Here is a 56,016-nt window from a genome sequence, read left to right on the forward strand (position 1 = left end):
CCGAGCGGGAGCAAGCTCCCTCGCCACAGGGTAGTTGTCTGGCTTGATTGCGCTGTTGGTTACGGTGGCAAGGGTGGGCCCAAGTGCTGTTGAGTTGAGGTAGCCTCAAGCCCGCACCACAGGGGATCCGCGTTGTCTTCAGGATCCGGCCACACCCTGCGCCACGCCACCTTCGAGCTTGCGCCACAACAACCGCACATTGGCCTTGCGCACCAGGGCGCAGCGGTACAGGCGGATCTCCAGCGGCACGTGCCATTGTGTCCCACCGCAGATCACCAGTTCGCCCCGGGCCAGTTCGGCGCGTACGCTCAGGTGCGGCACCCAGGCGATGCCCAGGCCTTCCAGGGCCATGCTTTTGAGGCTGTCGGCCATGGCCGTCTCGTAGATGGTGGTGAACCGCAACGCCCGCTGGCGCAACAACTGGTTGACCGAGCGCCCGAGGAAGGCCCCGGCGCTGTAGGCCAGCAGCGGCACGCTGGCCTCGCCTTCAAGGTCGAACAGCGGCTTGCCATCGGCACCGGCGGCGCACACCGGCAGCATCTCGGTCTGGCCCAGGTGCAGCGACGGGAAGATTTCCGGGTCCATTTGCATGGCCGAATCCGGATCGTAGAAGGCCAGCATCAGGTCGCAGCCCCCTTCACGCAAGGCATGGACGGCATCGCCGACGTTGGTCGCCACCAGCCGCGTGGCGATGTTCATCCCTTCGTTGCGCAGTTGGGCGATCCAACGCGGGAAGAAGCCCAGCGCCAGGGAGTGGGCGGCGGCCACTTGTATGACTTCGCCCTGCCCGCCCTCCAGGTGATGCAAATGGCGCAACACTTCACCCAGTTGCTCGACCACCGTACGCGCCGTCACCAGGAACAACTGCCCCGCCGCCGTCAGCTCGACGGGCGTGCGCGAACGGTTGACGAGGGTCAGCCCCAGCGCCGCCTCGAGGCTGCGGATTCGCCGGCTGAAGGCCGGTTGCGTCACGAAACGCCGCTCGGCCGCCTGGGAGAAACTGCGGGTGGCGGCCAGGGCACTGAAGTCCTCAAGCCATTTGCTTTCAAGATTCATCACGCCTCCCTTAAACGCACCAAAACAGGTCACACGTTCGTCGCACCGCCGACGTCACACTGACATTATGCCGAATATGCATAGGCCAGTGCTTAACAGCATTGGCCCTATTTTTTTCGAGAGCCTAGGATTCGCAGCGTTCCGGCTCAGACCGGGTCCTTATCGAGATGATTTCCATCATGTCCTCCGCTGCATCATTCCGCACAGAAAAAGACCTGCTTGGCGTACTCGAAGTACCAGCGCAAGCGTATTACGGCATCCAGACCCTGCGAGCGGTAAACAACTTCCGTCTCTCTGGCGTCCCGATCTCGCATTACCCTAAGCTGGTGGTCGGCCTGGCCATGGTCAAACAGGCCGCCGCTGACGCCAACCGCGAACTGGGCCAGCTCAGCGAAGCCAAGCACGCAGCCATCAGTGAAGCCTGTGCACGATTGATCCGCGGCGACTTCCACGAAGAATTCGTGGTGGACATGATCCAGGGCGGCGCCGGCACGTCGACCAACATGAATGCCAACGAAGTCATCGCCAACATCGCACTGGAGGCCATGGGCCACCAGAAAGGCGAGTACCAGTACCTGCACCCCAACAACGACGTGAACATGGCGCAGTCCACCAACGACGCCTACCCGACCGCGATCCGCCTGGGTCTGCTGCTGGGCCACGACGCGTTGCTGGCCAGCCTCGACAGCCTGATCCAGGCGTTCGCGGCCAAAGGTGAAGAATTCAGTCACGTCCTGAAAATGGGCCGCACCCAACTGCAAGACGCCGTGCCGATGACCCTCGGCCAGGAATTCCGCGCCTTCGCCACCACCCTGAGCGAAGACCTGGCACGCCTGAAAACCCTGGCGCCTGAACTGCTCACCGAAGTGAACCTGGGCGGCACCGCCATCGGCACCGGCATCAACGCCGACCCGCGCTACCAGGCCCTGGCCGTGCAGCGCCTGGCAACCATCAGCGGCCAGCCGCTGGTTCCGGCTGCCGACCTGATTGAAGCAACTTCCGACATGGGCGCCTTCGTGCTGTTCTCCGGCATGCTCAAGCGCACCGCGGTCAAGCTGTCGAAGATCTGCAACGACCTGCGCCTGCTGTCCAGCGGCCCGCGCACCGGCATCAACGAAATCAACCTGCCGGCCCGCCAGCCAGGCAGCTCGATCATGCCCGGCAAGGTCAACCCGGTGATCCCGGAAGCGGTCAACCAGGTGGCATTCCAGATCATCGGCAACGACCTGGCCCTGACCATCGCGGCCGAAGGCGGCCAACTGCAACTGAACGTGATGGAGCCGCTGATCGCCTTCAAGATCTTCGACTCGATCCGCCTGCTGCAACGGGCCATGGACATGCTGCGCGAGCACTGCATCGTCGGCATCACCGCCAACGAAGCGCGCTGCCGTGAACTGGTCGAGCATTCGATCGGCCTGGTCACCGCCCTGAACCCGTACATCGGCTATGAAAACGCCACCCGCATCGCCCGTGTTGCCCTGGAAAGTGGCCGCGGCGTGCTGGAACTGGTGCGCGAAGAAGGCTTGCTCGACGACGCCATGCTCGACGACATCCTGCGCCCGGAAAACATGATTGCTCCGCGTCTGGTCCCGCTCAAAGCGTGATCGACACGACCACCGCTCACCAGGTCGAGGGACTAGACACCTCTCACCTTTTGAGGGCTTGGGGATCTTCCCCAAGCCCTTTTTTTAATTGATAGCAGCAAAGGATGACTGAACCTGTGGGAAGGAACCTACTCGCGATAAACGACGACGCGCTGCCCGTTGTAAACCGCGTCGCCAGCCAACGCGAGCAGGCTCGTTCCCACAAGAACCTGACCGAAAGGCCAGGTGTTTCAAAGGGTTCGTTTCGTCGGACGCACCACAACTGTGCAGACGGGCACCGCACTGATAGGTATAGTGCCGCCCCTCTTCGCATGAGCGGTCGTCTGCAGCGAGATCCTTAAACATGCGAAAACCGAACTAATAACAAACCCGCGAAAATGGACCGGGACGAAACATCGCCTCACCTGTTGTGCCGCGCGCCGACCGATGTAACGCGATATTTCCAAATGGCCAGCATTTGCTTAAACAAAAAACAGCGAGGAATACTCATGCTTGAAGTCATCAACGACTTCCTCTCAGGGAAAGTGCTGATCGTGCTCATTGTCGGGCTCGGAAGCTACTTCACGATCCGCTCGCGTTTCGTCCAGTTCCGTCATTTCTTTCACATGTTCACGGTGTTCCGTGACAGCCTGAAAAGCAGCACTGACCAGCTCAGTTCCTTCCAGGCCCTGATGCTCAGCCTGGCCGGTCGTGTCGGCGCGGGCAACATCGCCGGTGTCGGTATCGCCGTGACCCTCGGCGGTCCTGGTGCGGTGTTCTGGATGTGGGTGACCGCGCTGGTCGGCATGTCCAGCAGCTTCTTCGAATGCTCCCTCGGCCAGCTCTACAAGCGCTGCGACTCCGAAGGCCAGTTCCGCGGCGGCCCGTCCTACTACATCCAGCACGGCCTGCAGAAGCGCTGGTTGGGCATGATCATGGCGTTCCTGCTGCTGGTTACCTTCGGCTTCGCCTTCAACGGCCTGCAAGCCCATGCCGTCACCCATTCGCTGAACAACGCCTTCGGCTTCGACACCACCTACACCGGCCTGGGCCTGGCGGTGCTGCTGGGCCTGGTGTTCATTGGCGGGATCAAGCGTATCGCCAAGGTCGCCGACCTGCTGGTACCGGTCAAGACCCTGGCGTACATCGCCGTGACCATCTACGTGATCGTGCTGCAATTCGACCACGTACCGGCCATGCTGGCGACTATCGTCAAGAGCGCCTTCGGCCTGGACCAGGCCTTTGGCGGCCTGATCGGCAGTGCCATCGTCATGGGCGTCAAGCGTGGCGTGTTCGCCAACGAAGCCGGCCTGGGCAGTGCGCCTAACGTCGCTGCTGTCGCGTCGGTCGAACACCCGGTTGCCCAGGGTGTGGTACAGGCGTTCAGCGTGTTCCTGGACACCTTCGTGATCTGCACCTGCACCGCGCTGCTGATCCTGCTGTCGGGCTTCTACACCCCAGGTTTCGAAGGCGATGGCATTGCCCTGACCCAGAACTCCCTGGCGGCCGTCGTGGGTGACTGGGGCCGGATGTTCATCTCTGTAGCCCTGGCGCTGTTCGTCTTCACCTCGATCCTCTACAACTACTATCTGGGCGAGAACAACCTGCGCTTCATGCTGGGTGAAAACCGCAAGGCCCTGATCGCCTACCGCGCACTGGTCCTGGTCCTGATTTTCTGGGGCGCCATCGAAAACCTCAGCACCGTGTTCGCCTTCGCCGACATCACCATGACCCTGCTGGCGTTCGTGAACCTGATCGCGCTGTTCCTGCTGTTCAAGGTCGGCATGCGCATCCTGCGTGACTACGATGACCAGCGTTCGGCCGGCATCAAGACTCCTGTGTTCGATTCCAGCAAGTTCCCGGACCTGGATCTGGACCGCAAGGCTTGGCCTGCCAGCCCCTCGGCGCCGGTTGCCAAACCTGACGCCGCTGTTGCTGGCGCGACCGCAGCGCAACGCTGATCGGTAAAAGCTGTTTGTAAAAACCGGACGCATCCCCTGCGTCCGGCGTGACACAGCCTAAGGTCGGCGTCATGCTCGACCTTATGTTGTGGCAGCTAACCCACGCTGCCGTTTTCGTCCTCGGAGAACAACCCCATGAATGGCTCGACCTACCCTGCCGCCCAGCACGTCATGGTGCTCTACACCGGCGGCACCATCGGCATGCAAGCCAGCGCCCACGGCCTGGCCCCGGCATCCGGTTTCGAAGCGCGGATGCGCGATTACCTGCACAGCCAACCTGAACTCGTCGTCCCGCAATGGCGCTTCCGGGAAATGTCGCCGCTGATCGATAGCGCCAACATGACACCGGCCTACTGGCAGCAACTGCGCGAAGCGGTGGTCGATGCCGTGGATGTGCAGGGCTGCGACAGCGTACTGATCCTGCATGGCACCGACACCCTGGCCTACAGCGCCGCGGCGATGAGTTTCCAACTGCTGGGCCTGCATGCGCGGGTCTGCTTCACCGGCTCCATGCTGCCTGCCGGCGTGACCGACAGTGACGCCTGGGAAAACCTCAGCGGTGCGCTGGTCGCTCTCGGCCAAGGCCTGGCGCCGGGTGTGCATCTGTACTTCCATGGTGAACTGCTGGCGCCAACCCGTTGCGCGAAAGTGCGCAGCTTTGGTCGTCACCCGTTCAAGCGCCTCGAACGCCAGGGCGGCGGCCTCAAAGCCTCCTCGCTGCCGGCGCAGCTGAATTACAACCAGCCCAAGCAACTGGCGAACATCGCGGCGCTACCGCTGTTTCCCGGCATCAGCGCCGAGATCCTGGACGGCCTGCTGGGCAGCGGCATCCAGGGCCTGGTGCTGGAATGCTACGGCAGCGGCACCGGGCCGAGCGACAACCCGGCCTTCCTCGCCAGCCTCGAGCGGGCGCGGAACAGCGGTGTGGTCATCGTGGCGGTGACCCAATGCCATGAAGGGGGCGTCGAGCTGGACGTTTACGAGGCTGGCAGTCGCTTGCGTGGCGTTGGCGTACTGTCCGGCGGCGGCATGACCCGTGAAGCCGCGTTCGGCAAGTTGCAGGCATTGATTGGCGCCGGTCTGCCCGTGGAAGAGGTGCGACGGTTGGTTGAGCTGGACCTGTGTGGCGAACTCGCCTGACCCAGGCTCCGCACTAACCTGTGGCGAGGGAGCTTGCTCCCGCTGGAGCGCGAAGCGCTCCCAATGATCAGCGGTCGCTGCGCGCCCGAGCGGGAGCAAGCTCCCTCGCCACAACTGCAGTGTCATAGCACAAAGCGTCCGGCACATAACTTGCTCCGTTTCCAGCTTCCCCAGGCTGGAAACGGACATGCTTCATTCCCACCTCACCACCCTCAACGCCGTCTCACTGGTACTGAGCACCTTTAAAAGCGAAGGCTTGCCCAGTGATGCCTTGTTGGCCGGCAGCGGCATCAGCGCGGCGGACCTGAGCCGGGCCGATACGCGCATCACCACCAACCAGGAGATGCAGGTCTGCGCCAACGCCGTGGCCCTCAAGCGCGACATCGGCCTGGAGCTGGGCCTGCGCATGCACGTTTCGTCGTACGGCATGCTCGGCTATGCGCTGCTGACCAGTGCCACCTTAGGTGACGCCTTGCGCCTGGCACTGCGCTATCCGGCGCTATTGGGAACACTCTTCGAACTGAACCTGGACGATGACGGCCAGTACGTCTGGTTCAGCGCCAGCGATTATCGGGAGAATCCGGCCCTGGCGGTGTTCAATGCCGAGTTCTGCATGGTTTCGCTGAGGGTCATCTGTAACGACCTCCTTGGTCATGCACTGCCCTTGCGTGCGGCACGCTTCGAACATCCGGCGCCCGATTACCAGGCGCGCTACGCCGAGCTCTTCATGTGCCCGGTGCGCTTCGACAGCGTCGATAACGCGTTCGCCTTCGAGCGTCACTGGCTCGACCAACCCTTGCCCCTGGCCGACTCCGTCACCCATCACGCCATGGCCGAACGTTGCCGCCGGCAGAACACCGAATTCACCGGACGCCAGGCCTGGCTGGGACGGATCCGCCAGTTGCTCGACGCCCAACTGAACGCCGCCCCCGGGCTGGAAGGCCTGGCCGAACAAATGAACTGCTCGGCACGCACCTTGCGACGCCACCTCAAGGACCTGGGCTGCAGCTACCAGGAACTGCTGGACGAACTGCGCTTCGAACGGGCCAAGCAGATGCTCTGCGAGGATCAATTGCCGATCTATCGAATCGCCGAACGACTGGGCTTCAGCGAAACCGCCAGCTTCCGCCACGCCTTCGTGCGCTGGAGCGGCGTGGCGCCCAGCCAGTTCAGGCCTTGAACCGTTGCTTTCCAATACTTGGGGGGACCGGGATATGGCTAGTACCTGTGGCGAGGGAGCTTGCTCCCGCTGGACGGCGAAGCCGTCCCAAAGATGGTCAGCGCAGTCCCACGGACAAACCGCATCAGCCGAATTACGACGGCTGTGCCGCCGAGCGGGAGCAAGCTCCCTCGCCACATAGGGTGTGCGCCTTGAGGCCCAGTCAGCCCCGCAAAAACGCCTGATGCAACGCATCCACCGTATCGAAGTGATACGCCGGGCCCTCGGCGCTAAGTTCTGCATGGCTGCCAAACCCATACCCCACCGCCGCTGCATCCAGGCCATTGCTGCGGGCGCCGATCAGGTCGTGTTTGCGGTCGCCGATCATCAGGGTGCTGGCCGGGTCGAGGCCTTCTTCGGCCAGCAGGTGGGCGATCAGCTCGATTTTGTCGGTGCGGGTGCCGTCCAGTTCACTGCCGTAGATCACCTTGAAGTGCCGGGCGAAGTCGAAGTGGCGGGCGATTTCCCGGGCGAAGACCCAGGGTTTGGAGGTGGCGATGTACAACTGGCGCCCTTGGTCGCCCAGGGTTTCCAGCAGTGGCATCACGCCGTCGAAAACGCGATTTTCGTATAGGCCAGTGACCTTGAAGCGCTCCCGATAGAAATTCACCGCCTCCCAGGCCTTCGCTTCGTCGAAGTCGTAAAACTGCATGAAGGCCTGCAACAGCGGTGGGCCGATGAAATGCTCGAGGCGGCTCAGGTCGGGCTCGTCGATGCCCAGCTTGCTCAAGGCGAACTGGATCGAACGGGTGATGCCTTCGCGGGGGTCGGTGAGGGTGCCGTCAAGGTCGAAGAGTACAGTCTGGTAATGCATTGCAGTTCCTGGGAGTAATGGGGCTGCTGCGCAGCCCAGCGGGAGCAAGCTCCCTCGCCACGATGAATAGAGGTGGCAGGCGAACCCGTCAGGCCTGGTCGTAGCCTTCAGCCAGATGCAGGTCCTTGAGCTTCACGTAGTTCGCCGCACTGTAGGTGAAGAACGCGCGCTCCTTGTCCGTCAGCGGCCTGGCCTGCTTCACTGGGCTGCCCACATATAAAAAGCCGCTTTCCAGACGTTTGCCCGGCGGCACCAGGCTGCCAGCACCGATGATCACATCATCTTCGACCACCGCGCCGTCCATGACGATGCTGCCCATGCCGATCAGGATCCGGCTGCCCACGGAGCAGCCATGGAGCATGACTTTGTGGGCGATGGTCACGTCGTCGCCGATCAGCAATGGGAAGCCCTCGGGATTGAACGGCCCGGCATGGGTGATGTGCAGCACGCAGCCGTCCTGGACACTGGTGCGGGCGCCGATGCGGATGCGGTGCATGTCGCCGCGAATGACCGTCAGCGGCCAGACGGAACTGTCTTCGCCGATTTCGACGTCGCCGATCACCACCGCGGTGCTGTCGACAAAAGCGCCACGGGCTAACTGCGGGCTGTGATTCTGGTACGTGCGAAGGGTCACGATAGGCTCTCTCTTTGTTACTGATAGGTGCTGCTAGCTGCGGTGAACGTCGATTGTAATTAAGATGGGCCCATGTTTCTTCCAGCCAAGGTGTCAACCGTGAGCGTGAACAACCCTCTTTTGCAATCCTATGACCTGCCGCCATTCTCGGCGATCCGTGCCGAGCACGTGCAACCGGCCATCGAGCAGATCCTGGCTGACAACCGTGCCGCCATCGCTGAAATTCTCAAGACCCAGGGCAGCCAGCCTACCTGGGCCGGCCTGGTATTGGCGATGGACGAACTCAATGATCGCCTGGGCGCCGCCTGGAGCCCGGTCAGTCATTTGAACGCCGTGCGCAACAGCCCGGAACTGCGCGAAGCCTACGAGGCCTGCCTGCCGGCACTGAGTGCCTACTCCACCGAGCTGGGCCAGAACCGCGAGCTGTTCCAGGCCTTCGAAGCCCTGGCGAGCAGCCCTGAAGCCGCCGGTTTCGACGTAGCGCAGAAAACCATCCTGGAACATTCCCTGCGTGACTTCCGCCTGTCGGGTATCGACCTGCCACCGGAGCAGCAGAAGCGTTACGCCGAGGTGCAGAGCAAACTGTCCGAGCTGGGCAGCCGCTTCTCCAATCAACTGCTGGACGCGACCCAGGCCTGGACCAAGCACGTCACTGACGAAGCCGCCCTCGCTGGCCTGACCGATTCGGCCAAGGCGCAAATGGCCGCCGCTGCCCAGGCCAAGGAGCTGGACGGCTGGCTGATCAACCTGGAATTCCCCAGCTACTACGCAGTGATGACCTACGCCGAAGACCGCGCCCTGCGCGAAGAAGTCTACGCCGCCTATTGCACCCGCGCCTCCGACCAGGGCCCGAACGCCGGCCAGAACGACAACGGCCCGGTGATGGAACAGATCCTCGACCTGCGCCAGGAACTGGCCCAATTGCTCGGTTTCGCCAACTTCGCCGAGTTGAGCCTGGCGACCAAGATGGCCGAGTCCAGCGACCAGGTCCTCAGTTTCCTGCGCGACCTGGCCAAGCGCAGCAAGCCGTTCGCGGCGCTGGACCTGGAACAGCTCAAGGCTTTTGCCGCCGAACAGGGCTGCCCCGACCTGCAAAGCTGGGACAGCGGCTTCTACGGTGAAAAACTGCGCCAGCAGCGTTACAGCGTGGCCCAGGAAGCCCTGCGCGCCTACTTCCCGATCGACAAGGTCCTGAGCGGTCTGTTCGCCATCGTCCAGCGTCTGTACGGCATCGAGATCGCCGAACTGAAAGGCTTCGACAGCTGGCACCCGGACGTGCGCCTGTTCGAAATCAAGGAGAACGGCCAGCACGTCGGCCGCTTCTTCTTCGACCTCTACGCCCGCGCCAACAAGCGTGGCGGTGCCTGGATGGATGGCGCCCGCGACCGTCGCCGTACGATCGATGGCGTCCTGCAAAGCCCGGTCGCCAACCTGGTGTGCAACTTCACCCCGGCCGACAGCGGCAAGCCGGCGCTGCTGACCCACGACGAAGTCACCACGCTGTTCCACGAGTTCGGCCATGGCCTGCACCACCTGCTGACCCGCGTCGAACATGCCGGCGTGTCCGGCATCAACGGCGTGGCCTGGGATGCCGTGGAGCTGCCGAGCCAGTTCATGGAAAACTGGTGCTGGGAACCCGAAGGCCTGGCGCTGATTTCCGGCCACTACGAAACCGGCGAACCGTTGCCCCAGGACCTGCTGGAGAAAATGCTCGCGGCGAAAAACTTCCAGTCCGGCCTGATGATGGTTCGCCAACTGGAGTTCTCGCTGTTCGACTTCGAGCTGCACGCCACTCACGGTGACGGCCGCAGCGTGGCGCAAGTGCTCGAAGGCGTGCGCGACGAGGTGTCGGTCATGCGTCCGCCGGCCTACAACCGTTTCCCCAACAGCTTCGCCCACATCTTCGCTGGCGGTTACGCGGCGGGCTATTACAGCTACAAGTGGGCGGAAGTGCTATCAGCCGACGCGTTCTCCAAGTTCGAAGAGGACGGCGTGCTCAACGCCGACACCGGTCGCGCCTTCCGCGAGGCGATCCTGGCCCGTGGCGGTTCCCAGGAGCCGATGGTGCTGTTCGTCGACTTCCGTGGCCGTGAACCGTCGATTGACGCACTCTTGCGCCACAGCGGCCTGACCGAGGACGCGGCAGCATGAGTGAGGGACCTGTGATTACCAAGCGACGCTTTATCGCCGGGGCGGTCTGCCCGGCCTGCAGCGAGCCGGACAAATTGATGATGTGGAACGAAGACGGCGTACCGCACCGTGAATGTGTGGCCTGCGGTTATTCCGACACACTCAACGAGCAAGGCCTGTCGGTGCCCAAGGAGTTGGGCACCCGCGTGAACACGTCGGCGCTTAAAGCGCCGGACGCCAAGGTCCAGGCGGTGCAGTTTTTCCCCAACCCCAAGTTGAAGAAAAAAACCGACTGACATCTGCGGCATCACCTTCCGGGCCGCCCGGCCCGGAAGCGGTACATATATACCGCAGGGCTTACGGCCTTCCTGCCCAGACTTGTTCATCAAGTCCACTGACAGGAAGGCTTCCATGCCCCACGCTGACAACCCGCTGTTGCAGGCCTACGACCTGCCCCCTTTCGACCGAATCAAAGCCAGGCATTTCTCACCGGCCCTTGACCGGATCCTGGCCGAGAGCCGTGCCCAGGTCGCCCATATCATCAAGACCCAGGCAGCGTTTCCCACCTGGGATGACCTGGTGCTGGCCATGGATGAAATCCACACGCGATTGGAAGGTTTCGACGCCCTACTGGACCTTCTGGCCTCGGCCCGAAGCGGGGACGCATGGACGCAGGCTTCATTGGACTGCACGGCGCGGCTGCATGATTTCCAGCGCTGGCTGAGGCAGCATCCGGAACTGTTCCAACTTTATCAGCGCCTGGCAGACAGCCAGATCGCCCAGCATTTCGAACCGGCGCGCACACGCGTCCTGGAAAAAATCCTCCGACAATTTCGCCAGAACGGTCTGGCGCACACGTCGCGGCCCGACCTGGACGCCTTGAAGCGCCGCATCAAAGAGGCTCAACAACAGTTTCTGGAGAACCTGCACAAGGCCAATAACGCCTGGAGCAAAACCTTCGACGATGAAAGCGAGCTGAGCGGCCTGCCGTCGGCTTTCAAGCAGCAGATGGCCCGCCAGGCGCGCGAGGCTGGGCACACCGGATGGCGGCTGGTCCTCAGCGACGAGTCATTTGGCATCGTCACGGGCTACGCCGACAACCGCCTTTTGCGCCAAGCACTGTACGTGGCCTACAGCACCCGCGCATCGGACCAGGGGCCCCACGCCGGCCAGTTCGATAACGGCAAGGTTCTCCAACAATTGCTCGATGATCGACACCAGTACGCGACAGCACTCGGCTACGCGAATTTCGCCCAAATGGCGCTCGAGCCAGAACAAGCCGAATCGGCCGAGCAGGTCACGACATTCTTGCGCGGGCAACTCGCCCTGCACCAAAGCGCTTTTGCCAAAGACACCGAACAGCTCAAGGCCTTTGCCCGCCTGCATGGTTTCAGCGAGCTGCAACCTTGGGACTATCCGTACCTGACGGAAAAGCTTCGCCAGCAGACGGCGGGAACCTCCCGACATGCGCTCAGTGCCTGGTTTCCCTTGGCGTCGACATTTGCACAATTGCTGCTGATCGCAACGGAGCTGTTCGGGGTGGATTTCATCGAACGTCAGGACGTTGCCACCTGGAATCCGGAGGTGCGGCTTTTCGAAGTTCGCGAGTGGGATCAGCTCATCGGCTACCTGTATTTCGATCCGTTCGACGACGCGAACCGCAATGGCTACCCCAATACCACCACCCTGCGAAACCGCTCCATCACCGCCGAAGGCCGGCCCCGTTACCCTATCGCGATCCTGCATGGCTGGCTGCCGCGCGGCTCGGGTGACCAGCCAGCCGTGCTCGACCACCTGCAGTTGCGCATTTTGTTTCATGAGTTCGGCCATTGCCTGCATCATCTGCTGACCCGGGCCGAGTACCGCGAGATTTCGGGCATCACCGATCTATCCCGCGATACGTCCGAGTTTGCCGGCATGCTGTTGGAACAATGGTGTTTCTCCAAGCCATGCCTGGTCCGCGTGTCGAAGCACTACCAAACCGGTGCGGCGATGCCTGACAAGGTCGCTGATCAACTGCTGACCTTCGCCAATACTCAGGCCAGTTGGGAAACCGCCTTGCTGTTGCGCAATGCGTTATTCGATATGGAGCTGCATCGGACCCACGGCGACGGGCGTAGCGTCCAGCAGGTGTTCGACCAGGTCAACGCGCACACGGGGCATTTGCCCTCTTTCGCGAACGAACGCTGGCCCAATGGCCTGGACTACATGGTGACCGGTTATGCGGCGAGGATTTACGCCTATCCCTGGTCGAAGGAATGGGCCCTCAGCGTGTTCGAGCGGTTCAAGCGCGAAGGTCTGTTCAACCCGGCGACAGGCCGGGCGCTGCGCGAAACCGTGTTTGGTCCGGGCGACTCGCGGCCACTGTCCGAATCCATCGCCGCCTTTATCGGCCCATCGCCGGTCAATGCTCCGGCTGCAAAACCTGAGGATCGAGGTGTCGCGCCGTCGTCGTTGAATTGACCCAGCTTTCCAGGGAGCACAGGGCAAACACGCTGGTGCTGCAGTCGCCGTTCGCCAATGCCGTGCGAAGTTTTTCCACATCGGCCTGCATCATGTAGCGAACGCCATCCTTGAAGTGATGGCTGTCACCGAAGCCGCCCTCCGTCATTTCGTTCAGGGCGTCTTCTTTGCTCCAGCCCTGGACCACCACCCGGTACATGGCGGCCACCAGCCCGGTGCGATCCGAGCCGTGCTTGCAGTGCATCAGCACCGGCCCCTTGGCCTCGGCAGCCTGCACGGCGCGCAGGGCCCGGAGAATGTCACTGTCGTCGACATGGTTGGTGCGATAGGGCAACTGCACCTGCTCGATGCCGGGGGTGGACAGCCAGCGCTTATCCGACTCCGGCAGGAAGGTAATGACCGTGCCGATCCTGAGTTTGCTCAGCAGGGGCAAGGCCCCGCCGTCCGGCAAGGAGCTGCGGTAGAGCGTGGGGGACATCTGGTAAAGGTTGTAGTCCTTTTCCACTGGCTGGGCCCATTCAGCAGGCCTCGTCTCGGCGGCATCATCCGCCTGGACCGGGGATTCGGCGAGTCCGACGAGCAAGGCCAGGCAGAGCAGTGAACGGGTACATAACTTGAACATGCAGGAGCGACCAGGAGCGAAAAGGTACGAGACGGCCAGTTTCGGCTCGCTCCGGTTAAAACCCCGTAAGGAGGATGTCAAAGTGTTGTGAATTGCGCACCGGGTGCCCATCGGGCTGCTGAATGGCACTGGCCTAAATGGAAGGCAGCGAATACTGTATGCACATACAGCTATTGGAGTATCGCCATGTCAGCCTCTCTGCCGCCGCGCGGTCGCGGCACCGCTGCCAACCCGCACAATCGCTTTGCCCCGAGCCGCTCGGTGACCGAGGACGACGGCTGGTATCAGGAAGTCCCGCCGACCCAGGGCACCGAAGTGCGCATCGAAATGGCCAAGACCATCATTACCCGCAATACCTCGTCCGATATCCCCTTCGACCGCTCGATCAACCCGTACCGAGGCTGCGAACACGGCTGCATCTACTGCTATGCTCGGCCCAGCCATGCCTATTGGGACATGTCGCCGGGGCTGGATTTCGAAACGAAGCTGATCGCCAAGAGCAATGCCGCCGATGTGCTCGAAGAGCAATTGTCCCGGCGCGGCTATCAATGCGCACCGATCGCGCTGGGGTCCAACACCGATCCCTATCAGCCTATCGAGCGTGAACAACGGATCACCCGCCGGATTCTCGAGGTGCTGCTGCGCTATCGGCATCCGGTGACCATCGTCACCAAGGGTTCGCTGATCCTGCGCGACCTGGACCTGCTGACCGAGCTGGCGCAACAACGCCTGGTGCACGTGATGATCAGCCTCACCACCCTGGACGATGAGCTCAAGCGTATTCTCGAACCCCGCGCGGCAGCGCCCAAGGCGCGGCTGCGTGCGATCAAGGTCATGCGCGAGGCGGGTATTGCCGTGGGGGTGCTGTGTGCACCGATGATCCCGATGATCAATGACAGCGAGATCGAGAGCCTGCTGACCGAAGCCCACGCCGCCGGCGCGCAGAATGCCGCCTACGTCATGCTGCGCCTGCCGCTGGAAGTCGCGCCGCTGTTCGAGGATTGGTTGCAGGCGCACTACCCGCAGCGCGCCGCCCATGTGTTGAGCCTGGTCCGCCAGAGCCGCGGCGGCGAGTTGTATGACAGCCGCTTCGGTGCGCGGATGCGCGGTGAAGGCCCGTTCGCCGACCTGCTGGCCCAGCGTTTCGTCAAGGCACTCAAGCGCTTGGGGCTGGAGCGCCGTGACGGATACAATCTGGATTGCGATGCCTTCTGTCCGCCGGGCCGACAGATGTCTTTGATTTGATTAAAGTTGACCTTGGAACGGCTGCTGGACATGAACTGCGCCAGTGTTTCGCCACCCCTGTAATCGTTGTCCTAGAGCCTTCGATTTCAGTTTGAGTTAAGTTTCGGCCGCTACCTTGTTCTTCGAGTGACTGACGGGTCGAACATGTCGACCTGGATGTTTTAGCCACTGGTTCCGTCAAAGAGGATGAATCATGAGTGACAAGGATAAACAGCCGTTGGCTGCGTCGGCTTCAGCCCAACCCGAGGCGGAAACCGCCGATGCAGCGCTGCAGCATATTGTTGACGGCTTTTTGCATTTCCATCACGAGATCTTTCCGCAACAGGAAGAGCTCTTCAAGAAACTCGCCACCGCCCAGAAACCCCGGGCAATGTTCATCACCTGCGCCGACTCGCGCATCGTGCCCGAGTTGATCACCCATAGCTCCCCCGGCGACCTGTTCGTGACCCGTAACGTCGGCAACGTCGTTCCACCTTATGGGCAAATGAACGGCGGCGTCTCCACCGCCATCGAATACGCCGTACTGGCCCTCGGCGTGCAGCACATCATTGTCTGCGGCCATTCCGATTGCGGCGCCATGCGTGCCGTGCTCAACCCGGACACCCTGGAAAAAATGCCCACGGTCAAGGCCTGGCTGCGCCACGCCGAAGTGGCCAAGACCATGGTCCACGACAACTGTCCGTGTGGCGACGAAAAACAGACCATGCCGATCCTCACCGAAGAGAACGTGATCGCACAGTTGCAGCATTTGCGAACGCATCCCTCGGTCGCATCGCGCATGGCCAATGGTCAGCTGTTCATCCATGGCTGGGTGTACAACATCGAGACCAGCGAGATCAAAGCCTATGACGCGGACCAGGGACGTTTCCTGCCGCTCGATGGCAGCCATCCGATACCGGTGGCGACGCCCAAAGCGCGCTTCTAACCACTCCTAAACTTGTGTGGTTCAAGCCTTGCCGCCATTTGCGCGGTAGGGCCTTGCCATGCCTGAAGAAAACTTCGGGAGAGTCGCCATGCGTGCTCAATTAAAAGCTGTTCTGCCACGGGAGCTATTGGCTTCGGTGGTGGTGTTTCTGGTGGCGCTGCCCTTGTGCATGGGCATTGCCATCGCGTCCGGCCTGCCACCGGCCAAAGGCCTGATCACCGGCATCATCGGTGGCCTGGTGGTGGGTTTCCTGGCAGGTTCCAAGCTGCAAGTCAGTGGCCCGGCCGCCGGGTTGGCGGTGTTGGTCTTCGAATTGGTGCGCCAGCATGGCGTGGCAATGCTCGGGCCGATCCTGTTGCTGGCCGGTCTGTTGCAATTGTTGGCCGGGCGCTTTCGCCTCGGCTGCTGGTTCCGGGTCACCGCGCCTGCGGTGGTGTACGGGATGCTGGCGGGTATCGGCGTGCTGATCGTATTGTCCCAGGTCCATGTGATGCTCGACGCCGCGCCCAAGCCGTCAGGGCTGGATAACCTCGCGGCGTTCCCGGCGGCGGTGGCCCAGGCCTTGCCGTCCTTCGGCTGGCAGGCCGGCTTGCTTGGTTTGTCGACGATTGCGGTGATGTGGTTGTGGGAGAAGTTTCGCCCTCACAGCCTGCGCTTCATTCCCGGCGCCTTGCTTGGGGTGGGCCTGGCGACCATCGCCAGCCTGCTGCTAGCCTTGCAGGTCAAACGGGTGGAAGTCCCGGAGAACCTCGCCGAAGCCATTGATTGGTTGCGCCCGGCGGACCTGTTGAACCTGGCCGACCCGACGCTGCTGATCGCCGCCTTCGCTGTCGCCTTCATTGCCAGCGCCGAAACCCTGCTGTCGGCAGCCGCCGTGGACCGTATGCACAGCGGTGACCGTGCGGACTTCGACCGCGAACTGTCGGCCCAAGGTATCGGCAACATGCTCTGCGGCCTGCTCGGCGCCCTGCCGATGACCGGGGTTATCGTGCGCAGCTCGGCCAACGTCCAAGCTGGGGCCACCACGAGGATGTCGACGATTTTCCACGGCCTGTGGTTGCTGCTGTTCGTGTTGTTGCTATCCAGCGTGCTGCAAAGCATTCCGGTGGCGAGCCTGGCGGGCGTGCTGGTGTACACCGGTTTCAAACTGGTGGACCTCAAGGCGTTTCGCAGCCTGGGCCGCTATGGCCGGATGCCGATGTTCACCTATGCCGCAACGGCGCTGGCGATCATCTTCACCGACCTGCTGACCGGTGTGCTGATCGGCTTCGGCCTGACCCTGGCGAAACTGGCCTGGAAAGCCTCACGGCTGAAAATCAGCCTGATCGACCTGCCCCAGGAAGGCGAAATGGAACTGCGACTGGTCGGAGCGGCGACCTTCCTCAAGGTGCCGGCGCTGACCCAGGTGCTGGGCAGCATACCGACAGGCGCGACCGTGCATGTGCCGCTCAATAACCTGAGCTACATCGATCACTCGTGCCTGGAGCTACTGGAAGAATGGGGCCGGGCGAATGCCAGCAAGGGTTCGAAGCTGCTGATCGAATCCCGCGGGCTCAAGCGCAGGTTGGAGGGGCGGTTGCGCACGACCGTGGGGGTTGGCGCGGCTTCTGCCTGACGCTCCAGGCAACCGCTCACTCAAGGTTTGCTTGATTCATTGTGGCGAGGGAGCTTGCTCCCGCTGGACTGCGCAGCAGGCCCATTTTTGTGAGTGCTTCGCACTCAAGCGGGAGCAAGCTCCCTCGCCACGGGGGCCGCTATTTTCGTGAGTGGCCCATCAAGCCGCCGGCTGATCCAGCTCCAGCCCAACACCCAGACGACGGGACATGCACGGCCAGCGCTTCCAGGCCGCGCCGGTTTGCGGGCTGCTGAGCTTCTCGCGGTAGGTTTCTACCGACTCCAATGCAAACGTCTCGTCGTTGAGCATCTCATCGAACGTGTGATGGACCACTTCATCGAGTTGGTTGGCAAATGCCTCACCGATCAACTGGTGAGCGATCAGATTGGCGACCGTCATGTCCAAGGGGATCAATGGCTGGCCGAAATGCTTGATGTACAGGTCGTTGACCTCTTCGACGAACCGATGTGCCAGGTAGGCTTCGTCCAGAAGGCTGTCGAGCCCGACATGCCCGGCCATGATGGTCGGCGGCTGGAGGAAGTACTGTTCGGCAATCTTCAATACCGGTTTGATCTGCGACTCGATACCCGCCTCCCTGGCGACGTCATTGGCTGCATCCAGCAGGTCGGGTACTTCCTCAATGTAAGCGGCGACAAAACGCGCCAGGACGTCGTTGGCGTCCGCGTCCGGCAATTGAATGGCTCGGTGCAGGTTCGGCAGTTGGGCCGTCAACTGACGAGTCAACTGGCCGGTTTCGGCCTCGTGTTGTTGGGCTTTTTGGATCTGCTCGCGCAATGCGGCGGTGTTCATGACAACTCCAGGAAACAAAGGCAATGAAATAGGGAAGACATAACTTAGCTGGCGCAAAAACACTCCTAAGACCTATTTTTCATAACTGTCGCTTCCTTGCTACGTCGCAGTTATATCGATTTGCCATCACTCAGGTCGCATCCTTCTCCATTCGTGGGCTCTAGCGCAAGCCCCGGCTGTTTCAAACGATTTACGCCATCGCGTTGCGAGGTTGCAGGTGCTGTCTATACTCGGTTTGGAATGGAGTTAGCTGATGACACCCGATTGCATGTGCAGCAAGGCGCGGCGAGTCAATTAAGCAGTCTGAATAGCCGATCCCTTGCCGCAGGCTTTACGCCTACGGGATAACAAGAACGATAAGGGGAACCCGCAATGACGCGACATCCACACGTATGGATGGGCCTCCTGTTGTGGTCGATTTTCAGCCAGGCGCAAGCGGCCTGGACTGTGAATATGGCGCCTGGAGCGACACAGATCAGCAACGCAGTGTTCGACCTGCACATGACCATTTTCTGGATCTGTGTGGTCATCGGCATCATCGTCTTCGGCGCCATGTTCTGGTCGATGATGATGCACCGCCGCTCAACCGGCCAAAATGCCGCGCATTTCCACGAAAACACCCGCGTCGAAATCCTCTGGACCATCGTACCCTTCGTGATCCTGGTGCTGATGGCGATTCCTGCCACCGCCACCCTGATCAAGATGTACGACTCCAGTGAATCGGACATCGATATCCAGGTCACCGGCTATCAATGGAAATGGCACTACAAGTACCTGGGCCAGGACGTCGAGTTCTTCAGCAACCTGGCCACCCCCGCCGAACAGATCCATAACCAGAGCGCCAAGGGCGAGCACTACCTGTTGGAGGTCGACAAGCCGCTGGTGCTGCCGGTCGATGCCAAGGTGCGCTTTCTGGTGACCTCCGCCGACGTGATCCACTCCTGGTGGGTGCCGGCCTTCGCGGTCAAGCGCGATGCGATCCCCGGGTTCGTCAACGAAGCCTGGACCCGTGTCGACAAACCTGGGCTGTACCGCGGCCAGTGCGCCGAGTTGTGCGGCAAGGACCACGGTTTCATGCCGATCGTGGTGGAGGTCAAGAGCAAGCCCGACTACGAGAAATGGTTGGGCGAACGCAAGGCCGAAGCCGCGCAGCTTAAAGAGCTGACCAGTAAGGAATGGACGCGCGAAGAACTCGTTGAGCGTGGCGACAAGGTCTACCACACCACCTGCGTGGCTTGTCACCAGGCCGAAGGCCAGGGCCTGCCGCCAATGTTCCCAGCACTCAAGGGCTCGAAAATCGCCACCGGGCCGATCAAGGATCACCTGAACATTGTCTTCCACGGCAAACCCGGCACCTCCATGGCCGCGTTCGGCAAACAGTTGTCGGAAGTCGATATCGCCGCGGTCGTGACCTATGAACGCAACGCCTGGGGCAACAACAAGGGCGACATGGTGACGCCCAAAGAAGTGCTGGAACTCAAACAGGCAGAAAGCCAATGAGCCGGCCTGACGTGTGTTCCCGCAACCGGTCGGGGCTCATTGCCCCGCGCCGTCCAGCCCACTCGTTCGAAGGAGACAGGACATGAGTGCTGTGATCGATGACCACGGTCATGCCGGCGCCGACCACGCCCACGGCCCCGCCAAGGGCCTGATGCGCTGGGTGCTGACCACCAACCACAAGGATATCGGCACGCTGTACCTGTGGTTCGCCTTCTCGATGTTCCTGCTGGGCGGCTCGTTCGCCATGGTGATCCGCGCCGAGTTGTTCCAGCCCGGCCTGCAGATCGTGCAGCCGGAATTCTTCAACCAGATGACCACCATGCACGGCCTGGTGATGGTCTTCGGTGCGGTGATGCCGGCGTTCGTCGGCCTTGCCAACTGGATGATCCCGCTGATGATCGGCGCGCCGGACATGGCCCTGCCACGGATGAACAACTTCAGCTTCTGGCTGTTGCCGGCGGCGTTCCTGATGCTGGTGTCGACGCTGTTCACCCCGGGGGGCGGGCCGAACTTCGGCTGGACCTTCTATGCGCCGCTGTCCACTACCTATGCGCCGGAAAGCGTAACGTTCTTCATCTTTGCCATCCACCTGATGGGCATCAGCTCGATCATGGGCGCGATCAACGTGATCGCCACCATCCTCAACCTGCGCGCGCCCGGCATGACCCTGATGAAGATGCCGCTGTTCGTCTGGACCTGGCTGATCACCGCGTTCCTGCTGATCGCGGTGATGCCGGTGCTGGCCGGCTGCGTGACGATGATGCTGATGGACATCCACTTCGGCACCAGCTTCTTCAGTGCCGCCGGTGGCGGTGACCCGGTGCTGTTCCAGCATGTGTTCTGGTTCTTCGGCCACCCCGAGGTATACATCATGATCCTGCCGGCCTTCGGCGCCGTCAGCTCGATCATTCCGGCCTTCTCGCGCAAACCGTTGTTCGGCTACACCTCGATGGTCTATGCCACGGCCGCCATCGCGTTCCTGTCGTTCATCGTCTGGGCGCACCACATGTTCGTGGTCGGCATTCCGCTGGTGGGCGAGCTGTTCTTCATGTACGCGACCCTGCTGATCGCCGTGCCCACCGGAGTGAAGGTGTTCAATTGGGCCAGCACCATGTGGCAAGGCTCTCTGACCTTCGAGACGCCGATGCTGTTTGCCGTCGCGTTCGTGATCCTGTTCTCCATCGGTGGTTTCTCCGGGCTGATGCTGGCCATCGCCCCGGCAGACTTCCAGTACCAGGACACCTACTTCGTGGTCGCGCACTTCCACTACGTGCTGGTGCCCGGCGCCATCTTCGGGATTTTCGCCTCGGCCTACTATTGGCTGCCGAAATGGACCGGCCATATGTACGACGAAACCCTCGGCAAGCTGCACTTCTGGCTGTCGTTCATCGGCATGAACCTGGCGTTCTTCCCGATGCACTTTGTCGGCCTGGCGGGCATGCCCCGGCGGATTCCTGACTACAACCTGCAGTTCGCCGACTTCAACATGGTCTCGTCCATCGGCGCCTTCATGTTCGGCACCACGCAGATCTTCTTCCTGTTCATTGTGATCAAGACCATCCGTGGCGGCGAGCCGGCACCGGCCAAGCCGTGGGATGGGGCCGAAGGGCTGGAGTGGAGCGTGCCGTCGCCGGCTCCGTATCACACCTTTACCACGCCGCCGGAAGTGAAATGAGATGACTCATGGAAGCCCTGTGGGAGCGAGCTTGCTCGCGATGGCAGCGACTCGGTGTGACAGACACACCGCTATCGCGAGCAAGCTCGCTCCCACAAGGTTCCTGGTAGGGACTGGAAATCATGGCTGATTCGATTTCGATGAAGAAACTGGTCACTCGTCTGTTGCTGGTGGTGGTGGCCATGTTCGTCTTCGGGTTTGCCCTGGTGCCGATCTACGACGTGATGTGCAAGGCGTTCGGCATCAACGGCAAGACCGCCGGGCAATACGAAGGCGAGCAGACCGTCGATGAGTCACGCCAGGTTCGCGTGCAGTTCCTGTCGACCAATTCGGTGGACATGCCCTGGGACTTCTACCCCAAGGGCGATCAGTTGGTGGTCCAGCCGGGGGCGGTGAACGAAATGGTGTTCGTCGCCCACAACCCCACCGACCGGCCGATGAGCGCCCAGGCGGTGCCGAGCATCGCGCCGAGCAACGCGGCGGCATATTTCCACAAGACCGAATGTTTTTGTTTTACCCAGCAAGTGCTGCAACCCGGCGAACGCATCGAAATGCCCATGCGCTTCATCGTCGACCGGGACATGCCCAAGGAAGTGAAGCACCTGACGCTGTCCTACACGCTGTTCGATATCACCGCTCGTCATCCACCGGTGGCTGTAAACACTGACCGATAGCGTGCCCGATAAGGAGAACAATAAATGGCAACTCACGAACACTATTACGTTCCGGCCCAGAGCAAATGGCCGATCATCGCCACGGTCGGGATGTTCGTCACGGTGTATGGCCTGGCCACCTGGTTCAACGACCTGAAGGCCGCCCGGCCGGATTCCCACGGGCCGCTGATCTTTTTCGTCGGTGGCCTGCTGCTGGCCTACATGCTGTTCGGCTGGTTCGGCGCGGTGATCAAGGAAAGCCGCGCCGGGCTCTACAGCGCCCAGCTCGACCGCTCGTTCCGCTGGGGCATGAGCTGGTTCATCTTTTCCGAAGTGATGTTCTTCATCGCGTTCTTCGGCGCCCTGTTCTATGTGCGCATGATCTCCGCGCCCGGCCTGGCGGGTGAAGGCACCAAGGGCCTGTCACACATGCTCTGGCCGAGCTTCGAGTTCGCCTGGCCGCTGCTGAACAACCCCGATCCGAAACTCTTCCCGGCGCCCAAGGACGTCATCAGCCCCTGGGGCTTGCCGCTGCTCAACACGGTGCTGCTGGTCAGCTCCAGCGTCACCGTCACCATCGCCCACCATGCCTTGAAAAAAGGCCATCGTGGCGCGTTGAAACTCTGGCTGGCGATCACCGTGCTGCTGGGTTGCGCCTTCCTGGGCTTCCAGGCCGAGGAATACATCCACGCTTATAAAGAGCTGGGCCTGACCCTGGGTTCCGGCGTCTACGGCGCGACCTTCTTCATGCTCACCGGTTTCCACGGCGCCCACGTCACCATCGGCACGATCATCCTCTTCGTCATGCTGATGCGCATCATGCGCGGGCACTTCGACAACGAGCACCAGTTCGGCTTCGAGGCGGCGAGTTGGTATTGGCACTTCGTCGATGTGGTGTGGATCGGCTTGTTCGTCTTCGTCTACGTGCTCTGAGGATTTACCAAGGCACGTGGGACACCAACTGGCCGCTGAAAAAGCCCCAGGCAATCAAGCCGACGGTGATAGCGGCCAGACCGACCCGAATCGCCAAGGCGATGACCAGGCGATTGGAACTGCTGTCGTCCTTGACCAGAAAAAACAGACCGCTGAACAGGCTGGCAATCGTGGCAATCAGCATCAGGACGATGGCTGCTTTTAGCATTAGGGACACTCCGGGGGGATGCAATGCACGTGAGTATAGCTATCCCGTTCGACGGCTTTCGGACGGCGCCATGAAACACTTTCGGCCGGGCATCGTGCCGTCGCTGGTGGTCGCCATTCTGGTGCCGGTGATGGTGTGCCTGGGGTTCTGGCAATTGAGCCGGGGCGAACAGAAACGCGTGCTCATGGAGAGTTACGCCGAGCGCCGCGTGGCCCCGCCGCTGGACAGCGCTGAGCTGCAACACACAACCGATCCAGCCTTCCGGCCGGTCAGCCTGCACGGCCAGTTCGACGCCGAACACAGTCTCCTGCTGGATAACCGCCAGCACGACGGCAAGGTCGGTGTCGAACTGCTGCAACCCTTCCTCGATCACGCCACCGGGCAATGGTTGCTGGTCAACCGAGGCTGGCTGCCCTGGCCGGACCGCCGCACCCCGCCGGTCTTCAACACGCCTGATGCACCGGTGAGCCTGCAAGCCTGGGTCTACGTCGCCCCTGGCGCCACGTTCCAACTGCACGCCGATCCGGCCGGGGCAGCGTGGCCGCGAACGGTCACCGCCATCGAGCCCGACAAACTCTGGGCCGAACTGGGTCGCAGCGGTTTCACCTATGAATTACGCCAACAAAACGGCCCCGGCGCCTACCGGACCGATTGGCCCGTGGTGGCCATGGGGCCGGAAAAACACCTCGGTTATGCCGTGCAGTGGTTCGCCATGGCGGCGGCGCTGTTCGGCCTTTTCCTTTATCTCGGATGGCACAACGCAGGGAGACACCATGGGAACCGCCATGAATCCAACCAACACGTCTGAAGCGTCCACGACGCCCAACCGTCGCAAGGGCCGTCTGCAATTGCTGCTGATTGTGCTCGGGGTGGTCGGCCCGATGCTCCTGGCCACCGTCATGTACAAATTCCAGTTCTGGGTGCCGGACAGCCGCAGCTACCACGGCGAACTGATCGGCACTGGCCAGACCCGCGCCGATATCGGCGTGCAGGCCGATGAGCAGCGCTGGCAGATCCTGGTCACGGCGCCGCAGGGCTGTTCGGTGGATTGTCACCAGTTGGTCTACCTCGCCCGCCAAGTGCAGATCGGCCTGGGTCGCGATGCGTCCCGCGCCAGCCACGCCCTGGCCGTCGCGCAACCGCTGGACGCCGAATATGACGCGCAACTGCAGCGCGAATACCCGCAGCTGCAACGTTATCCACTGGACCTTCCGGCCTATCAGAAAGGCGCCGAGGGCTCTGGCGGCGCACAGCTGTGGATCATCGACCCCCACAGCAACCTGGTGCTGCGCTACGACGCCCGGGTCAAGGGCAAGGACCTGCTCAACGACCTGCGCCATTTGCTGAAACTGTCGAACATCGGATGAGGGCATCGACATGGCCAAACCTGGATTTCGCCTCGCGCTGTTTGCCACGCTGCTGGCATTGATCGTCGTCCTGCTGGGCGCCTACACCCGGCTGACCCACGCCGGCCTCGGTTGCCCCGACTGGCCCGGTTGCTACGGGTTCATCAGCGTGCCCAAGAGCGAAGCCCAACTGGCCCATGCCGAGTTGCACTTTCCCGACACCCCGGTGGAAGCCCACAAGGGTTGGAACGAGATGGTCCATCGCTACTTCGCCGGGGGCCTGGGCTTGATGATCGTAGCGTTGGCGGCACGGTCCTGGATGAACCGCCACCGTCCGGGCCAGCCATTGAAGTTGCCACTGTTCCTGCTGGCCGTGGTCTTTGCGCAAGCGGCGTTCGGCATGTGGACCGTGACCCTGAAACTCTGGCCACAAGTGGTCACCGGGCATTTGCTGGGCGGCTTCGCGACGTTGAGCCTGCTGTTTCTGCTGACCTTGAGATTGTCCGGCGTGCTGCCGGCGCTGACCGTGCCCAAACGCCTGCAACACTGGGCCACCGCCGGGCTGCTGCTGGTGATCGGCCAGATCGCCCTCGGCGGCTGGGTCAGCTCCAACTACGCCGCCGTGGCCTGCATCGATTTCCCCACCTGCCACGGCCAATGGCTGCCACCGGCCGATTTTGCCAACGGCTTTCACCTGACCCAGCACATCGGCCCGAACTATCTGGGCGGGCAACTGGACAGCGACGCCCGCACCGCCATCCACCTGACCCACCGCATCGGCGCCTTGCTGGTGACCGTGGTGCTGCTGGGGCTGGCCTGGCAATTGAAAACCGTCGGCATGACCCGCCTGGCCGGGCTGGTGCTGACGGCACTGGCGGCGCAAATCACCCTGGGCATCAGCAACGTGCTGTTCCACCTGCCGCTGCCGGTGGCCGTGGCCCACAACGCCGGGGGCGCCGCGCTGCTGCTGACCCTGGTGCTGGTCAATTATCACGCCCGCACCAGCCTGCTCCGGGTCAAGCATCAAATCCCGCTGCGCTGGCGGTTCAACCCGCATAAACACAGCGCCAGCCCCATAACTATAAAAGGAGAGATGCCATGGCAACCTTGACCGGTGAACGCCACAGCCAAGCGATCTGGCGCGATTACCTGGAGCTGACCAAGCCCAAAGTGGTGGTGCTGATGCTGATCACCTCACTGGTGGGCATGTTCCTCGCCACCCGCGCCGGCGTACCGTGGACGGTGCTGGTATTCGGCAACCTGGGCATCGCCCTGTGTGCCGGCGGCGCGGCGGCGGTCAACCATGTAGTGGACCGGCGCATCGACGCGGTGATGGCCCGCACCCATAAACGCCCCTTGGCCGAAGGGCGGATTTCCCCAGCCGCCGCCCTGACCTTCGCCCTGGCCCTGGCCGTGATCGGCCAGGCCTTGCTGCTGGCCTTCACCAACCCGCTGACCGCCTGGCTGACCCTCGCCTCACTGCTCGGTTATGCGGTGGTCTACACCGGCTTCCTCAAGCGCGCAACGCCACAGAACATCGTCATCGGCGGCCTCGCCGGCGCGGCGCCACCGCTGCTGGGCTGGGTGGCGGCCACCGGGCATGTCAGCGCCGAACCGCTGCTGCTGGTGCTGATCATCTTCGCCTGGACCCCACCGCACTTCTGGGCCCTGGCGATCCACCGCAAAGAGGAATACGCCAAGGCCGACATCCCCATGCTGCCAGTGACCCACGGCGAGCACTACACCAAGGTCCATATCCTGCTGTACACCCTGGTGCTGCTGGCGGTGAGCCTGATGCCGTTCGTGATCCAGATGAGCGGCATGCTCTACCTGATTTGCGCGCTGGTGCTCGGCGCCCGGTTCCTGCAATGGGCCGTGGTGTTGTACCGTGGCAGTCGGCCGCACGCGGCGATCAATACGTTCAAGTACTCTATTTATTACTTGTTCCTGCTGTTCATCGCCCTGCTTGTAGATCATTACTTACTGTTGAGCCTATGACTCGAACCCAGAAAACCGTCTTCATCCTCGTGGCCGTGATCGCACTGATCCTCGGCCTGACCATCAACAAGGTGCTGTCGGGCAAAGGCCAGGGCGACCCGACCGCGCTGATCGACGCCGGCATCATCCTGCTGCCCCAGAGCCGCAACCTTCCGGACGTGAAAATGACCGACCAGGACGGCCAGCCCGTGGCGATGGACGAGCTTAAGGGCAAATGGAGCCTGCTGTTCTTCGGTTACACCTTCTGCCCGGACATCTGCCCCACCACCCTCGCCCAACTGCGCCAGATCAAAAGCGAGTTGCCGAAAGAGGCTGTGGATAAGTTGCAGATCGTACTGGTGAGCGTCGACCCGAACCGCGACACGCCCAAGCAGTTGAAGCAGTATCTGGGGTACTTTGATCCGCAGTTCATAGGGTTGACGGCTTCGTCGGTTGAAGACCTGCAAAAACTGGCGAATGCGGTGAGCATTCCGTTTATTCCGGCGGATACCAGTAAACCTAACTACACGGTTGATCACAGCGGCAACCTGGCGGTGATTGGGCCGGACGGTACTCAGCGTGGGTTTATTCGTGCGCCGTTGAATAATCAGAAGCTGGTGGCGCAGTTGCCGGAGATGCTGAAGCGCAAATAACGCCTCCAGAAGCATGCCGCTCAACTAAGCCGTGCCGATTCCTTGTGGCGAGGGAGCTTGCTCCCGCTCGGCTGCGCAGCAGTCGCAAAACCGGGCGACGCGGTTTGCCTGAAGAAATGCAGGGGCCTGCTGCGCAGGCCAGCGGGAGCAAGCTCCCTCGCCACAAGGGTTTGTGTCGGACCAAATATCCAGCCAACGCCGCCACCTGTGGGAGCGAGCTTGCTCGCGATGAAAACGACGCGGTTCCAGAACAGAAACCCCACCCGAATCGCTAAAAAACCTCCCTCCTACAGCCCTCACCTACACCCCTCTATCAAGCTACGCATCCTTGCGCCTTTGCCTACAACTACGCCAGAATCCGCCCGCTTGTGCGCCTTGTCCCTGGGCTCTATTGTTTTCCTGCCACTGCCCATCAGTGGTCGGGTTTAGTAGCCCGGTTCACACCTCGGTTGTACAAGTCTCATCAGTCAGGCATTTGCCTGTTCTTGATGGTGGCTGTGCGCATGGCGCCTTCGGGCGCGCCGGTTTTGGTGTGATTCGCCGGTCTACTAACTTGCGCACAGCCGCCACCCTACCGTTTAGTAGCGAGATGGAGCGGCTCCTTACGAGGATCACACCAATGTTCAAAGCTACTCCGAACCCGCCAGAAGTAGACTCCACCGCACAGTCCGCAAAATCCAAAGCCAAGCAGCAAGACGAAACCACCAAACGCGTGCTCGATCACTACTTGCTGCCGAAATCTGAAAAATCTAAAGATGAACCAAAACCGGGCCAGCTATTCACCATCGTGAAAGGCCTCGATAACGAATGCCTACTCGCCAACCTCAGCGAAACCCTGGCTTCGGCTGATGCGATGGTGAGTGATCTGGCGTTCGACCTGAAAGGCTCGCGGCGTCATTTGGCGCTGGGGATTCAGCAGTTGATTGAGCTGAGCTCGTTGTTGGCGAATCAGGTATTGGATAATGTGGAGCCGGGGCGGTAGGTAGGCTGTTCCCAACGGAAAAACCCGGCGTTCTGCGTCGGGTTTTGGTGCGTTCATCCATAGACGTGGACGAGTTCTCTCTAAACAAGAACTCTTCCAACAACAATCGCTCCTCACCTTCCACACAGCCCTTTTAGCGAAAGGCTGAAAACGGCCAGAAGGATTCGTGTCTATGGAACTTGGGGTAGTTTATTTCTGATTTAGCAGTGGATATGACAGACTTCGATTTTTTTGGACACCTTTCGAGAGACAATGTGACGATTCGACGGTTCAGAATCGGAGATGAGATTGCGTTGTTCCACGTCTTTTACTCTGCCATTCACGATATTGCGTCAAGAGATTACACCCACGATCAAATCGAAGCCTGGGCTCCTGCTGATCTTGATCCAGAGCTCTGGGCGAATCATCTTCGAGATCTCCGTCCGTTCGTGGCTGAGATCGACGGCGAAATAGTAGGCTACGCCGACATTCAACCGAACGGTTACATCGACCATTTTTTTGTGTCGGGTAATCATCCGCGGCGGGGAATAGGTTCTTTATTAATGAATCGCATTCATGAAGAAGCCAAGGTGCTTGGAATCAGCGAGCTTACTTCTCATGTCAGCAAAACGGCTGAACCATTCTTTGTATTGCACGGTTTTTATGTCGTAGAACGAGGATTTCCGATCCGTCGGGGCGTAACGCTTCAGAATGCGTTGATGCAGAAAAACCTGAAATGCGGCATATGAATATTCGGTAGAGGGGCAAGTGGCCGCTTTATTTCTGATACACGTGGGATGCAATTTCGCAAACAGGACTTTGGGTGAGTCACATTCACTGGAAACTGGATGTCAGCATCACTGGAATACACACCCGCCGTCAGGCACAGGTTAGCGGATAGCCAGGCAGGATGCACCGACCACTGTCGCTCGGCGTAACTGCGACATGACGTTCCCCGCCGTAATCACCGCCGTAGGCAACATTGGGCAACTGCTCGCGGCCAGCGCCTCTGCGACCCAGGTATTGCAGGTATAAAACAGCGAATAGCTACCCTCGGCCTGATAGAACCGGCTCTCTCCATACAGCCCAGGCCCGAGCACCACCAAGGTGCCCGTCGCTGAGTGGGTGAAGGTCCCGGCCACGAACGCGAGCAGTCGTTGGTAGCCGTCCTCCGTCACCCGCACTTCGATGACCTCGCTTGCGGCGAAACGCCGCCTGGGGTCCCCGTCAATCTTGACCGCATGCAGCACGGTTGCCGTCGACCCGAACAAGGCTCGCAGGGCGAGGCTCGAGGTGGCCTGTGGGGCTCGGTAAAAATCCTCGTCCCCCCAACCGAACTCAACGAAGTCGCCGTCGCTGAACTCTTCGGCCAGTGCGGGAAGCACCTGAAGTAGATCGGGGCGCGCAATGACTAACCCGGTATGCAGGCCATGATTCACTACATAGAAGGACCGCCAATCGCCACCCTCGCCCCTCGGCGGGTCCGACGCGGCAGCGCAGCCGAACAGCGTGAGGACCAGGGTCAGCACTACAATGCGCATACACAAGGGCTTGGAGGCTCGCTAACGAAACGTAGGAAAACCCAGCGGGGTTGGCGCTGTATCTCGGCCAGAAGCAACTATGGCGCTTAGACATTCAAAGCAGCAGACAGATAAGGGGACGGATTTATTTTAAAATCACACAGTCTGCTCCCTTATCCACCAACCGGACGACAGTCAGAGGATGGCAGGCAGTAGAGCAACTCCCCCGTCATGTAATCAAACCAATAGACGGATCTATCGAAATCGACTGCTTCGATATAGTCGGACAATAATCTAAAACCCTCGGAAAATATCTCCGCGCCAGACACTTGCCAGATTATGTCACCATCAATGGAGAGGCGAGTAATCTCCAGCTCACCGTGTGAGAGGAGAACTCGATGCTGATTTTCCCAGTAGATACCAAAGCAAGTCGCAGTATCGACCTTAGCGATCCACAGAATCTGATCGGGATGCTCTAGCGACAAGCAGGCTACTCGGTCGCCGGCTGCTATATAGAGCTTGTCATCGACCGCTGTCGCCGAATGCTCATGGATTGCGGTGCAGCCGCCTCCGGCACCTATCACTAGGATATTTTCACCATTCAGTTTCACCCCATGGACTGACGTGATCGACCCGTCCGTAAGGAGCAACTGGTGCGCATAGGCGTGCGTGTTGTCCGTGGATTTAAACGAGTACGTCGGCTCGTCAATGATCGTGATGAGCCCATATGGGGTTTGGATGTCCATCGGATTGCTGTTTTCTGACCCGTTTGCGATCAGAGTATGCCTCAGGTTTCACCTCGGGACAGAACACCTGCTTCGAGCGCCGCCGTCCTGGTTGGGAGATTAGGGGGCATGAGGCATCGCACCGCTGGCCTAAGGACATCCCTGAATCCTGATTATCTCAAGTGTGTCGACTGCTTGGCGTTCGGGGCTGTGGACCTTTTATGAGCGCTTCGCACTCAAGCGGGAGCAAGCTCCCTCGCCACGGGGGTTCGAGCCGCTGTCGGGAGCCCGGGCCGCTTTTGTCCGTGGGTCTCATCACCCGCTGCGTGCCGGTTTATCCCGTCCGGCACGCGTGTCCATTTTCCTGGCCTTGGTTTGACCGCTTAACTCAAAGACTCCGCAACCGACGCAGTCCCCCGCCCAATCAACCGCCCCAACACCCCACTCTCATCAAACAACGCCCCTTTCGCCGCCGCCGCATCAGAATCCGCCAGCAACGCCGCCAACCCCGCTGGCAACCCCACACTGATCAATACCGCCTCAAACTCAGCCTGCGGCAGGTTCTGATAAACCACCGGCTTGCCGGTTTTCTGACTGATCAACACAGCCAGCTCAGTCAAGGTGTAGCTGCTATCCCCCGCCAGTTCATAGACTTTGCCCGCCTGCCCTTCAGTGGTCAGCACCACCGCTGCGGCTTGGGCGTAGTCGGCACGGGGGGCGGAGCTGATGCGGCCCTCGCCGGCGCTGCCGAGCAGGACGCCATGTTCCACGGCGCTCGGTACGTTCGCCAGGTAGTTTTCGCTGTACCAGCCGTTGCGCAGCAATACGTGGGGCACGCCCGAGGCTTTCAAGGCGGCTTCGGTATCGCGGTGTTCAGCGGCCAAGCCCAAGGTGGAGGTGTCGGCGTGCAGGACGCTGGTGTAGGCCAGGAGCGTGACACCTGCGGCCTTGGCGGCATCGATCACGGCGCGGTGTTGGACAGCGCGATTGCCCAGTTCATTGGAGGAGATCAACAGCAGTTTATCGACGCCTTTGAGCGCAGCAGTCAATGTGGCCGGTTGGTTGTAGTCGGCGGTGCGTACCACCACGCCCCGTGCGGCCAGTTCCTGGACTTTGCCGGGGTCTCTGACCAGGGCGACGATTTGCTCGGCTGGCACGCGTTCAAGCAGGGACTGGATAACGAGACGGCCCAGTTGGCCGGAGGCTCCGGTGATGGCGATCATGACAAATACCTTGATGGGAAAAGGACGAAAAGCCATCCTAGGGACCTAAATAACTTTTTGTAAGTACGTACATAAAGGTAAGTACCGTGGACACCACCGCCGAAATTTCCGAACCGTTTAGCGCCGCTGTCCGACGTGGCGATGTGCAAAGCGCCGACTGCCCTTCTCGTGAAGTCCTCAAGCACATGACCAGCCGTTGGGGCGTGCTGGTGCTGGTCATGCTGCTGGGCGGGATGCACCGCTTCAGCGAACTGCGGCGCAAGATCGGCGGGGTCAGTGAGAAGATGCTGTCGCAGACGTTGCAGGAGCTTGAAGCGGATGGGTTGGTCGACCGCAAGTCGCTGCCAGTGGTGCCACCGCATGTGGAGTACCGCTTGACGCCGTTGGGTCGGGAGGCGGCTGAGCATCTTGAGGTGATGGTGAATTGGATTGAGGAGAAGATTCCGCAGATTATGGCGGTGCGGCGGGGTCGGTTGGGGGGTGAGGCGCAGGAGTGATTGGGGCTGCTCGGCGACAAGAGACAGGTCTATATTCAAGGGGTCTCCCCCTTCAATAACATTCGCGTGGATGCTTGCTCCTGCTTCTCCACCTTCTGAGAGTCAAGCCAGGGCCTGACCACCGCACCTCCAAGCCACATATCCTTGCGCCTTTGCCTACAACCGCACCAGAATCCGCCGGCTTTTCAGCCTTGCCCTCGGGCCCTATCGTTTCCTTAACACTGGCCGAGCCGGCATCGACGACACTCAGGCATGCTAGCTCCCCTCGGGAAAGTCATAGGCCCGGCCGCATCAAACTTTCGGCAGCTAGCTTTGGTGGCTCATGTTCACCGGTACACACCGCCTATATACTCAAATCATGGAACGTATCCAATCAATCAATCTCGCGCGGATAGACTGGTGTTGTACCGATCACGGTATGACGCGGGACGAGCTCGCCCGTGAGATCGGTATAGCACCTGCCAGCTTTGAAAAAGTGATGGCCGGCGAGACAGGGCTGACCTTCAACCAGCTGCGTAAGCTGGCGGCCGTTTTCGGGCGAGGTACCTTGTTTTTCATGGAGCCAGGGCCGGTCAACGAGGCAAAGGTGCACTCGCCGCAGTTCCGCACCTTGAGCAATCAGAAACCGGAACTTTCGCACCGCCTGAAGCTGCTGGTTGAGCGAGTGGAGCGTCAGCGCGCAGTGTTCCTTGCACTGCGTGAGGAGCTTGAACCGACGGAGGTCGTGCGCTTCTCGCCGCCCGACCTCGCAGGCCTGAGCATCCCCGATGCGGCCAGCCGTGTGCGTGAATGGCTGGGGCTGGCGAACCGTAACAATTTCGACAGTTATCGTAAGGCCATCGAAGCGCGCGGCCTGTTGGTCTTCCGCAGCAATGGCTACAACGGTAAATGGCAGATTGCGAAGGAAAGCCCGATCCTCGGTTTTTCACTCTACGACCCCGAATGCCCGGTAATCGTCATCAAGAAGCAGGATGCAGATACCCGCCAAAGCTTCACGTTGATGCATGAGTTAGGGCACCTACTTATTCATCGGGCAAGCTCAATTGACGATGAAGAGGATTTGTATTCGGCGGACGATGAAGAGCAAGAGGCGAATGCCTTTGCCGGCCATCTGTTGGTCCCCGATCGGTTTCTATTAAGCATTCATGACAATGAGCGCCCTGTTGAGGCGGCCGAATTTGATGGCTGGCTGGAACCACAACGCAGGGCGTGGGGTGTGAGCGGCGAGATGATCCTACGGCGTCTGATGGATGCCGGACGTTTGCCAAGCGAAGCCTATGTCGCATACCGACGGTGGAACAAGCAACGAGTGATGCCTGAAAAAGAAGGTGGCAGCCGAGAGCACCGCAATCGCGAACCCCGGCACATTTTTGGCGATGGTTACGTGCGCACAGTGCTGGATGCCTTGAACGCTCGTCGTATCACTCTCGCCAAGGCAAGCAGTTATCTCGACAACCTTAAGATCTCGGACCTGCACAAGCTGGAACGCTTCTATGCAGGTGTTTGATGCCTCATCCATGCTCTACGCGTGGGATAACTACCCTATCGCGCAGTTTCCGGGGCTTTGGGCATGGATGACGGATCGAGTGATGCAAGGGGTGATTCGGATGTCCGAGGTTGCCGCCGAAGAAGTTGGACACAAAGCACCGGAGTGCGTGACCTGGCTGAAAGAGGCAGGTCTGCAAACGATGCCCGTGACCGAGGCGATCCTATTGGAAGCCTTTCGTATCAAAGGATTGCTTGAGATCGAAGAAGACAAATACGGTGCTGGGGTTGATGAAAACGATCTATATATCATTGCCACCGCGAAGCTACATGGCTGCGAGTTGGTCACGGATGAGGCGTTTCAGCCTTCTGCGAACAAGCACAAACGCAATTGGAAGATTCCTGCTGTTTGCAATATGGAAAGTGTGCAGACCCCCTGGATCAACTTCCTCGACTACATCAAGCGATCCCAAGCGGTTTTTGGATGATGACTTCAAGTCATTTGAGTAAAAAATCGGGCAGATTTAGCGTTCTGTCTGTTGCCAGAGATGTCGACTGATACGGCCCCATCGCGAGCAAGCTCGCTCCCACAGGAGATGGTGCATGGGCGTTAATAGAGTGGCGCTTTTTGGGGGGCTTCGCATAAAAAACCCGGCGTCCTGCGCCGGGCTCTGGATCAGTAGACCCGTGTTAGTGTGATCATCATTTGGAACTGACCTGCGCCGCTTCAACGATCAGCTCTGCCACTTTATCCGGGTTGGACGTCATCACTACGTGGGACGCGCCCTGGACAGTGACGGTCTTCTTCGAACCTGCACGGTCGGCCATGAACTTCAGGGCGGCCTCGGGGATGTTTTTGTCCGCCGAACCGTAGATGAACCAGGACGGCGTTTTTTTCCAGGCCGGTTCGCCCGACGCTTCCTTCAAGGCCGCCTCGCTGATGGGCCGTTGTGTGGCAGCCATCAATGCGGACTCGGTCGCCGGCACGTCGGCGGCAAACTGTTGGCCGAACTTGTCCTGCTGGATGTAAAGGTCCTTATTGCCGTCGTCCAACTGCACCGGCGCGGCCAGGGTCGGCCCAAGGGTGCCGCCAGGGTAGCGACCGGAGAGTTCGATGGCGGTTTCGCCTTTGTCCGGCGCGAACGCCGCGACGTAGACCAGCGCCTTGACCCGGGGGTTGTCGTGCACCGCGTTGGTGATCACGGCTCCGCCGTAGGAGTGCCCCACCAGGATCACCGGGCCGGCGGTGTGCTCGACGATGTCGGCGACATAGTCGGCGTCCTGCTTCACGCCGCGCAGCGGGTTAGCCGCTGCCACCACCGGGTAACCCTGGTTCAGCAACCGGGTGGCCACGCCATTCCAACTGGACGATTCGGCGAAGGCGCCATGCACTAGCACGACGGTGGGCTTGGCGGCGTCGGGTTGCGCTGCGGCGCTATGGAGTGATGTCAGGGCCAGTGCAGCGGTGAGGGTGACGGCCAAGAGAGATTTGATAGTGCGCATGATCATTCCTTTTCTTTGATGGGTATGCCGTGCCCATGTGCCGTCCTGGCCGACACATGAGCGGGTGCGATGGGCTTACTTGCTCAGGAAGTGGTTGAGGCGGTCCTTGTGGGTGTCGGTATGCCGTGCGGCGCGCCTGGATAGACGATCAAGAGGCGACCGCTGCCCGGCGCATCGACGCTTGCCTGGCTTGGCTGCGTTTGTTGGCCATGGCCAGCTTGCCGACCAGTCGGATCGCCACGGCGGCGCAGATGAGGCCGAAAGGCAGCACGTACCAGTCGCTCATCGGGATACGTTTGAAGTTGGAGAGGGCAAATACAGCGGCGATGACCCACATGCCGGTGACATGCAATGCCTTCCAAGCCTTGGGGCCCAGCAGTCGGGCGGGCCCTTTGAATGACGTGAGGGCCATCAGCAGGATGAAGGCGTAGGCGGTCCCGCCCGGGATGTTGTTGGCAACGGTGCGGGCCGGCCAGAACTCGATGTTGAGCTGCCCATAGGCGTAGATCAGCACGGCATGCACCAGGTGGGAGAAGGCAAAGGCGAGGCCGATGAAGCGTCTCTCGCGGACCAATGCCTTGGCGAACGGTGAAGGCACCAGCACGGCAAAGGCCGACGCGGTGAACGCGATCAGAAACAGGGCGAAGGAGGAGCGGGCGGTGGCGCGGATGGCGCTGCGCAGGCCCTCGACAAGGTCGGGTTGTACCGCGACAGCCGCGATGCTCATCGCCACCACCAGGACGGCGATCAGGCTGAACAGCTGCCAGCCCTGAGGGCGGTAGGGTTGGGTATTCATCGCAAGATCTCCTGTAATAAGGGCTCGCCATTCGGGGATCCGATGGCGAGTCGATGGGGAGAATTCTTGCAAGGGGATGTATACCGGCTATGTTCGAGAACCGGCGTTTATGCGTCGTTTTGAGTCTGCGAAGGCGCTGGATACAGTGGCTTACACATGCAGGCCATGAATCCGAACGGTAGCGGCTGCACTTGGCGTGCAACCAGCGCGAAAAATGGGGACAGCTTTATTTTCAGTCAGTAAATTCCTCCCCTTTTTCCATCCTTGCGCCTTGGCCTACAACTAAACCCGAATCCGCCGGCTTGTCCGCCTTGCCTTCGAATTATATCGTCTGCTTATCAACGGCCGAGCCGGTATCGATGACACTCGGATACTGAAAGTCTGCGGCCCTTACATCTGTAGCAAAAGGAAGATCTACATCGCCATGGACATTCAGGAAATCAAGCAACGTCTGGCCCGCCCCGCCGTGAAACTTGTTGCCGGCGGTTTTCGTCCTGCCGGGACCGATGAAGAGAGCTGGCTGGGCAACGTCTTCCTGTTCCGGCCTGATGAAGATGTACCCACCAACCAGGCGGGGCAACCGTTGCTCCCCTATGCGCAGTTTTACCTGCCTGCCCTACCCGTCCATAGCCCGCTGCTGGCGGGAGTTCGTGTATTGACGGTGTTCATTTCAAACCCGCTCCCCGAGCACTTTGAGCCGATGGGGAATAATTGGGTCATCCGCGAATATGGGCCGGATGACGTGTTGGTGCGCAAGTCTTTGCCGGTGGCAGGGACATTCCTCAAACCCTTCCCGCTGACAGCGCAAGCGGTGCCGGAGGACTTTCCACTGTGGGATGGCGGTGGTGTCCCGGAGGACCTTGAGCAAGCAATCCTCACGCTGGAACGCGCGGGCAAGATACAGAGCTATTACGACTTGGTTACCCACACCTACGAACACAAGTTCGGCGGTTACCCTTCGTTTTGCCAGTCGGGTGTTGATCCGGGTGAAGGCTTCGAGTTTGTGTTCCAGATCTCATCGGACGCGAAGATCAATCTGAATGTGGTCGACAGTGGGAGCCTGATGTTCTGGAAGCACAACGAAACTGGGGAGTGGGCGCTTTATTACGATTTTTACTAAAAAATAGGGGGACGGATTTATTTTCTGCCCCCCTTCGTCAGCCCTAAAAGCTGCCCCCTTCAACATGGTAAACCCTCGGCTCCTCCGAAAAATATTCCTCCAACCCCATCATGAACAGTCGATGGTCTTCACTCGCTTCGAAGCCCGGAGAGTGGTCTTCCAGCGATTGCCACCGCACGATCAGGTTGAACTGCTCGGGGGTTTCGATCCCTTGCGCCAGCATGTGGCCGCCGTAACCCTTGGCCCGTGTGAGCAATGGAGCGACCTCGGCAAATGCACGTCGAAACGTTTCGATGCGTTCTTTGTAAACAGGAAGCACAGCGATTTCGTAAACCATGACGCACCTCTGAATTGGTTAAAGTCCGCACTTACGGAATGAGCGATGGCTCGACGGCAATCGCGATTTTTCCTCGAAGACCGTTGTTGGGGCTTTCCAACCGGGCATGGGCCAGGGGAATGTCGGCCAGCGAATAGACGGCGCCGACGTGGGGGCGCAGCTGACCGCGGGCTATCAATGCGCTCAGCTCATCGAGCTTGCCGCGGTTTTGCCGGGTGAACACAAAGTGATAGCTCGCGTTCTTGCCCCAGGCCTGGACGAGGTTTTGTGGCTGGGCGATGTCCACGATCGAGACGACGCGGCCCAGTTGCGCGAGGACGTCGGGGCTGCGGGACAGTGTGTTGCCGCCGATGGTGTCGAATACGACATCCACGCCGTGGCCAGCGCTTTCCCGGAGGACAGCGTCGACATAATCTTCTTTCTCGTAGTCGATGATCACGTCGGCACCCAAGTTGCGGGCGAACTCAGCGTTTGCTTCGCGCACAGTGGTGAACACCCGGGCGCCCATGGCTTTCGCCACTTGGATCGCGACATGTCCGACACCTCCAGCGCCGCCATGGACAAGAATGCTCTCCCCGACCCTGAGCGCCGCGCGCACCACCAGCGCTTCCCACACCGTCCCGCCCACCAGGGTCAGGCTTGCGGCCTCAAGATGGCTCAGCTCGGGCGGTTTCTTCCCGACAATGCTCTCGGCCGCGACGTGGTACTCGGCATAGCTGCCTGACCCTTCAAATATTTGCGGGGTGTACCAGACTTCGTCTCCAGGCGCGAAGGTGGTCACACCGGGCCCAACGGCTTCGACCACGCCGGATACGTCGTGGCCGGTGATGGCCGGCAGTGGCACCAGGTCGGGATAGTCGCCGCGTCGAACCTGGTAATCCAGCGGGTTGACGGAAGTGGCGTGTACGCGGACCAGGACTTGTCCCGCTTGCGGAACGGGTTTGGGCACGTCGCGGAGTTCGAACGATTCAGGACCGCCGAATGATTTAAGCATCATCGCTTTCATAGTAAATCCTCGTATCGATAAAAAGGGATATCGGAATATCTCGATATCCTGTGGTAAAAAAACGCTACAGGTCTTTGCCAATGATCTCGGCGAGAGCACTGATGGTGGCTTCATTGCGTTTGTAATAGGTCCACTGGCCGATGCGCCTGACTTCGACCAGGCCCACCCGTTGCAACGTGGCCAGATAACCGGACACCGTTGACTGCGACAGGCCGATCCCTTCCTGGATACTGCTGACGCAGACGCCGACCGTGTGAACGTCACCCTCATCCTGCGGGGGGAAGTTCTTTGCCGGATCCTTCAAACCTTTCAGGATTTGGAGACGTGTCGGGTTTGAGAGGGCTTTGAATATTTCGAGTAGGTCCATGTGGCGAGGATATCGAGATTTTTCGATATGTCAATACGTGAATTGGGATAGCTCATGAGCTGGGGTTTTGAGGCTGCTTCGCAGCCTGGCGGGGATGAATCCCCTCACCACAGGGAGTTGTCTGTCGCTTGCTTGGGGGGCTGGTATTGAATATGAGTGCTTCGCACTCAAGCGGGAGCAAGCTCCCTCGCCACAAAAAGCTGTTTTTGTGTGGATTCAGGGATGGCGATCCAGTTTCTTGAGGAACACAGCCATCTCTTTCTCGGCCTGTTTGTCGCCGTGGGCGCGGGCGGCTTCGAGGCCTTGTTCCCAGGCTTGGCGGGCGGCCGGTAGGTCGCCTTGGCCTTGGTGGGCCTTGCCCAGTAGTTTCCAGGCGGCGGAGTATTTGGGGTCGAGTTCGACGCAGCGTTGGAAGTGTTCGGCGGCACGGGTGAATTCGCCGAGGTCGAGGTAGCCTTTGCCTAGGCCGAAGCGCAGCAGAGAGTTATCCACACCCTTGGCGAGCATTTTTTCCAGGGAATCGAGCATTTGAAACTCCTGCGTTCTGTTCCTGTGGCGAGGGAGCTTGCTCCCGCTGGCCTGCAGAGCAGGCCCATCTTTGGCGGCTGCTTCGCACCCGAGCGGGAGCAAGCTCCCTCGCCACAGGGCCGTGTATTCAGAAGAAGCTCAACCCCACATGGAACAGCTTCTCGACGTCGCGAATGTGCTTCTTGTCCACCAGGAAGAGGATGACATGGTCGCCGGTCTGGATCGTGGTGTCGTCGTGGGCGATCAGGACTTCTTCGTCGCGGATGATCGCGCCGATGGTGGTGCCGGGCGGCAGGCCGATGTCGCGAATGGCTTTGCCGATGACTTTGCTGGATTTGGCATCGCCGTGGGCAATCGCCTCGATGGCTTCGGCCGCGCCGCGGCGCAGGGAGTGGACGCTGACGATGTCGCCGCGGCGCACGTGGGCCAGCAAGGTGCCAATGGTTGCCAGTTGCGGGCTGATGGCGATGTCGATGTCGCCGCCCTGGATCAGGTCGACGTAGGCCGGGTTGTTGATGATGGTCATCACTTTCCTGGCCCCCAGGCGCTTGGCCAATAGCGACGACATGATGTTGGCTTCGTCGTCGTTGGTCAGGGCCAGGAAGATGTCGGCGTCGGCGATGTTTTCTTCCAGCAGCAGGTCGCGGTCCGAGGCACTGCCCTGCAACACCACGGTGCTGTCGAGGGTGTCGGAGAGGTAGCGGCAGCGCGCCGGGTTCATCTCGATGATCTTGACCTGGTAGCGGCTTTCGATGGCTTCGGCCAGGCGCTCGCCGATCTGTCCGCCGCCAGCGATGACGATGCGCTTGTAGTTCTCATCGAGACGGCGCATTTCGCTCATCACGGCGCGAATATTCGCTTTGGCGGCGATGAAAAACACTTCGTCGTCGGCTTCGATCACCGTATCGCCCTGGGGCAGGATCGGCCGGTCCCGGCGGAAAATCGCCGCGACCCGCGTATCCACATTCGGCATGTGCTCGCGCAACTGGCGCAGTTGCTGGCCCACCAGCGGCCCGCCGTAGTAGGCCTTGACCGCCACCAGTTGGGCCTTGCCTTCGGCAAAGTCGATCACCTGCAGGGCGCCGGGGTGCTCGATCAAACGCTTGATATAGTTGGTCACCACCTGCTCGGGGCTGATCAGCACATCCACCGGGATCGCTTCGTTGTCGAACAGGTCGGCGCGGGTCAGGTAGGCCGCTTCGCGCACCCGGGCGATCTTGGTCGGGGTGTGGAACAGGGTGTGGGCAACCTGGCAGGCGACCATGTTGGTTTCGTCGCTGTTGGTCACGGCCACGAGCATGTCGGCATCGTCGGCGCCGGCCTGGCGCAGCACTGTCGGGAGCGACCCGCGGCCTTGCACGGTGCGGATGTCGAGTCGGTCGCCCAAGTCGCGCAGGCGTTCACCGTTGGTGTCGACCACGGTGATGTCGTTGGCCTCGCTGGCCAGATGTTCCGCCAGCGAACCGCCGACTTGTCCTGCGCCGAGGATGATGATTTTCATCCAGTCACTCCTATCGAATCGGTCTTAACCGCGCGCGGCGGCGATCTTGATCAGCTTGGCGTAGTAGAACCCGTCGTGCCCACCTTCCTGGGCCAGCAACTGGCGGCCATGGGGCTGTTTGAGGCCGGCCTGGCTGGCGATGTCCAGTTCCCGGGCACCCGGGGTGCGGGCGAGGAAGGCCTCGATCACTTCGGTGTTCTCGGTCGGCAAGGTCGAGCAAGTTGCGTAGAGCAACATGCCGCCGACTTCCAGGGTTGGCCACAGGGCATCGAGCAGTTCACCCTGCAACATGGCCAGCGCCGCAATGTCGTCCGGCTGGCGGGTGAGCTTGATGTCCGGGTGGCGACGGATCACTCCGGTGGCCGAACACGGCGCGTCCAGCAGGATGCGTTGGAACGGCTTGCCGTCCCACCAGGTCGCGGTGTCACGGCCGTCGGCGGCGATCAGCTCGGCCTCCAGGCCCAGGCGTTCGAGGTTTTCCTTCACGCGCACCAGGCGCTTGGCTTCCAGGTCCACCGCCACCACGCCGGCCAGCTTCGGCTCGGCTTCGAGGATGTGACAGGTCTTGCCACCCGGCGCGCAGCAGGCGTCCAGCACCCGTTGGCCGGGCGCCAGTTCCAGCAGGTCGGCGGCCAGTTGCGCGGCTTCGTCCTGGACGCTGATCCAGCCTTCGGCGAAGCCTGGCAGGGCACGCACATCGCCCGGGGTTTCCAGCACGATACCGTCGCGGCTGTACTGGCACGGGATGACCGGGATACCCGCCTCGCCCAGCAACGCCAGGTAGGCATCGCGGGTATGGTGGCGACGATTGACCCGCAGGATCATCGGCGGATGGGCATTGTTGGCGGCGCAAATGGCTTCCCACTGCTCGGGCCAGAAGGCCTTCAGGGATTTCTGCAACCAGCGCGGGTGGGCGGTGCGCACCACCGGGTCGTGTTCCAGCTCGGCCAGCAGGGCTTCGCTTTCCCGCTGGGCGCGGCGCAGCACGGCATTGAGCAGGGCCTTGGCCCAGGGCTTTTTCAGCTTGTCGGCGCAGCCCACGGTTTCGCCGATGGCGGCGTGAGCGGGAACGCGGGTGTAGAGCAACTGATAAAGCCCCACCAACAGCAGCGCTTCGACGTCGGCATCGGCCGCTTTGAAGGGCTTCTGCAACAGCTTGGCCGCCAGGGCCGACAACCGTGGCTGCCAACGGGCGGTGCCGAACGCCAGGTCTTGGGTGAAACCGCGATCACGGTCTTCCACCTTGTCCAGTTGGGTCGGCAGGGAACTGTTGAGGGAGGCTTTGCCGCTGAGGACGGCGGCAAGTGCCTTGGCGGCGGCCAGACGCGGGTTCATGAGGCGTCCGTCGCTTGGCCGAGCACAGTGCCGACGGCAAATTTCTCACGGCGACTGTTGAACAGGTCGCTGAAGTTCAGCGCCTTGCCACCGGGCAGTTGCAGACGCGTCAGGCACAGCGCTTGTTCACCGCAGGCGACGACGAGGCCGTCCTTGCTGGCACCGAGGATTTCACCGGGTGTGCCCTGCCCTTCGGCGTAACTGGACGCCAGCACTTTCAGGGCTTCGCCGTTCAAGGTGCTGTGGCAGATCGGCCAAGGGTTGAAAGCCCGCACCAGGCGCTCCAGCTCAACGGCTGGACGGCTCCAGTCGATGCGAGCTTCGTCCTTGTTCAGTTTGTGCGCGTAGGTGGCGAGGCTGTCGTTCTGCACTTCACCTTCCAACGTGCCGGCAGCCAGGCCGGCGATGGCCTCGACCACCGCCGGCGGGCCAATGAGCGCGAGGCGGTCGTGCAGGCTGCCGCCGGTGTCTTCGGCACTGATGGGGGTACTGACCTTGAGCAGCATCGGCCCGGTGTCCAGGCCGGCTTCCATGCGCATCACAGTCACGCCGCTCTCGGCATCGCCCGCTTCCACGGCGCGCTGGATCGGCGCGGCACCGCGCCAGCGCGGCAGCAGCGAGGCGTGGCTGTTGATGCAACCCAGGCGCGGGATATCCAGCACCACTTGGGGCAGGATCAGGCCGTAAGCGACCACCACCATCAAGTCCGGCTTCAGTGCCGCCAGCTCGGCCTGGGCATGCGCATCGCGCAGGGTCGGCGGCTGCAACACCTGGAGGCCGTTTTCCAACGCAAGTTGCTTGACCGGGCTGGGCATCAGTTTTTGTCCGCGACCGGCCGGCCGGTCCGGCTGGGTGTAGACCGCGACGATTTCGTGGGGGCTGGTCAGCAGGGCCTTGAGGTGTTCGGCGGCAAATTCGGGAGTGCCGGCAAAGACGATGCGCAGTGGCTCAGTCATGGGTAGCTCTCAATTACAAAGCAGTCGCAAAAAGAAAAAGGCTTGCCGCGGCAAGCCTTTGAAGGGGGCATCAAGCATTCTGGCGATGAAGTTTTTCCAGTTTTTTCTTGATCCGGTCACGCTTGAGGGTAGACAGGTAATCGACGAACAACTTGCCGTTGAGGTGGTCACACTCGTGCTGGATGCACACGGCCAACAAGCCTTCGGCGATCAGTTCGTAAGGCTGGCCGTCACGGTCCAGGGCCTTGATCTTGACCTTCTGTGGGCGGTCGACGTTTTCGTAGAAGCCCGGCACCGAGAGGCAGCCTTCCTGGTACTGGTCCATCTCGTCGGTCAGGGTTTCGAACTCGGGGTTGATGAACACCCGCGGCTCGCTGCGGTCTTCGGAGAGGTCCATCACGACGATACGCTTGTGCACGTTGACCTGGGTCGCGGCGAGGCCGATGCCTGGCGCTTCATACATTGTTTCAAACATGTCATCGACCAACTGACGCACTTCGTCGTCCACTACGGCCACGGGTTTGGCGATAGTGCGCAGGCGCGGGTCCGGAAATTCGAGAATGTTCAAAATGGCCATAAGCTTGATAAATGCACGTGTGAGGTAAAGTCGGGTGGCTGGCCTGGCGTGTCTTGGGATGCAGGCTACCGTTGTAAAACGTTGCTTCGGAGACACAACCTCTCAAGAAGCGAGCCACGGGGGCTCTGGCGTTTTACGCGAACGCACATAATAAAGGGATTCACCGCATGAGGAAATCACTACTCGCCCTGCTGCTCCTGGCCTCGGCCGGTATCGCGCACGGGCAAGTGCAACTTCGGGAAGGTTTTCCCCAGCAATACACGGTGGTGACGGGGGACACACTGTGGGACATTTCCGGCAAGTACCTGCGCGAGCCGTGGAAATGGCCGGAACTCTGGCAGGCCAACCCGCAGATCGAAAACCCCAACCTGATTTATCCGGGCGACACCCTGTCGCTGGTCTACGTCAACGGCCAGCCGCGCCTGACCCTCAATCGCGGCACTTCGCGGGGCACCATCAAGCTGTCGCCGCGCATTCGCAGCTCGCCAGTGGCCGACGCCATCCCGAGCATTCCGCTACAAGCCATCAACAGTTTCCTGCTGAGCAACCGCATCGTCGACACGCCTGAGGATTTCAACAAGGCCCCCTATATCGTCGCCGGCAATGCCGAACGGGTGCTCAGTGGCATGGGGGATAGGGTCTTCGCCCGTGGCTCGTTCGATGCGAACCAGACGGCGTACGGCATCTTTCGCCAGGGCAAGGTCTACACCGATCCCGAGACCAAGGAGTTCCTGGGGATCAACGCCGACGACATCGGCGGCGGCGAAGTGGTGGCCAGCGAAGGCGATGTCACCACCCTGGCCCTGCAACGCACCACCCAGGAAGTGCGCCTGGGTGATCGTCTGTTCAGCGGCGAAGAGCGCTCGATCAATTCGACCTTCATGCCCAGCGCGCCGCAATCGGACATCCACGGGTTGATCCTGGACGTGCCGCGAGGCGTGACCCAGATCGGCGCGCTGGACGTGGTCACCCTGAACAAGGGCCGGCGCGACGGGCTGACCGAAGGCAATGTGCTGGCGGTGATGAAGACGGGTGAAACCGTACGCGACCGCATCACGGGCGAACGGGTGAAGATCCCCGATGAGCGGGCCGGCCTGCTAATGGTTTTCCGCACCTACGACAAGCTCAGCTATGGCCTGGTGCTGTACGCATCGCGCTCGTTGGCGGTGCTCGACAAGGTCCGTAATCCGTAACGGGTCTCACAAGTTACCAACAGAGTTATCCACAGCTTGTTCCGGTTTGTACGGGACTTATAACGGTCAAGGATGATCGCATGTCATTACCTGAATCTACGCCGGTTTCCCCTGCGGAACTGGAGGCCCGGCTACGCCTTCACCGCTTGCCGGAGCTGGGACCCAAACGTTTCATGACGCTGATGGAGGCCTTCGGCTCGGCCTCCAAGGCCATCAGTGCACCGGCCAGCGCCTGGCGCGCGCTGGGCTTGCCGCTGGCCTGTGTCGAGGCGCGGCGCAACCCGGATGTGCGGGACGGCGCCGCCCATGCATTGGCCTGGCTGGAGCGTGCGGGCCAGCATTTACTGATGTGGGACCAACCCGACTACCCGGCGCTGTTGGCGCAGATCAGCGACGCGCCGCCGCTGCTGTTCGTCGCGGGCGACACCTCGATCCTGGAAAAACCCCAACTGGGGATGGTCGGCAGTCGGCGGGCATCACGCCCCGGCATGGACACCGCGGCGGCGTTTTCCCGAAGCCTGGCCGGGGCCGGTTTTGTCATCACCAGCGGCCTGGCCCTGGGCATCGATGCGGCGGCCCATCAGGCGGCGTTGGATGTTGGCGGGCGCACCGTCGGCGTGTTGGGCACCGGTCTGGAAAATTTTTATCCACAGCGCAATCGTCGGCTGGCGGACGCGATGATTGCCCAGGGCAGCGCGGTGTTGTCGGAGTTCCCGTTGGACGCACCGCCCCACGCCAGCAACTTTCCGCGCCGTAACCGGATCATCAGCGGCTTGTCCCTGGGCGTGCTGGTGGTGGAGGCCAGTGTCGCCAGCGGTTCACTGATCACCGCGCGACTGGCGGCGGAACAGGGCCGCGAGGTGTACGCCATTCCTGGATCGATCCACCACCCCGGGGCCCGGGGCTGCCATCAACTGATCCGCGACGGTGCGGCGCTGGTGGAAACCGTCGAGCACATCCTCGAAGCGCTGCGCGGTTGGCAGCGGTTGCCGCCGGCCTCGGAGCCCGTGCCCGTGACCCATCCGCTGCTGCGCCTGCTGCATGCCGCGCCGCTGAGCAGTGAGGCGCTGGCCGAGGCCAGTGGCTGGGGCTTGCCCAAAGTGCTGGCGGCGTTGACCGAACTGGAGATGGACGGACGCGCCATCTGTGACAACGGCCGCTGGTTTGCGCGCTAGGTTTTATGGGGAAGATCGGTAAACTGCCCACAGCCTTATTTGCGTTGCGGGAGAATCTTTCATGGTCAACAGTTGGCGTGTGCAACAAGCCGCGCGAGAAATTCGCGCCGGGGCGGTGATTGCCTATCCAACCGAAGCGGTCTGGGGTCTGGGTTGTGACCCATGGAACGAAGAGGCGGTGGAACGCCTGCTGGCGATCAAGTCGCGGCTGCCCGATAAAGGCCTGATCCTGGTGGCTGACAACATCCACCAGTTCGACTTCCTGTTCGAAGACTTCCCCGAAACCTGGATGGACCGCATGGCCAGCACCTGGCCGGGGCCCAATACCTGGCTGGTGCCGCACCAGAACCTGCTGCCGGAATGGATCACCGGGGTACACGACACCGTCGCCCTGCGGGTCAGCGACCATCCCACCGTGCGCGATTTGTGCTCGTTGGTCGGCCCGCTGGTGTCCACCTCGGCCAACCCCCAGGGTCGCCCGGCGGCGCGTACGCGGATTCGGGTCGAGCAGTACTTTCGTGGGCAGATCGACCTGGTGCTTGGCGGCAACCTCGGTGGACGCAAGAACCCCAGCGTGATTCGCGACCTGGCGACCGGCAAGGTCGTGCGCCCGGACTAGGTCTTTGTGGTGAGCTGAGGGAGCCCCCTGTGGCGAGGGGATTTATCCCCGCTGGGCTGCGAAGCAGCCCTAAAGCAGCAAACTCAATCCTCCTGACACATTGAGTTGTCTGTTTTGGGGGCTGCTGCGCAGCCCAACGGGGATAAATCCCCTCGCCACAGGGCACTTCCTCACCCTAAGCGCTGTTTGCTTATGGCAAGAGAATGGTCGACCCGGTCGTGCGCCGCGCCGACAACTCGGCCTGGGCCTTGGCCGCTTCCGCCAGGGGATAACGCTGGTTGATGTCCACCTTGATCTTGCCGCTGCTGATCATCCCGAACAGTTCATCAGCCATGCGCTGCAAGTTTTCGGCGTTGTTGGCGTAGGTCGCCAGGGTCGGGCGGGTGACGTACAGCGAGCCCTTGGCCGCGAGAATTCCCAGGTTCACCCCTTCCACCGCACCCGAGGCATTGCCGAAGCTCACCACCAGGCCTCGGGGGGCGACGCTATCCAGCGACGTCAACCAAGTATCCTTGCCAACCCCGTCGTACACCACGGGCACCTTCTTGCCGCCGGTCAATTCCAGCACTCGCTGTGCGACGTTTTCCTTGCTGTAGTCGATGGTTTCCCAAGCGCCGTGGGATTTGGCGATGGCGGCCTTTTCCGGCGAGCTGACGGTGCCGATCAGCTTCACGCCCAAGGCCTTGGCCCACTGGCAGGCCAGGGAACCCACGCCACCGGCGGCAGCGTGGAACAGGACGGTTTCGCCACCCTTGAGTTCATAGGTCTGGCGCAGCAGATACTGCACGGTCAGGCCCTTGAGCATCACGCCGGCCGCCTGTTCGAAACTGATGGATTCGGGCAGATGAACCAGATTGGCCTCGGGTAACACATGCACATCGCTGTAGGCCCCCAGTGGGCCGCTGCCGTACGCCACCCGGTCGCCGACCTTGAACCGCGTGACGTCCGAGCCGACCGCCTCGACCACGCCCGCGCCTTCGGCACCCAGGCCCGATGGCAACGCCGGTGGCGGATAAAGGCCGCTGCGGTAGTAGGTGTCGATGAAATTCAGGCCGATCGCCTTGTTGCTGACGCGCACCTGCTGCGGGCCGGGCTCGGCAGGCGAGTAATCGACGTACTCGAGCACTTCGGGACCGCCATGGGAACTGAACTGGATACGTTTGGCCATCTTCACTTTCTCCTTGTCGCAGTGATGCTATTGACTTAAGGCCACCGACAAACCCATGGCGAGGGAGCTTGCTCCCGCTCGGCTGCGAAGCAATCGTGATTCGTCGGCGCGGTGTGCCTGATGCGGCGCATTCGGCAAGTTTTGGGGCCGCTTCGCGACCCAGCGGGAGCAAGCTCCCTCGCCACAAGACTTTTTACCAAGCCTGCTATCGGACTCCTAAGCTTGACCGTCGTCAACTGTGGCGTGGGCAAGTGCGGTGGTATCCTGTGCGCCCATTTGCCACCGGCCCGCCATACGCCGCGTAGCGTAGCCCTGATCAAGGTGATGTCATGTCCACTCGCACCGAGGCCGTGAAAGCCTACCTGCTCGACCTGCAAGACCGTATCTGCACCGCCCTGGAAACCGAAGACGGCGGCACTCGCTTCGTCGAAGATGCCTGGACCCGGCCGGCCGGTGGTGGCGGTCGCACGAGGGTGATCGAGAACGGCACGGTGATCGAAAAGGGCGGCGTCAACTTTTCCCACGTCTTCGGCAGCGGCCTGCCACCCTCCGCCAGCGCCCATCGGCCAGAACTGGCCGGGCGCGGCTTCGAAGCCTTGGGCGTGTCGCTGGTCATTCACCCGCACAACCCGCACGTGCCGACCTCCCACGCCAACGTGCGCTTCTTTATCGCCGAAAAGGAAGGCGAAGAGCCGGTCTGGTGGTTTGGCGGCGGCTTCGACCTGACGCCTTACTACGGCGTCGAGGAAGACTGCGTCCATTGGCACCGTGTCGCCGAGCAGGCCTGCGCGCCGTTCGGCCCCGAGGTGTACCCGCGCTACAAAGCCTGGTGTGACAGCTATTTCCACCTCAAGCATCGCAACGAGCCCCGGGGCATTGGCGGCCTGTTTTTCGACGACCTGAACACGTGGGATTTCGACACCTGCTTCGCCTTCATCCGCGCCATCGGTGACGCCTACATCGATGCCTACCTGCCGATCGTACGCCGCCGCAAGCACGATGCGTTCACCGCCAAACAGCGGGAATTCCAGGAGTTTCGCCGTGGGCGCTACGTGGAATTCAACCTGGTCTACGACCGCGGCACCCTGTTCGGGCTGCAATCGGGCGGGCGTACCGAATCGATCCTGATGTCCCTGCCACCGCAAGTGCGCTGGGGCTACGACTGGAAAGCCGAGCCGGGCAGCGAAGAAGCGCGGCTGACGGAGTACTTCCTGCAGGATCGCGATTGGCTGGCGACGGCCTGAACGAGGATTGTCCATGGACCGCTACGTTGTAATGGGTAACCCGATCGGCCACAGCAAGTCGCCGTTGATCCATCGCCTGTTTGCCGAGCAGACCGGGCAACCCCTGGACTACAGCACGCTGCTGGCGCCCTTGGAGGATTTCGCCGGTTGCGCCCGAGAATTTTTCCACGAGGGACGTGGGGCAAACGTCACGGTGCCGTTCAAGGAAGACGCCTTCCGCCTGGCCGACACCCTGACCGAGCGGGCCCAGCGGGCCGGGGCGGTCAATACGTTGAGCAAACTGGCCGACGGTCGCCTGTTGGGTGACAACACCGACGGCGCCGGACTGGTCCGGGACCTGACCGTCAATGCCGGCTTCAGTCTCAAGGGCAAGCGCATCCTGTTGCTCGGGGCCGGCGGCGCGGTGCGCGGTGCCCTGGAACCGCTGCTGGCCGAAGCGCCGGCCTCGGTGATCATCGCCAATCGCACGGTGGAAAAGGCCGAATTGCTGGCCGAGTTGTTCGCCGCCCTGGGCCCGGTTTCAGCCAGCGGGTTCGACTGGCTGCAAGAACCGGTGGACCTGATCATCAACGCCACCTCCGCGAGCCTGTCGGGGGATGTGCCGCCGATTGCCGCCAGCCTGATCGAGCCCGGCAAGACGGTTTGCTACGACATGATGTATGGCAAGGAACCGACCTCGTTCTGCCGCTGGGCCAGTGAGCATGGGGCGGCGGTGTCGATGGATGGCCTGGGCATGTTGGCCGAGCAGGCGGGCGAAGCCTTCTTCTTGTGGCGTGGAGTTCGTCCGGACACCGCGCCAGTGCTGGCGGAGTTGCGCCGCCAGTTGGCGCTCTGACCCCCTGTTTGGTCCGGGGACATGGTTAACCCCCCTGTGGCGAGGGAGCTTGCTCCCGCTGGGCTGCGAAGCAGCCCTAAAATACTCGACATGACAGGTTTGCGGGCGCTTCGCACCCGAGCGGGAGCAAGCTCCCTCGCCACGGTTAATCCTCGAAGAGAATCGGGCAATTCTGCGCCCCTTCCAGCTTCTTCAACTCCTCCACCACATGCGGCCTGGCCTTGCGCAACGTCAGGCTACGCCCCTGGCCGCGCAGGCGCCGGGCTTCCTGGTGGAGCATTTCCACCCCGGAATAATCGATGAAGTTGATCTGCTGGGCATCAATCACCACCCGCGGCGCTTGCAGCCGTTGCAACCGGACTTGCAAGTAATGGCTGGCACCAAAAAAGATCGAGCCACCCACCCGTAGGATGTCTGCCCCCCCTTCGTGGGAATGGTGCACCCGCGGCTGTGAAGTGCGCTTGAGGTAAAAGAACAACGAAGCCAGCACACCGGCATAGATGGCGGTTTGCAGCTCCAGCAACAGTGTGGCCAGGCAGGTCAAGCCCATTACCACGAATTCGGCGCGGCTCACGCGGTACAACGCACGGATGCCGCGATGGTCCACCAGCCCCCAAGCGATCAGCAGAATGCTGCCGGCCATGGCCGGGATCGGGATGTGCGCGATCAATTTCGCGCCAGCCACCGCGAACAACGCCACCCACAAGGCCGAGAACACCCCGGCCAGGGGCGAACAGGCCCCGGCTTCATAGCTGAGGCCGGAGCGGGTGAAGGAACCGGCCGACAACGACCCAGAGAAAAATCCTCCAACAATGTTGGAAAGCCCCTGCGCCCTCACCTCCTGATTCGCGTCGAGCAATTGCCCGGAACGCACCGACAACGAACGGGCGATGGACAGGCTGGTGACCAGCCCGAGCATGCCCACCGCGACGGCACCGGGCAGCAGGCGCAGGATCAACTCCAGGTCCAGCGGCAGCGGCGTGAACGGCGGCAGGCGCCCGGCGAAAGCGCTGACCAGCGCCACATGCCCGAACATCGCCGGCCACAACCAGACCACCAGGCTGCTGATGACCAAAGTTATCAACAGGCTCGGCCAACGCGGCAGCAAGCGCTTGAGCACCACGCCCAGGACCAGGGTCCCCAAGCCCAGCAGCAGCGATGGCTTATCCACAGCCCCGATGTGGCTGACCAGCATCAGCAGCCCCCTCAACGCCGTGGCTTCGTTCGGCAGGTCGAGGCCCAGCAGGTTCGGCAACTGCCCCAGGGCGATGACCACCGCCGCGCCCAGGGTGAAACCCAGCACCACCGAGTGCGAGACGAAATTCACCAGTGCACCGAAACGCAGCAGCCCCAGCAACCATTGGAAAATACCCGCCAACACCGTCAACAGCAGGATCAAGGTGATGTAGTCCTGGCTGGCGGGGACGGCCAGCGGACTGACGGTGGCGTACAAGACGATGGAAATCGCCGCCGTGGGCCCGCAGATCAGGTGCCACGACGAGCCCCACAGGCAGGCGATCAGTACCGGCACGATCGCCGCATACAAGCCGTATTCCGGTGGCAAACCGGCAATCAGGGCGTAGGCAATGGACTGCGGCAACGCGAGAATCGCACCGCTCAGGCCGACAACAAGATCGCGGCCGACACTGGCTCGGGTCTGCCGGGGCAGCCAGCTCAGGAACGGAAAGAGTGAATGGCGAGTGGGGATTGCCATGGGGCCTCAAAGACTGGGTTTGGCGCAAGAGTATCAGGACAGGGCACCGCTCTCCCTGTGCCAGGGGATTTATCTGTGGCCAGGCCTGTATCTGTGGTCATGGAGATTATCTGTGGCGAGGGGATTTATCCCCGCTGGGGTGCGAAGCGCCCCCAAAACGACTGAACACAATTGACCTGACATACCGAGTCGACGCAATTTGGGGCCGCTGCGCGGCCTAACGGGGATAAATCCCCTCGCCACAGATAAATCCCCTCGCCACAGTGCTCCGCGTCACTCAGGGAGAGCACGCGGAGCAGCATGTTGGTCAGAGCTTGGCCTTCACCACCGCCAGCGCATCCTTGCCATCCAGGGTCTTCACACCGTCCAGCCATTTATCCAGGACCGCCGGGTTGGCCTTGATCCAGGCCTTGGCCGCGTCGGCGTTGCTGACCTTGTTGTTCACCACCTCGGCCATGATGCTGTTTTCCATTTCCTGGGTGAAGCTCAGGTTGGTCAGCAGCTTGCCCACATTCGGGCAGGCCTGTGCATAACCTTTGCGGGTCAGGGTGTAGACACTGCCCGTGTCGCCGAAGTATTTCTCGCCGCCTTTGAGGTAGTGCATTTTCAATTGCACGTTCATCGGGTGCGGGGTCCAGCCGAGGAAGGTCACGAACTTCTGTTTCTTCACCGCCCGGGAGACTTCCGCCAGCATCGCCTGCTCACTGGATTCCACCAGTTTCCACTCGCCCATGCCGAAATCATTGGTCTTGATGATTTCTTTCAGGGAGAGGTTGGCCGGGGCGCCGGAGCCGATGCCGTAGATCTTCTTGTCGAACTTGTCGGCGAATTTGTTCAGGTCGGCAAAGTTATGCACGCCAGCGTCCCAGACGTAGTCCGGGACCGCCAGGGTGAACTCGGTGCCGTCCAGGTTCTTGGCCAACTGCGTGACGTCGCCATTGGCCACGAACTTGTCATAAAAGCCCTGCTGCGCCGGCATCCAGTTACCCAGGAACACATCCACCTGGCCATCCTTGAGGCCACCGAAGGTGATCGGCACCGCGAGGGTGTCGACCTTGGCCTTGTAGCCCATCCCCTCCAGCAGGAAACCGGTGATGGCATTGGTGGCGGCGATATCGCTCCAGCCCGGGTCGGCCATCTTCACCGTTTCGCAGCTTTGCTCGGCCCAGGCCGAAACACTGCTCAATGCCAACAGTCCAGCGGTCAGTACTGTGGATAACTTTTGCATGGCTTGCCCCTTACGTTATTGGTTTTGGCAGGGTTGTGGATAACGGGCCTTGCGCTCCAGATCGTCGAGGTCGATGTGGTTACGCATGTACTGCTGGCTGGCGTCCACCAGCGGCTGGTGATCCCAGCTCTTGAGTTTGCCCAGGGTCAGCGCCTGGGCGACGAAACGGCGGCGGCGCTGGCTGGCGAGCACCTGTTGATGAATGGTCGAAATGTCCCACTTGGCGCGCGCTTCGGCGAGAAAATCGGCGAACAGAGCCTGATGCTCAGGGGATTGGCTGAGGTTCTCCAGTTCTTTGGGGTCGTTGCGCACGTCAAACAGCAGGCACGGGTCATCTTCGCTGTAGATGAATTTCCACGGGCCGCGACGGATCATCATCAGGGGGCTGATGGTGCCTTCGGCCATGTATTCACCGAAGACTTCATCATGCCCGCCCTGCCCTTGCAGATGGGGCACCAGCGAACGGCCATCCAGCGGCAAGCCCGGTTCCAGCGTGCCGCCGGCCAGCTCCACCAGGGTCGGTAGCAAGTCGGCGGTGGACACGGCCGCGCCCACGCGGCCGCTGGCGAACTGCCCTGGGGCACTGATCAATAGCGGTACGCGGGCGGCCATTTCGAACCAGTGCATTTTGTACCAGAGGCCCTTTTCGCCGAGCATGTCCCCGTGATCGCCAGAGAACACGATGATCGTGTCGTCCAGTAGACCGGTGTCTTCCAAGGTCTGCAGCAGCTTGCCGACATTGCTGTCAATGTAGCTGCATGCGCCGAAATAGGCGCGGCGGGCATCCCGGATCTTATCCACAGGCAGCGGCTTGTCCCACAGGTCATAGACCTTCAGCAGCCGCTGGGAATGGGGGTCGAGCGTCGTTTGCGCCGGGGTCTGCGGCAAAGGGATGTCGTTGTCGTCATACAAATCCCAGAACGCCTTGGGAATCGTGTACGGGTCGTGTGGGTGGGTCATCGATACGGTGAGGCAAAACGGCTGGTCACCGTCTTCGCGGATGTGGTCGAACAGGTACTGCTGGGCCTTGAACACCACTTCTTCATCGAAATCCAGCTGGTTGGTACGCACGCACGGCCCGGCCTGCAACACCGACGACATGTTGTGATACCAACTCGGCCGCACGTCCGGCTCGTCCCAGTTCACCGCCCAGCCGTAATCGGCCGGGTAAATGTCGCTGGTCAGGCGTTCTTCGTAGCCGTGCAGTTGGTCTGGCCCGCAGAAGTGCATCTTGCCGGACAGCGCCGTGCGGTAGCCGAGGCGACGCAGGTAATGGGCATAGGTCGGCACGTCCGCCGGGAAATCCGCCGCGTTGTCGTACGCACCGATCTTGCTCGGCAACTGGCCGCTCACCAGGGTGAAACGCGACGGTGCGCACAGCGGGCTGTTGCAGTAGGCGGCATCGAACACCACGCCCTCGGCGGCCAGGCGCGAGAGGTTCGGCAGCTTGATCGGCGAAGGACCGTAGATCGGCAACATTGGCGCGGCCATTTGATCGGCCATGATGAAAAGAATGTTCTTGCGCTTCATGTATTCGCGGCATTCCATAGTAGGCAGTTATGCGACATTGCTGCGATTGAGCATGTAGCCCCCGGGTTTTGGGGTAAAGCCCATGCAGGATAATGACTAGGATAAGCACAGCTTATGTATGACGCCCTGGGTAACCTGTCCCTGGAACTGTTCCGTGCCTTTGAAGCCGCAGCACGTCAACAAAGCTTTACCGCGGCGGCGATCGAGCTGGGCACCACGCAACCGGCCATCAGCCAGCAGATCAAGCGCCTGGAAGAGCAACTGGGTACGCGGTTGTTCGACCGCATCTATCGCGGGATCGAACTGACCGAGGCCGGGACCATCCTGTTCGAGCAGGTCCAGGCCGGCTTGCAGAGCATCGATGCCGGGCTGAGTGCAATCACCGCCCAGCATCAGCATGAGGTGCTGCAAGTCGCCACGGACTTCGCATTCGCCGCCTATTGGCTGATGCCGCGCCTGCATCGCTTTCACGCCGCCAACCCCCAGGTGGATGTGAGCCTGGTGACCAGCGAGCGCAACCACAACATGTTGCGCACCGATATCGACGTTGCCGTGCTGTTCGGCGACGGTCGCTTCAAACAAGGTGAAAGTCGTTGGCTATTCAGCGAAGAAGTCTTTCCGGTGTGCAGCCCGCTGTTGCTCAAGGATCGTCCCCAGCCCTTGTCCGCGCTGGCCTTGGCGGAGTTTCCATTGCTGCACCTGCGCGCGGGCAACAGCAACAGCTGGTTCGACTGGAGTGGGGTATTCCGCGAGCTGGGCATCACGTCACCACCGGCGCCCGGGCAACTGCGCTTCGACAACTACACACTACTCATCCAGGCGGCGATTGGCGGTCAAGGCGTCGCCATCGGCTGGCGGCACCTTGTGGATAACTTATTGGCCCAGGGGCTGCTGTGTCGTCCGATCGCTGAAACGGTGCTGTCGCGGCTGGGGTATTACGTGGTCTTGCCTCAGCGTAAACGGCGCGGTGTGTTGATCAGACAATTCGTCGATTGGCTGATGGAAGAACAGGCCAACAGTGCTGAATCGCTCACGGGGTTGCCGTTGCCTTCGATTGCGGTTTGAGGCCGTGGCGAAAGCCATGTTTTTGGGGCTGCTTCGCAGCCCAGCGGGAGCAAGCTCCCTCGCCACGGATGTGGATGTCGACAGCTAGTGGGCGGCCACAAAGCTGACATGCTCGCCCACATGCAGGTTCAGGCGCAGCTCATCGGCGATGCCGACCGCCACCCGGTTGAGCCGCTCCAGGGATTCGGCCATGCCGGGTTCTAGGCTGGTACTGACCTGGCTGAAATGCTCGATGCCCAAGCCTGGCGCGGCATAGGGGGCGTTGATCAAGGTCCACTGCAAGGTGCTGTTCTTCAGGGCATCGAGCACTTCTTCGGCGGCGTGGCGCTGCAAATCGTCGTCCGTCGGCTCCTCGTCGAGCATCGCAAAGTCGCCCACCAGGAACAGCCGGGGAATATTCACCGCCTGCATGCCAGCAATCAGTGCATCGACGGCCAATACTTGCTCCACCGGGCCGGGAATCAGTGTGCGCTCCACTTGTTCGCTGTTCATCGGCAACCCCGGCGCGTTCAGCAAACACACCACGGCGCTGGCACCGGCAACACTTTGCTTGACCCGCTCGGGATCGAAAAGATCACCGGTCTTGGTCCGCAGGCCCGGGCGTGGAGCCAGGGCAGTAAGATCGTCGAGAATGGCGATGACTTCG

The 56,016-nt window shown here is 61.3% G+C and carries 55 protein-coding genes (1 of these 55 only partly in view); 31 read left to right on the top strand and 24 right to left on the bottom strand.

Annotated elements, in window-relative coordinates; genetic code table 11:
• Positions 1-138: 138 nt before the first annotated feature.
• Positions 139-1,056, bottom strand: coding sequence for a LysR substrate-binding domain-containing protein (locus tag BM300_RS21320; RefSeq protein WP_072347566.1), 918 nt, complete (start codon positions 1,054-1,056; stop codon positions 139-141).
• 179 nt (positions 1,057-1,235) lie between these two features.
• Between BM300_RS21320 and aspA the strand changes: the two genes are divergently transcribed.
• The 4 genes from aspA (at position 1,236) to BM300_RS21340 (ending at position 6,920) form a co-directional block, all read left to right on the top strand.
• The gene (aspA, locus tag BM300_RS21325; RefSeq protein WP_003196363.1) at positions 1,236-2,660 is read left to right on the top strand and encodes an aspartate ammonia-lyase; all 1,425 of its coding nucleotides are present in this window, start codon (positions 1,236-1,238) and stop codon (positions 2,658-2,660) included.
• Between the two features lie 488 nt (positions 2,661-3,148).
• Positions 3,149-4,600, top strand: a complete 1,452-nt coding sequence (locus BM300_RS21330; protein ID WP_063323556.1) for an alanine/glycine:cation symporter family protein — start codon at positions 3,149-3,151, stop codon at positions 4,598-4,600.
• 135 nt (positions 4,601-4,735) lie between these two features.
• On the top strand, positions 4,736-5,740 hold the full coding sequence (locus BM300_RS21335) for an asparaginase (RefSeq protein WP_092463923.1): 1,005 nt from the start codon (positions 4,736-4,738) through the stop codon (positions 5,738-5,740).
• A 187-nt stretch (positions 5,741-5,927) separates the two neighbouring features.
• Entirely contained in the window at positions 5,928-6,920 is a 993-nt protein-coding gene (locus tag BM300_RS21340) for an AraC family transcriptional regulator (protein ID WP_092148753.1), read from the top strand.
• Between the two features lie 202 nt (positions 6,921-7,122).
• Here the strand turns inward: BM300_RS21340 and BM300_RS21345 are convergent, their stop codons facing one another.
• Entirely contained in the window at positions 7,123-7,773 is a 651-nt protein-coding gene (locus tag BM300_RS21345) for an HAD family hydrolase (protein ID WP_092347712.1), read from the bottom strand.
• A gap of 88 nt (positions 7,774-7,861) precedes the next feature.
• On the bottom strand, positions 7,862-8,407 hold the full coding sequence (locus tag BM300_RS21350; protein WP_092148759.1) for a gamma carbonic anhydrase family protein: 546 nt from the start codon (positions 8,405-8,407) through the stop codon (positions 7,862-7,864).
• A gap of 72 nt (positions 8,408-8,479) precedes the next feature.
• Here BM300_RS21350 and prlC point away from each other — a divergent pair, with 72 nt between their 5' ends.
• The 3 genes from prlC (at position 8,480) to BM300_RS21365 (ending at position 13,000) form a co-directional block, all read left to right on the top strand.
• Positions 8,480-10,558 carry an oligopeptidase A gene (gene prlC, locus BM300_RS21355; RefSeq protein ID WP_170862086.1) on the top strand — a complete coding sequence of 693 codons (2,079 nt, stop codon included), beginning with the start codon at positions 8,480-8,482 and terminating at the stop codon, positions 10,556-10,558.
• On the top strand, positions 10,555-10,833 hold the full coding sequence (locus tag BM300_RS21360; protein WP_018600854.1) for a YheV family putative zinc ribbon protein: 279 nt from the start codon (positions 10,555-10,557) through the stop codon (positions 10,831-10,833). Before prlC ends, BM300_RS21360 begins: the two co-directional genes overlap by 4 nt.
• Positions 10,834-10,948: 115 nt before the next feature.
• Complete coding sequence (locus tag BM300_RS21365; RefSeq protein ID WP_092463926.1) at positions 10,949-13,000, top strand: M3 family metallopeptidase; 2,052 nt, start codon at positions 10,949-10,951, stop codon at positions 12,998-13,000.
• Here the strand turns inward: BM300_RS21365 and BM300_RS21370 are convergent.
• Positions 12,942-13,622, bottom strand: coding sequence for a phosphatase domain-containing protein (locus tag BM300_RS21370; protein WP_092463928.1), 681 nt, complete (start codon positions 13,620-13,622; stop codon positions 12,942-12,944). The two genes, BM300_RS21365 and BM300_RS21370, sit on opposite strands and share 59 nt — an antisense overlap.
• 186 nt (positions 13,623-13,808) lie before the next feature.
• Here BM300_RS21370 and BM300_RS21375 point away from each other — a divergent pair, with 186 nt between their 5' ends.
• From BM300_RS21375 to BM300_RS21385, 3 genes are all read left to right on the top strand, one after another.
• Positions 13,809-14,867 (top strand): PA0069 family radical SAM protein, encoded by a 1,059-nt coding sequence (locus BM300_RS21375; protein WP_063323563.1) that lies wholly within the window; start codon positions 13,809-13,811, stop codon positions 14,865-14,867.
• Positions 14,868-15,060: 193 nt separating this feature from the next.
• Complete coding sequence (locus tag BM300_RS21380; protein ID WP_063323564.1) at positions 15,061-15,792, top strand: carbonic anhydrase; 732 nt, start codon at positions 15,061-15,063, stop codon at positions 15,790-15,792.
• Positions 15,793-15,880: 88 nt separating this feature from the next.
• The gene (locus tag BM300_RS21385) at positions 15,881-17,407 is read left to right on the top strand and encodes a SulP family inorganic anion transporter (RefSeq protein ID WP_092463931.1); all 1,527 of its coding nucleotides are present in this window, start codon (positions 15,881-15,883) and stop codon (positions 17,405-17,407) included.
• 159 nt (positions 17,408-17,566) lie between these two features.
• On the opposite strand, the gene BM300_RS21390 is transcribed toward BM300_RS21385, so the two are convergent.
• Positions 17,567-18,217, bottom strand: a complete 651-nt coding sequence (locus BM300_RS21390; RefSeq protein WP_063323566.1) for a hypothetical protein — start codon at positions 18,215-18,217, stop codon at positions 17,567-17,569.
• A gap of 372 nt (positions 18,218-18,589) precedes the next feature.
• On the opposite strand from BM300_RS21390, the gene coxB reads away from it, so the two are divergent.
• From coxB to BM300_RS21410, 4 genes are all read left to right on the top strand, one after another.
• On the top strand, positions 18,590-19,717 hold the full coding sequence (gene coxB, locus BM300_RS21395) for a cytochrome c oxidase subunit II (protein ID WP_053126998.1): 1,128 nt from the start codon (positions 18,590-18,592) through the stop codon (positions 19,715-19,717).
• An 82-nt stretch (positions 19,718-19,799) separates the two neighbouring features.
• The gene (gene ctaD / locus BM300_RS21400; RefSeq protein WP_063323567.1) at positions 19,800-21,392 is read left to right on the top strand and encodes a cytochrome c oxidase subunit I; all 1,593 of its coding nucleotides are present in this window, start codon (positions 19,800-19,802) and stop codon (positions 21,390-21,392) included.
• A gap of 122 nt (positions 21,393-21,514) precedes the next feature.
• Positions 21,515-22,066 (top strand): cytochrome c oxidase assembly protein, encoded by a 552-nt coding sequence (locus BM300_RS21405; RefSeq protein WP_092148774.1) that lies wholly within the window; start codon positions 21,515-21,517, stop codon positions 22,064-22,066.
• Between the two features lie 24 nt (positions 22,067-22,090).
• Positions 22,091-22,978: a cytochrome c oxidase subunit 3 gene (locus tag BM300_RS21410; protein WP_063323569.1), complete on the top strand. Its 888-nt coding sequence runs from the start codon at positions 22,091-22,093 to the stop codon at positions 22,976-22,978.
• A gap of 4 nt (positions 22,979-22,982) precedes the next feature.
• Here BM300_RS21410 and BM300_RS21415 read toward each other — a convergent pair whose 3' ends face one another.
• On the bottom strand, positions 22,983-23,186 hold the full coding sequence (locus BM300_RS21415; protein ID WP_092220971.1) for a twin transmembrane helix small protein: 204 nt from the start codon (positions 23,184-23,186) through the stop codon (positions 22,983-22,985).
• A gap of 70 nt (positions 23,187-23,256) precedes the next feature.
• On the opposite strand from BM300_RS21415, the gene BM300_RS21420 reads away from it, so the two are divergent.
• From BM300_RS21420 to BM300_RS21450, 7 genes are all read left to right on the top strand, one after another.
• Positions 23,257-23,994, top strand: coding sequence for an SURF1 family protein (locus tag BM300_RS21420; protein WP_092463934.1), 738 nt, complete (start codon positions 23,257-23,259; stop codon positions 23,992-23,994).
• On the top strand, positions 23,960-24,553 hold the full coding sequence (locus BM300_RS21425) for a hypothetical protein (RefSeq protein ID WP_092463973.1): 594 nt from the start codon (positions 23,960-23,962) through the stop codon (positions 24,551-24,553). The genes BM300_RS21420 and BM300_RS21425 overlap by 35 nt, the downstream gene beginning before the upstream one ends.
• A 10-nt stretch (positions 24,554-24,563) precedes the next feature.
• Positions 24,564-25,643, top strand: coding sequence for a COX15/CtaA family protein (locus BM300_RS21430; RefSeq protein ID WP_092220977.1), 1,080 nt, complete (start codon positions 24,564-24,566; stop codon positions 25,641-25,643).
• A complete protein-coding gene (gene cyoE, locus BM300_RS21435) occupies positions 25,631-26,530 on the top strand; it encodes a heme o synthase (protein WP_063323572.1) in 900 nt (299 codons plus the stop codon). Before BM300_RS21430 ends, cyoE begins: the two co-directional genes overlap by 13 nt.
• Positions 26,527-27,162 carry an SCO family protein gene (locus BM300_RS21440; protein WP_092220983.1) on the top strand — a complete coding sequence of 212 codons (636 nt, stop codon included), beginning with the start codon at positions 26,527-26,529 and terminating at the stop codon, positions 27,160-27,162. The genes cyoE and BM300_RS21440 overlap by 4 nt, the downstream gene beginning before the upstream one ends.
• 619 nt (positions 27,163-27,781) lie before the next feature.
• On the top strand, positions 27,782-28,144 hold the full coding sequence (locus tag BM300_RS21445; protein ID WP_092463937.1) for a DUF6124 family protein: 363 nt from the start codon (positions 27,782-27,784) through the stop codon (positions 28,142-28,144).
• Between the two features lie 212 nt (positions 28,145-28,356).
• Positions 28,357-28,872, top strand: a complete 516-nt coding sequence (locus BM300_RS21450; RefSeq protein ID WP_256575851.1) for a GNAT family N-acetyltransferase — start codon at positions 28,357-28,359, stop codon at positions 28,870-28,872.
• 141 nt (positions 28,873-29,013) lie between these two features.
• Here the strand turns inward: BM300_RS21450 and BM300_RS21455 are convergent, their stop codons facing one another.
• From BM300_RS21455 to BM300_RS21465, 3 genes are all read right to left on the bottom strand, one after another.
• Positions 29,014-29,664 carry a DUF2459 domain-containing protein gene (locus tag BM300_RS21455; RefSeq protein ID WP_092463940.1) on the bottom strand — a complete coding sequence of 217 codons (651 nt, stop codon included), beginning with the start codon at positions 29,662-29,664 and terminating at the stop codon, positions 29,014-29,016.
• Positions 29,665-29,816: 152 nt separating this feature from the next.
• The gene (locus tag BM300_RS21460; protein WP_092463943.1) at positions 29,817-30,389 is read right to left on the bottom strand and encodes a hypothetical protein; all 573 of its coding nucleotides are present in this window, start codon (positions 30,387-30,389) and stop codon (positions 29,817-29,819) included.
• A 362-nt stretch (positions 30,390-30,751) separates the two neighbouring features.
• Entirely contained in the window at positions 30,752-31,591 is an 840-nt protein-coding gene (locus BM300_RS21465; RefSeq protein WP_092463945.1) for an SDR family oxidoreductase, read from the bottom strand.
• An 86-nt stretch (positions 31,592-31,677) separates the two neighbouring features.
• On the opposite strand from BM300_RS21465, the gene BM300_RS21470 reads away from it, so the two are divergent.
• From BM300_RS21470 to BM300_RS21480, 3 genes are all read left to right on the top strand, one after another.
• Positions 31,678-32,088: a winged helix-turn-helix transcriptional regulator gene (locus BM300_RS21470; RefSeq protein ID WP_256575852.1), complete on the top strand. Its 411-nt coding sequence runs from the start codon at positions 31,678-31,680 to the stop codon at positions 32,086-32,088.
• A 358-nt stretch (positions 32,089-32,446) separates the two neighbouring features.
• Positions 32,447-33,595 (top strand): helix-turn-helix domain-containing protein, encoded by a 1,149-nt coding sequence (locus BM300_RS21475; protein WP_092463982.1) that lies wholly within the window; start codon positions 32,447-32,449, stop codon positions 33,593-33,595.
• Entirely contained in the window at positions 33,582-34,061 is a 480-nt protein-coding gene (locus BM300_RS21480) for a DUF4411 family protein (RefSeq protein ID WP_092463947.1), read from the top strand. Before BM300_RS21475 ends, BM300_RS21480 begins: the two co-directional genes overlap by 14 nt.
• Positions 34,062-34,275: 214 nt before the next feature.
• On the opposite strand, the gene BM300_RS21485 is transcribed toward BM300_RS21480, so the two are convergent.
• Both BM300_RS21485 and BM300_RS21490 read right to left on the bottom strand, forming a co-directional pair.
• A complete protein-coding gene (locus BM300_RS21485; RefSeq protein ID WP_092221574.1) occupies positions 34,276-35,076 on the bottom strand; it encodes an alpha/beta fold hydrolase in 801 nt (266 codons plus the stop codon).
• A gap of 148 nt (positions 35,077-35,224) precedes the next feature.
• The gene (locus BM300_RS21490) at positions 35,225-35,872 is read right to left on the bottom strand and encodes a ferric reductase-like transmembrane domain-containing protein (RefSeq protein WP_092347738.1); all 648 of its coding nucleotides are present in this window, start codon (positions 35,870-35,872) and stop codon (positions 35,225-35,227) included.
• A gap of 424 nt (positions 35,873-36,296) precedes the next feature.
• Between BM300_RS21490 and BM300_RS21495 the strand changes: the two genes are divergently transcribed.
• Positions 36,297-36,992 (top strand): DUF1963 domain-containing protein, encoded by a 696-nt coding sequence (locus BM300_RS21495; RefSeq protein WP_092221005.1) that lies wholly within the window; start codon positions 36,297-36,299, stop codon positions 36,990-36,992.
• A 43-nt stretch (positions 36,993-37,035) separates the two neighbouring features.
• Here the strand turns inward: BM300_RS21495 and BM300_RS21500 are convergent, their stop codons facing one another.
• The 8 genes from BM300_RS21500 to def all read right to left on the bottom strand — a co-directional run bounded on the left by BM300_RS21500 (position 37,036) and on the right by def (position 43,599).
• Positions 37,036-37,329, bottom strand: coding sequence for an antibiotic biosynthesis monooxygenase family protein (locus BM300_RS21500; RefSeq protein ID WP_092148825.1), 294 nt, complete (start codon positions 37,327-37,329; stop codon positions 37,036-37,038).
• A gap of 31 nt (positions 37,330-37,360) precedes the next feature.
• Positions 37,361-38,335, bottom strand: a complete 975-nt coding sequence (locus BM300_RS21505) for a zinc-dependent alcohol dehydrogenase family protein (RefSeq protein WP_092148828.1) — start codon at positions 38,333-38,335, stop codon at positions 37,361-37,363.
• 64 nt (positions 38,336-38,399) lie between these two features.
• On the bottom strand, positions 38,400-38,702 hold the full coding sequence (locus tag BM300_RS21510) for an ArsR/SmtB family transcription factor (protein ID WP_003177098.1): 303 nt from the start codon (positions 38,700-38,702) through the stop codon (positions 38,400-38,402).
• 216 nt (positions 38,703-38,918) lie between these two features.
• Positions 38,919-39,230 carry a tetratricopeptide repeat protein gene (locus BM300_RS21515; RefSeq protein WP_092148831.1) on the bottom strand — a complete coding sequence of 104 codons (312 nt, stop codon included), beginning with the start codon at positions 39,228-39,230 and terminating at the stop codon, positions 38,919-38,921.
• Positions 39,231-39,357: 127 nt separating this feature from the next.
• A complete protein-coding gene (trkA, locus tag BM300_RS21520) occupies positions 39,358-40,731 on the bottom strand; it encodes a Trk system potassium transporter TrkA (RefSeq protein ID WP_063323586.1) in 1,374 nt (457 codons plus the stop codon).
• 24 nt (positions 40,732-40,755) lie between these two features.
• The gene (gene rsmB / locus BM300_RS21525) at positions 40,756-42,066 is read right to left on the bottom strand and encodes a 16S rRNA (cytosine(967)-C(5))-methyltransferase RsmB (protein WP_092347744.1); all 1,311 of its coding nucleotides are present in this window, start codon (positions 42,064-42,066) and stop codon (positions 40,756-40,758) included.
• Positions 42,063-43,022 (bottom strand): methionyl-tRNA formyltransferase, encoded by a 960-nt coding sequence (gene fmt / locus BM300_RS21530; RefSeq protein ID WP_092463950.1) that lies wholly within the window; start codon positions 43,020-43,022, stop codon positions 42,063-42,065. The genes rsmB and fmt overlap by 4 nt, the downstream gene beginning before the upstream one ends.
• Positions 43,023-43,092: 70 nt before the next feature.
• Positions 43,093-43,599: a peptide deformylase gene (gene def / locus BM300_RS21535; RefSeq protein ID WP_003196300.1), complete on the bottom strand. Its 507-nt coding sequence runs from the start codon at positions 43,597-43,599 to the stop codon at positions 43,093-43,095.
• A 167-nt stretch (positions 43,600-43,766) separates the two neighbouring features.
• Between def and BM300_RS21540 the strand changes: the two genes are divergently transcribed.
• The 3 genes from BM300_RS21540 to BM300_RS21550 all read left to right on the top strand — a co-directional run bounded on the left by BM300_RS21540 (position 43,767) and on the right by BM300_RS21550 (position 46,586).
• The gene (locus BM300_RS21540) at positions 43,767-44,792 is read left to right on the top strand and encodes a LysM peptidoglycan-binding domain-containing protein (protein WP_092463952.1); all 1,026 of its coding nucleotides are present in this window, start codon (positions 43,767-43,769) and stop codon (positions 44,790-44,792) included.
• Positions 44,793-44,872: 80 nt separating this feature from the next.
• On the top strand, positions 44,873-45,967 hold the full coding sequence (dprA, locus tag BM300_RS21545) for a DNA-processing protein DprA (protein ID WP_092148842.1): 1,095 nt from the start codon (positions 44,873-44,875) through the stop codon (positions 45,965-45,967).
• Positions 45,968-46,028: 61 nt separating this feature from the next.
• Complete coding sequence (locus BM300_RS21550; protein WP_014335849.1) at positions 46,029-46,586, top strand: L-threonylcarbamoyladenylate synthase type 1 TsaC; 558 nt, start codon at positions 46,029-46,031, stop codon at positions 46,584-46,586.
• 190 nt (positions 46,587-46,776) lie between these two features.
• Here the strand turns inward: BM300_RS21550 and BM300_RS21555 are convergent, their stop codons facing one another.
• Positions 46,777-47,754, bottom strand: a complete 978-nt coding sequence (locus tag BM300_RS21555) for an NADPH:quinone reductase (RefSeq protein WP_092148845.1) — start codon at positions 47,752-47,754, stop codon at positions 46,777-46,779.
• A gap of 329 nt (positions 47,755-48,083) precedes the next feature.
• On the opposite strand from BM300_RS21555, the gene hemF reads away from it, so the two are divergent.
• Positions 48,084-48,998, top strand: coding sequence for an oxygen-dependent coproporphyrinogen oxidase (gene hemF, locus BM300_RS21560; protein ID WP_063323592.1), 915 nt, complete (start codon positions 48,084-48,086; stop codon positions 48,996-48,998).
• Positions 48,999-49,011: 13 nt separating this feature from the next.
• The gene (aroE, locus tag BM300_RS21565; protein WP_092463955.1) at positions 49,012-49,833 is read left to right on the top strand and encodes a shikimate dehydrogenase; all 822 of its coding nucleotides are present in this window, start codon (positions 49,012-49,014) and stop codon (positions 49,831-49,833) included.
• A gap of 145 nt (positions 49,834-49,978) precedes the next feature.
• On the opposite strand, the gene BM300_RS21570 is transcribed toward aroE, so the two are convergent.
• The 3 genes from BM300_RS21570 to betC form a co-directional block, all read right to left on the bottom strand.
• A complete protein-coding gene (locus tag BM300_RS21570) occupies positions 49,979-51,547 on the bottom strand; it encodes a SulP family inorganic anion transporter (protein ID WP_092221019.1) in 1,569 nt (522 codons plus the stop codon).
• A 307-nt stretch (positions 51,548-51,854) separates the two neighbouring features.
• A complete protein-coding gene (gene choX / locus BM300_RS21575; RefSeq protein WP_092148856.1) occupies positions 51,855-52,775 on the bottom strand; it encodes a choline ABC transporter substrate-binding protein in 921 nt (306 codons plus the stop codon).
• 15 nt (positions 52,776-52,790) lie between these two features.
• Positions 52,791-54,305 carry a choline-sulfatase gene (gene betC, locus BM300_RS21580; RefSeq protein ID WP_092221022.1) on the bottom strand — a complete coding sequence of 505 codons (1,515 nt, stop codon included), beginning with the start codon at positions 54,303-54,305 and terminating at the stop codon, positions 52,791-52,793.
• Positions 54,306-54,419: 114 nt separating this feature from the next.
• Between betC and BM300_RS21585 the strand changes: the two genes are divergently transcribed.
• Positions 54,420-55,370, top strand: coding sequence for a choline sulfate utilization transcriptional regulator (locus tag BM300_RS21585; RefSeq protein WP_092221025.1), 951 nt, complete (start codon positions 54,420-54,422; stop codon positions 55,368-55,370).
• An 84-nt stretch (positions 55,371-55,454) separates the two neighbouring features.
• Here the strand turns inward: BM300_RS21585 and BM300_RS21590 are convergent, their stop codons facing one another.
• Positions 55,455-56,016: the 3' portion of an NAD(P)-dependent oxidoreductase gene (locus BM300_RS21590; protein ID WP_063323598.1), read on the bottom strand. 98 nt of this gene lie beyond the right edge of the window; only the last 562 of its 660 coding nucleotides appear in the window; its start codon lies off the right edge, out of view; it ends in the stop codon at positions 55,455-55,457.

It is taken from the genome of Pseudomonas sp. NFACC46-3, from assembly GCF_900114515.1.
Taxonomy (GTDB): domain Bacteria; phylum Pseudomonadota; class Gammaproteobacteria; order Pseudomonadales; family Pseudomonadaceae; genus Aquipseudomonas; species Aquipseudomonas fluorescens_Q.

Coding starts and splice junctions, on each gene's coding strand:
- betC (WP_092221022.1), bottom strand. CDS start 54,305: ATGAAGCGCAAGAACATTCTTTTCATCATGGCCGATCAAATGGCCGCG.
- BM300_RS21485 (WP_092221574.1), bottom strand. CDS start 35,076: ATGCGCACTATCAAATCTCTCTTGGCCGTCACCCTCACCGCTGCACTG.
- BM300_RS21585 (WP_092221025.1), top strand. CDS start 54,420: ATGTATGACGCCCTGGGTAACCTGTCCCTGGAACTGTTCCGTGCCTTT.
- choX (WP_092148856.1), bottom strand. CDS start 52,775: ATGCAAAAGTTATCCACAGTACTGACCGCTGGACTGTTGGCATTGAGC.
- BM300_RS21375 (WP_063323563.1), top strand. CDS start 13,809: ATGTCAGCCTCTCTGCCGCCGCGCGGTCGCGGCACCGCTGCCAACCCG.
- BM300_RS21515 (WP_092148831.1), bottom strand. CDS start 39,230: ATGCTCGATTCCCTGGAAAAAATGCTCGCCAAGGGTGTGGATAACTCT.
- BM300_RS21445 (WP_092463937.1), top strand. CDS start 27,782: ATGTTCAAAGCTACTCCGAACCCGCCAGAAGTAGACTCCACCGCACAG.
- BM300_RS21340 (WP_092148753.1), top strand. CDS start 5,928: ATGCTTCATTCCCACCTCACCACCCTCAACGCCGTCTCACTGGTACTG.
- BM300_RS21505 (WP_092148828.1), bottom strand. CDS start 38,335: ATGAAAGCGATGATGCTTAAATCATTCGGCGGTCCTGAATCGTTCGAA.
- dprA (WP_092148842.1), top strand. CDS start 44,873: ATGTCATTACCTGAATCTACGCCGGTTTCCCCTGCGGAACTGGAGGCC.
- BM300_RS21345 (WP_092347712.1), bottom strand. CDS start 7,773: ATGCATTACCAGACTGTACTCTTCGACCTTGACGGCACCCTCACCGAC.
- BM300_RS21570 (WP_092221019.1), bottom strand. CDS start 51,547: ATGGCAATCCCCACTCGCCATTCACTCTTTCCGTTCCTGAGCTGGCTG.
- prlC (WP_170862086.1), top strand. CDS start 8,480: ATGTTTCTTCCAGCCAAGGTGTCAACCGTGAGCGTGAACAACCCTCTT.
- BM300_RS21390 (WP_063323566.1), bottom strand. CDS start 18,217: ATGAACACCGCCGCATTGCGCGAGCAGATCCAAAAAGCCCAACAACAC.
- BM300_RS21455 (WP_092463940.1), bottom strand. CDS start 29,664: ATGCGCATTGTAGTGCTGACCCTGGTCCTCACGCTGTTCGGCTGCGCT.
- BM300_RS21495 (WP_092221005.1), top strand. CDS start 36,297: ATGGACATTCAGGAAATCAAGCAACGTCTGGCCCGCCCCGCCGTGAAA.
- rsmB (WP_092347744.1), bottom strand. CDS start 42,066: ATGAACCCGCGTCTGGCCGCCGCCAAGGCACTTGCCGCCGTCCTCAGC.
- BM300_RS21510 (WP_003177098.1), bottom strand. CDS start 38,702: ATGGACCTACTCGAAATATTCAAAGCCCTCTCAAACCCGACACGTCTC.
- BM300_RS21415 (WP_092220971.1), bottom strand. CDS start 23,186: ATGCTAAAAGCAGCCATCGTCCTGATGCTGATTGCCACGATTGCCAGC.
- BM300_RS21430 (WP_092220977.1), top strand. CDS start 24,564: ATGGCCAAACCTGGATTTCGCCTCGCGCTGTTTGCCACGCTGCTGGCA.
- coxB (WP_053126998.1), top strand. CDS start 18,590: ATGACGCGACATCCACACGTATGGATGGGCCTCCTGTTGTGGTCGATT.
- BM300_RS21450 (WP_256575851.1), top strand. CDS start 28,357: ATGACAGACTTCGATTTTTTTGGACACCTTTCGAGAGACAATGTGACG.
- BM300_RS21420 (WP_092463934.1), top strand. CDS start 23,257: ATGAAACACTTTCGGCCGGGCATCGTGCCGTCGCTGGTGGTCGCCATT.
- BM300_RS21370 (WP_092463928.1), bottom strand. CDS start 13,622: ATGTTCAAGTTATGTACCCGTTCACTGCTCTGCCTGGCCTTGCTCGTC.
- BM300_RS21440 (WP_092220983.1), top strand. CDS start 26,527: ATGACTCGAACCCAGAAAACCGTCTTCATCCTCGTGGCCGTGATCGCA.
- trkA (WP_063323586.1), bottom strand. CDS start 40,731: ATGAAAATCATCATCCTCGGCGCAGGACAAGTCGGCGGTTCGCTGGCG.
- BM300_RS21320 (WP_072347566.1), bottom strand. CDS start 1,056: ATGAATCTTGAAAGCAAATGGCTTGAGGACTTCAGTGCCCTGGCCGCC.
- BM300_RS21540 (WP_092463952.1), top strand. CDS start 43,767: ATGAGGAAATCACTACTCGCCCTGCTGCTCCTGGCCTCGGCCGGTATC.
- BM300_RS21365 (WP_092463926.1), top strand. CDS start 10,949: ATGCCCCACGCTGACAACCCGCTGTTGCAGGCCTACGACCTGCCCCCT.
- ctaD (WP_063323567.1), top strand. CDS start 19,800: ATGAGTGCTGTGATCGATGACCACGGTCATGCCGGCGCCGACCACGCC.
- BM300_RS21380 (WP_063323564.1), top strand. CDS start 15,061: ATGAGTGACAAGGATAAACAGCCGTTGGCTGCGTCGGCTTCAGCCCAA.
- BM300_RS21460 (WP_092463943.1), bottom strand. CDS start 30,389: ATGGACATCCAAACCCCATATGGGCTCATCACGATCATTGACGAGCCG.
- aspA (WP_003196363.1), top strand. CDS start 1,236: ATGTCCTCCGCTGCATCATTCCGCACAGAAAAAGACCTGCTTGGCGTA.
- BM300_RS21490 (WP_092347738.1), bottom strand. CDS start 35,872: ATGAATACCCAACCCTACCGCCCTCAGGGCTGGCAGCTGTTCAGCCTG.
- BM300_RS21330 (WP_063323556.1), top strand. CDS start 3,149: ATGCTTGAAGTCATCAACGACTTCCTCTCAGGGAAAGTGCTGATCGTG.
- BM300_RS21335 (WP_092463923.1), top strand. CDS start 4,736: ATGAATGGCTCGACCTACCCTGCCGCCCAGCACGTCATGGTGCTCTAC.
- BM300_RS21475 (WP_092463982.1), top strand. CDS start 32,447: ATGGAACGTATCCAATCAATCAATCTCGCGCGGATAGACTGGTGTTGT.
- aroE (WP_092463955.1), top strand. CDS start 49,012: ATGGACCGCTACGTTGTAATGGGTAACCCGATCGGCCACAGCAAGTCG.
- BM300_RS21360 (WP_018600854.1), top strand. CDS start 10,555: ATGAGTGAGGGACCTGTGATTACCAAGCGACGCTTTATCGCCGGGGCG.
- fmt (WP_092463950.1), bottom strand. CDS start 43,022: ATGACTGAGCCACTGCGCATCGTCTTTGCCGGCACTCCCGAATTTGCC.
- BM300_RS21410 (WP_063323569.1), top strand. CDS start 22,091: ATGGCAACTCACGAACACTATTACGTTCCGGCCCAGAGCAAATGGCCG.
- BM300_RS21385 (WP_092463931.1), top strand. CDS start 15,881: ATGCGTGCTCAATTAAAAGCTGTTCTGCCACGGGAGCTATTGGCTTCG.
- def (WP_003196300.1), bottom strand. CDS start 43,599: ATGGCCATTTTGAACATTCTCGAATTTCCGGACCCGCGCCTGCGCACT.
- BM300_RS21465 (WP_092463945.1), bottom strand. CDS start 31,591: ATGATCGCCATCACCGGAGCCTCCGGCCAACTGGGCCGTCTCGTTATC.
- cyoE (WP_063323572.1), top strand. CDS start 25,631: ATGGCAACCTTGACCGGTGAACGCCACAGCCAAGCGATCTGGCGCGAT.
- BM300_RS21500 (WP_092148825.1), bottom strand. CDS start 37,329: ATGGTTTACGAAATCGCTGTGCTTCCTGTTTACAAAGAACGCATCGAA.
- BM300_RS21555 (WP_092148845.1), bottom strand. CDS start 47,754: ATGGCCAAACGTATCCAGTTCAGTTCCCATGGCGGTCCCGAAGTGCTC.
- hemF (WP_063323592.1), top strand. CDS start 48,084: ATGTCCACTCGCACCGAGGCCGTGAAAGCCTACCTGCTCGACCTGCAA.
- BM300_RS21405 (WP_092148774.1), top strand. CDS start 21,515: ATGGCTGATTCGATTTCGATGAAGAAACTGGTCACTCGTCTGTTGCTG.
- BM300_RS21550 (WP_014335849.1), top strand. CDS start 46,029: ATGGTCAACAGTTGGCGTGTGCAACAAGCCGCGCGAGAAATTCGCGCC.
- BM300_RS21425 (WP_092463973.1), top strand. CDS start 23,960: ATGGGAACCGCCATGAATCCAACCAACACGTCTGAAGCGTCCACGACG.
- BM300_RS21480 (WP_092463947.1), top strand. CDS start 33,582: ATGCAGGTGTTTGATGCCTCATCCATGCTCTACGCGTGGGATAACTAC.